We start from the raw sequence: 55,902 nt of genomic DNA, 5'->3' as shown, positions 1-55,902 counted from the left end.
GACTCAAGGCAAACTTGAGTCATGTTCGCTCAAGGCGAGAAGGCGAACGTCATCCCTGATAGAACAGCGTATTGGCGTGTCGTGGTGCTGTCGGGTGAGCGTCTCGGGGCACATTCGCCTGCATTCCACGGTTCGCTCATGCGCCTGCACAGCCGGCGCCGCACCCTCGCCCGGGGGCACCGCGATGGCCGCTGCCGACGCGCACCCTGCGGCCGCGCTCAGCGCCTGCTAGAACATGAAGGAACGGGGCGCGCGTCGCGCCTCGGCACGGGGGTGCGACATGAGCAGCAACGGATACGGCGGCAGCGCCGCAGCAGGCGGCGGAGGCTACTTCCTGGGGATGGTCGGTTCGGCGGTGTGGTTCTGGCAGCAGGCCGACGGCTTCTGGGAGCACGTCGGCGCGCTGCTCCAGGCGCTGGTGTGGCCCGCGTTCCTGGTCTACGACGTGTTCGCGGCGCTCGCGAATTAGCCCTGGCTGAGCACTCCGTCGTAAGGCACACGCGGGCCGCGACCCGGGCGAGTGGTGTGGCCCAGCGCGAGCACCACCATCGTGATCACCGCTGACAGGAGCAGGCCGCCGCCCAGGTGGGCCTTCAGCAGCAGGGCGCCGGTGCCTGCGCCTGCCATGATCAGCACCACCGCGCCCGCCCGCCGCGCCCACGGCTGGCCGCCGCCCTTGCCGAACGCCGAGTCCGACGCGAGGCTCGTGATCGTCGAGGTCACGACGACGGTGGTGACGTCCTTCACCGCGATGTGCCGGGCCGTCGCCGCCTGGCATCCCATCGCGAGACCCATCGACGCTGTCACCGAGTAGGCGAGCAGCGAACGCTCCGTCACGGTCACCAGCAGCACGGTGATCGCGCCCGCCAGCAGCACTCCCGCGACTCCTCCGAACAGCGCCGTGTGCTTGCCCGTCCATCCGTCGCGGGAGCCGCGCAGCACCCGGCCGCCGATCGCCGCGCCGGTCATGAACGCCGCCAGAGCGACGGCCGGGCCGAGCACCGGCAGGTTGTCGGCGCCCGCGAGACCCATGCCGAGCACCACCACGTTGCCGGTCATGTTCCCTGTGAACACGCGGTCCAGGCCCAGATAGCCGACGGCGTCGATCACGCCGGTGGAGAAGGTCAACGCGAGCATCAGGCCCAGATAGCTGGTCTCGGGGTTGGCGCGCATGCGTTCCAGCACGGGTTCCTCCTGGTGGGGACAGGGCGCGGGCGGCGCAGGCCCGGACGGGGCGCGGCCACGCGACGGCGGTAGTCTCGTAGCGCCAGAGTAGGGCACGGCGCGGTGCGGGCACCCCGGCCCGCACGTGCACGCCCAGGGTGGAGGACTGCGCGTGGGCGACTTCGACGGGATCCTGAGGTCGGGCGAGAGGGTGCCCGAGGGGCTTCCCTATGTGCCGGCGGATCCGGGCTCGGTGTTCTGGGGACGGCTGCCCGCACGCGGCGACGACCCCGTGCTCACCGTCGCCCCGGGCGACGAGGTGATCGTCGACACGCTCAGCCACGAGGGCGTGCTGCCGGACCAGGGGTCCGATGCCGCCGCATTCTTCGAGTCCCACGGCGTCGCGGCCGAGGATGTCCTGACAGAGGCGGTCCTGCTGTCCCGTTCCGGTCGTCGCGACCCTGCCGTCGACGGCCCTCACGTGATCACGGGGCCCGTCGAGGTGCGCGGTGCCCGCCCGGGCGACGTGCTCGCCATGACGTTGGTCGATGCGACGCCCCGCGTGCCGTACGGCGTCATCTCCAACCGGCACGGTCGTGGCGCTCTCCCGGGTGAGATGCCCGCGGGCGGGGTCGACGCTGTCTCCGTGTTCGCACCCATCTCGCCGGACGCGTCGGGAGAGTGGAAGGGCCGCCTGCCGCGCCGCGAGGGAGGGCCCCGCGACGTGTCGTTCCCGCTGGCGCCGTTCCTGGGGATCATGGGCGTCGCGACCGACACCGACGCGCGGGCGCATTCCGTCCCGCCGGGCGCGCATGGCGGCAACATTGACATCAAGGAGCTGGTGGTCGGCACGACGCTCTACCTGCCGATCCAGGTGCCCGGCGCGCTCGCCTACGTGGGGGATCCTCACTTCGCGCAGGGTGACGGGGAGGTGGCGCTCACCGCGCTCGAGGCCTCGCTTCGGGTGCGCCTCCGATTCGACCTGATCCCCGCGCGGGAGGCAGCGCGTGCGTTCGGCGACCTGGTCGGTCCGCTCGGCGAGACCGCCACCCACCTGATCCCGACCGGCATCGACGCCGACCTCGACGAGGCGGTCCGCAAGGCCACCCGCGCGGCGATCGCGATCCTCGCGGCGCGGCACGGCATGGAGCCGCACCTGGCGTACGCGTACCTGTCCGCCGCCACCGACCTGCGCATCTCGCAGGTGGTTGACCTCGTGTGCGGCGCGCATGCGATGATCCGTAAGGCTGACTTCGAGGCGCCGGACGCGCCGGTGAGGAGCGACGCATGACCCACATCGAGGTGGCGGCGGGCGCGGTCGCGCCTGACGCTCTCGTCGACGCCATCCGTGCGTACGAGGCGGCGCTCGTCGCCGACGACCAGAAGGCGCTCGCGGCGTTCTTCGCGCCAGGGCCCGACACGCTCCGCGGCGACGCTGCGGGGCTGCTCGTGGGTCATGAGGCGATCACGGCGTTCCGAGGCGTGCGCGGGGGCATCGGGCCGCGCCGGCTGGTGGAGCTCCGCCTGACGCCTGCAGGTGAGGACTGGCTGGCCACGTCGGTCAACGCCCCTCACGCAGGGGGGCGCGGGCTGGTGACGCAGCTGTGGCGCTTCGCCGCCGACGCTGCGGACGGGCCCGGCTCTGGATGGCGGATCGTCGCCGCCCATGTGACCGCGTCCCCCAAGGCGATCGACGCGCGCGTCTGGCGCGTGGTCGGCTCACCGCTGGTCCCGGGTGCGGCCGCGGGTCCGCTCGCGGGCCAGACGATCGCCGTCAAGGACCTGTACGCGGTCGCGGGCCAGCGCATCGGCGTGGGCGTGCGCGCCTACCTCGCCGAGGCTCCGGTGCAGGCGGTGAGCGCGCCGTCCGTGCAAGCGCTGCTCGATGCGGGTGCCGACATCGTCGGCATCGCGCAGACCGACCAGTTCGCGTACTCGATCGCGGGGCTCAACCCGGATTACGGCACGCCGCCCAACCCGGCCGCGCCTGGCACGATCCCGGGCGGGTCCTCGTCCGGCCCGGCGTCCGCCGTCGCCCTCGGACAGGCGAGCATCGGGCTCGGGTCCGACACGGCGGGCTCGATCCGGGTGCCTGCGTCGTACCAGGGGCTCTGGGGCCTGCGGACGACTCACGGGGCGATCAGCCTCGAGGGCGTCGCGCCGCTCGCTCCCAGGTACGACACGGTCGGCTGGCTCACGCGTGACGGCGAGACCCTGCTCGCGGCGGCGACGGCATCGTTCCCTGGCGACCCTGGCGTCGACGTGGACGACGTGGTGCTCGCCTCCCCGCAGGTGGGCGCGGTCGTGAAGCCCGAGGTGCGGCAGGCATTCCATGAGCTGCTGCAGCGACTCGAGGTGCACGTCAGCCTGTCACCCGTGGACCTTCCCGAGCTCACACGCCTCTACCAGGCGTTTCGGGTGACCCAGTCAGCTGAGGCGTGGCGGTCGGACGGTGCATGGGTGTCCACCCACCCTGGCGCCGTGGCGCCGGACGTCGAGGAGCGGTTCGCGTTCGCGGCCTCCGTCACGCCCGAGCAGGAGGCGGAGGGGCTGCTGGAGGTGTCCGCACTCGCGCAGGAGATCGACGAGGCGCTCGGGTCCGCGATCCTGGTGCTGCCGTCGGCGGCCTCGTCGGCGCCGCGGCTCGACGCCGACCCTGGCTACCTGCAGGACGTGCGCGAGGCGACGCTGTCGATGACCGCGATCGCGGGCCTCACCGGGCGGCCAGCGCTGTCCGTGCCGTGGATGCTGACCCCTGGCGGACCGGTGGGCGCGTGCCTCGTGGGACCGCGCGGCTCGGACCTGTCGCTGATCGAGACCGCGCTCGCGTGGGACAGGGCGCTGCGCAGGGGGTGAGCCTCGCGCACGGTGTGAGCCTCGCGCAGGACGTGAGCCTCGCGCGGAACCCTGGCCATCTCGTGGAGCGGGGCGCTGCGTGCGCGTGGTGGGCGATGTGAAACGCCTGCGAAACGTTCGTGGTTCAGACTGTGTAGGTCTCATCAACATCTCTTGGAGGAGCGATGACCCTGCCGGGGCCGCTGAACCCGCCGTCACGTCTGCTCATGGGGCCCGGCCCCATCAACGCCGACCCTCGCGTGCTGCGCGCGATGTCTGCCGCGCTTGTAGGTCAGTACGACCCGTTCATGACCCACGCGATGAACGAGGTCATGGAGCTCTACCGGCGAGTGTTCGTCACCTCCCACCGGCAGACCCTGCTGGTGGACTCCACGTCGCGAGGCGGGATCGAGGCCGCGTTCGTCTCCGTGCTCGAACCCGGTGACAAGGTGCTCGTGCCGGTGATGGGTCGGTTCGGGCATCTGCTCGTGGAGATCGCACAACGGTGCGGTGCCGAGGTCCACACGGTCGAGGTGCCGTGGGGTCAGGTCGCGCCGTACGAGCTGATCGCCGACGCGATGGAGAAGGTCCAGCCCAAGCTGCTCGCCGTCGTCCACGGAGACACATCCACCACCGTCGTCCAGCCCTTCGACGGCCTCTCCGACCTGTGTCAGCGCTACGGCACCCTGCTCTATGCCGACGTCACGGCGACGATCGGCGGCAACGAGTTCCTCACCGACGCGTGGGGCGTGGACATCGCCACCGGTGGGCTCCAGAAGTGCCTGGGCGGACCGTCGGGCTCCGCCCCCGTGACGTTCTCCGCCCACGCCGAGGCCGTGATCAACTCGCGCAAGAGCATCGAGGCCGGCCTCCGGGCGGAGGGCGACGCCGTCGCATCGCACCCCATCCGCTCCAACTACTTCGACATGTCGATGGTCTTCGACTACTGGTCCGAGCGCCGGCTCAACCACCACACCGAGGCCACCACCATGCTGTACGGCGCCCGCGAGTGCGCCCGCATCGTGCTCGAGGAGGGCCTCGAACGGTTCCAGGCCCGGCATCTGGTGCACGGCCGGGCAATGATGGCCGGCGTCCGCGGGCTCGGCCTGGGGGTGTTCGGCGACGTGGAGCACAAGATGACGAACATCGTCGGAGTCGTGATCCCGGACGGCGTGGATGGCGAGGCCGTGCGCGGTCACCTGCTGCAGGACTTCGGCATCGAGATCGGCACATCCTTCGGGCCGCTGCACGGGAAGGTGTGGCGCATCGGCACCATGGGCTGCAACGCCCGCCAGGATGCCGTGCTCACCACGCTCGCGGCGCTCGAGTCCGTGCTGCGTCGGGAGGGCTTCGGCCTGCCGGCAGGCGGCGGGGTCGACGAGGCCTACCGGGTCTATGCGGAGGCGACCGCATGACCGTCCCGCCGTACGTCGCGCCCGGTGTCGTCGCGTCCGCGTCGTCGCCCGACGAGCCCGACGATGCCGTGCCCTTCTCCGCGCAGGAGATCCTCGCGCGCTGTGACATCCTTGCCACCCACAGCTCCCGCGTCGGCGCGATCGAACGGTCGTACCTGACGGCCGAGCACGCCCGCACCAACTGGACCGTGGGGGAGTGGATGGCGGAGGCCGGGCTCGAGCCGTGGCAGGACGCCGCGGGCAACCAGCGCGGCACCCTCGCAGGCCCCGCCGACGACTCTCCCGTCCTCCTCCTCGCGTCGCACCTGGACACAGTCCCCGGCGCGGGCAGGTACGACGGCATCCTCGGCACGCTCATGGCGATCGCCGTGGTGGGTCGCCTCGAGTCCAAGGGCGTCGAGCTGCCGTTCGGCGTCGAGGTGCTCGGCTTCGCGGACGAGGAGGGCACCCGCTTCGGGCGCACCCTCCTCGGGTCGTGCGCCGTCGCAGGCACGTGGCAGGACTCGTGGTGGGAGCTGCGGGATGCTCAGGGCATCTCGCTGCGCACCGCGTTCGAGGCGTTCGGCCTGGATCCTGCCAGGATCGAGGAGGCGGCGCTGCCCCGCGAGAAGGTGCTCGGCTATCTGGAGGCGCACATCGAGCAGGGCCCGCTCCTCGAGGATGCCGACCGGGCCCTGGGCGTGGTGACCGGCATCATGGGCGCCCGCCGCTTCGACCTGACCATGATCGGGGAGGCTGGCCACGCAGGTGGGATGCCGTACGGGCGCCGGCGCGATGCGCTGCTCGGCGCCTCCGAGCTCGTGACGGCCATCGAGTCGCTGTCCCGCGACAACGGCGCGATCGGCACCGTCGGGCGCATGCAGGCGTACCCTGGAGCGGCGAACGTCATCCCTGGTCGCGCCGAGTTCTCGCTCGACCTGCGTGCCGAGACCGACGAGCTGCGGGACCGGGTCTGGGACCTGGTCCAGGAGCATGCCGACAAGATCGCGGCGGCGCGCGGGCTCACGTTCGAGTCCGTGGAGAGGCACGACGCGCGGGCCACCGTGGTCGGCGACAGGCTCGCGCAGGCGATCCGGGCCGGCATCGCGGCGACCGGCGATCCGGACCCGCTCGAGCTGCTGTCCAAGGCGGGCCACGACGCGATGGCAGTGGCCTCGCTGACGGACTACGCGATGCTGTTCATCCGTTGCGGCGGCGGGATCTCGCATCACAAGGACGAGTCGGTGATCGAGGGGGACGTGGCGCTCGCGCTCGATGCCTTCGAGGCGGCGGTGCTGGACCTGGCCCGCGACCTCGCCTGACGCACCGGACCGGATGCGCGGTCGGCGCGGGCGGATACGCCCGGATCCGGGCAAAGAAAACGGCGCCGCGAGCCCCATCGCACCCGACGCCTCCGCCAGACCCTACGGAAGTCGGACCGGAAGGTCAACCGGTTCGGTGCCACTCGAGCTCGCACCTGCACCGATTCCTCCGGCTAGCGTGATCCGCATGAGCACGCACCCCTTCCGCCAGGTCGACGTCTTCGGCAACGGTCCCTTCTCCGGCAACCCCGTGGCGGTGATCCTCGGCGCGGACGACCTCACCACCGAGCAGATGGTCCGGATCTCCGAGTGGACGAACCTGTCGGAGTGCACCTTCGTGCTCGCGCCGACCGATCCGGCGGCGGACTACCGCGTGCGCATCTTCTCCCTGTCCACCGAGCTCCCGTTCGCGGGCCATCCGACCCTGGGCACCGCGCGCGCGTGGCTCGACGCAGGCGGCAGGCCCCGCATCGCGGGCCGTGTGGTCCAGGAGTGCGGCGTCGGGCTGGTCCCGCTCCACCATGACGGCGAGTCGCTTGCCTTCGCCGCGCCCGAGCTGCTGCGGTCCGGACCGGTGGACGAGGCGTTCGTCGCGGAGGTGTGCAACGTCCTCGGCATCACGGCCGACGACGTCGTCGACGCCGCATGGGTGGACAACGGTCCAGGATGGGTGGGCCTGCTGCTCAAGGATGCCGAAGCGGTCCAGGCGCTGAGGCCGTCCGCGCCCCCGTCCGGCCGCTGGGACATCGGCGTCGCCGGCCTCCACCCGGCGAGCGCCGAGCTCTCCCTGGAGGTGCGCGCGTTCTTCTGCCACGACGGAGGAGTGCTGCGCGAGGATCCCGTCACCGGCAGCCTCAACGCGTCGCTGGCTCAGTGGCTCACGTCCACCGGCCGGATCGCCACCCCGTACGTGGCGCGCCAGGGAACGGCGCTGGGCCGAGACGGTCGGATCCGTGTCGCGGCCTCCGACCACGACCTCTGGATCGGCGGCGACACGCAGGTGGCCGTGTCGGGGACGATCGAGGTCTAGGACTCCTGGTCGGCGGGGCCGCCCTCAGCCTCGCCTCGCTGCGCGTCGGTGCCCGCAGCCTCGGAGGTCTCGGTGCGCTCGAGAGGGCTCTTGCGGACGCCCTGCCAGGACAGCAGCCCTCCGTAGACGAGCGCCACGACGCCGAGCACCACGGCGACGACGGTGAGAAGCCCGTTCGCCCAGATGGGCGCGGTCACCACCAGTGCGGCTCCGACGCCGAGCCACATCAACCCGAGCTCGCCCTTGCTCCACGCCTTCATGGTGCTCTCCCGATCCTGGGGTCCTCTCCGACCCCGACTGCGATGAGCCTACTCGTCGACGTCGGAGCCGCCACCCAGGTCGGAGCAGTCCACGGTGAGCACCTCGTGCGCCGCCAGGTATGGGCCCGCGCCGTGATCCCCGTCGAGCACGGCCAGCATCGGCCCCCAGTGCTCGCGGGCGATGTACACCGGGTGCCCGGGCCTACCGTCGAAGGTCGCGCGCGCCAGCCCGACGTCGTCCGCTGCGGCGGCGAGCACCCGCCGGGCGGCGTCGACCGTCTGCCCCGGCAGGTCGACCAGGGTGACGAGCAGCGCGTCCGCGCCTCGCGCGCCGGCCTCCTCGACGACCTTGCGCAGCGACACGGACTGGCCCTCGGCCCAGTCCCAGGCGACCACCGATTCGGCCCAGTCGGGAACCATGAGCTCGGTCTCGTACGCCCGGGCGCCGAGCACCACGATCACCGGATCGCAGCCGGCGTCCCGCAGTGCCGACGCCGCGATGTCCACCCACGCTGTTCCGTCGTCCGTGCGGCGCAACGCCTTGGGTCCGCCCGCGCGGGATCCCGCGCCGGCCGCCAGCACCGCTCCTGCCACATGCCTTGCCATACTGGAGACACTACGCGCGTGAGGCCCCGCTTGCGCCGTGAGACCAGGGGAGATGCTGTGACAGTGAAGCCGAGCCACGACGATCTGCTCGCCTGCCTGCGCGTGGAGCGCTGGGCCTCCGAGATGGCGCGTCTCGAGTTCGACTCGATGCTGGAGATGGAGCGCGCGGCCGTGTCCATCGCGACGCCGCTCGGCGAGGCGGAGATCGACGAGGCGCTTGCAGCGCACCCCCGCATCGGAGAGCGCGCGCAGGGCGAGGGCGTCGAGGCCCGCTTCTCCGCCGCGGAGCAGGCCGCCTCGCAGTCCGACGACGAGGTGCTCGCGGCTCACCTGGCAGACCTCAACGCGCTCTACGAGAAGCGGTTCGGCCGGGTGTTCCTCATCCGCGCCGCCGGGCGGTCTCGCGCGGACGTCGTCGCCGAGATCGAGCGCCGACTCGGCAACGACGACGCGGCGGAGCTCGCCGAGGTGGCCGACCAGCTGCGCGGGATCGCGCTGCTGAGGCTGCGCGCCACCTACGAGGACGCGCTCGCATGAGCCACGTCACGACCCACGTGCTGGACGCGCTGGCCGGAACGCCCGCCAGGGGGATCGCGGTCACGTTGTCGCGTCGCGGCGCCGAAGGCTGGGAGCCGGTGGCGCAGGGCCTGACCGACGCGGACGGCCGCGTGCGGGACCTGGGCCCAGAACTGCTCGAGAAGGGCGTCTATCAGGTGCGTTTCGAGACCGGGATCTACTTCGCGACGCGGCAGGTCGCCACCTTCTACCCGGAGGTGGAGATCGCCTTCGAGGTGAAGGGCGCGGAGCACTGCCACGTGCCTCTGCTGCTCAGCCCGTTCGCCTACTCGACGTATCGCGGCAGCTGATGGGCCGGCTCGTCTACTCGATGATCACGTCCCTCGACGGGTTCGTGAACGATCCTGACGGCATCGGCTGGGTCGAGCCGGGAGAGCAGGCGCACCGCTTCATCAACGGGCGGTCCCGCGCGATCGGCACCTTGCTGATGGGCCGCCGCATGTACGACGTGATGAAGGCGTGGCAGACCATGGCGACGGAGCCCAGCGACCCCGAGGTCTATCACGAGTACGGGGAGCTGTGGCGCGCGGCGGACAAGGTCGTCTTCTCGACCACGCGCGAGGAGCCGGAGACCCCTCGCACCCGCGTCGAGCGCTCGTTCGACGCGGCGGCAGTGCGGGCGCTGGTGGACGCCTCGTCGAAGGACGTCTCCATCGACGGCCCCACGCTCGCCGCGCAGGCCCTGCAAGCGGGAATCGTCGACGAGGTGTCGATGTACGTGCAGCCGATCGTCGTCGGCGCCGGACAGAGATTCCTGCCAGCACGCCTCCGCCTCGACCTCGGTCTCGAGGAGGAGCGGCGCTTCGACGACGGCATGGTGTTCCTGCGATACGACGTCCGTCGCTGACAGCGGCCGGCCAGGTGCCACCGCGCTCGCAGCCTGCGCTCCGCCGCGCAAGAAGGACCGAAGTCCCGGGAATGGATCGCTAGGCGGCTCGGTTGTGGTCGGCAGAGGGTTCGCCGGTCCCCGGGTGAACCCTCTTCACACGTCACGACGCGACCCGTGCGAGGGCAGCGCGTCGCCCTGGAAGGAGTCCGACATGGTCAACGTCGAGGTCTGGTCCGATGTCGCATGCCCCTGGTGCTACCTGGGCAAGCATCGGCTGGAGAAGGCGATCGACGCATTCGACGGTGAGGTCACGGTCACGTGGAAGAGCTTCCAGCTGGACCCGTCGATCCCGCACGGCGAGCACACGCCGCACGCGGAGGCGCTGTCCAAGAAGTTCAACGCGCCCGTGGAGCAGATCGCGCAGATGAACCAGCGGCTGATCGACCTGGGCGCCGAGGAGGGTCTCGAGTACAACTTCGACGACTACATCCAGGCGAACACCCGTGACGCGCACCGTGTGCTCCACATGGCGCAGGAGCGCGGCCTCGGAGGCCCGATGAAGGATCGCCTGCTGAAGGCGCAGTTCACCGAGGGCGCGATCGTCGACGACCTGGACGTGCTGTCCGGGCTCGCCGAGGAGGTCGGGCTGGACGGCAGCGCGGTGCGCGCGATGCTCGCCACGGACCGGTACGACGACGAGGTGCAGGCCGACATCGACGAGGCGGCAGCGCTCGGAGCGAACGGGGTGCCCTTCTTCGTGTTCGACCGTGCGTTCGCGGTCTCCGGCGCTCAGCCGGTGGAGCTCTTCGCGACGGCTCTCGAGCGTTCGCGGGAGCGGGCCGCGACGGGTGCTGCCCAGGGCTAGGCCGTCATCCGTATGAAACGCGGAGCCGTCTAGGCTCGGCTGCATGCCTACGCCTCACATCTCCGCGCCCGACGGCGCCTTCGCACCTGACATCCTGCTTCCGGGCGACCCTCGCCGTGCCACCCGCATCGCCGAGACGTTCCTCGACGACGCCGAGCTCGTCACCGAGGTACGCGGCATCCTCGGTTACACGGGCACCTACCAGGGACGTCCGATGTCGGTCATGGCGACAGGCATGGGGATGCCGTCCGCGACGATCTACACCACCGAGCTGATCCGCCACTATGGCGTGAAGCGGCTGGTGCGCGTCGGCACGGTGGGCGGCATCCACATGGACCTGCAGCTCGGCGACGTGGTCGCCGCGTCGTCCGCGCACACCGACTCCGCGATGACGGCGCAGCGGCTTCCGGGTGTGCACTACTCGCATGCTCCGTCGTTCACCCTGCTTCGCGCGGCCGCGGACCATGCGGACGAGACGGGCGCGCCCCTGCGCGTCGGCCCCGTGCTCACGTCCGACGCGTTCTACCAGCCCGACGAGACCCTGGTGCCGCGTCTGGCCGCCTACGGCACGCTCGCGGTGGAGATGGAGGCGGCCGGCCTCTACGCGGTCGCGGCAGCGGAAGGCGTCGAGGCGCTCATGGTGGGCACCGTCTCCGATCACGTGGTCAAGGGCGAGTTCCTGGAGGCCGACGAGCGTGAGAGGACGTTCGCTGCCATGGTGTCGGTGGCGCTCGGCGCCCTGACGAGGGCGACGTCTGTGGGCTGACCGCGGTGCAGGGTGGCGCCCCACGGCGCATGATGGCTGCATGCGGGTGGAGCTGCTTTACTTCGACGGATGCCCCAGCTGGCGCGAGGCCGAGTCTCGGCTGATCGTCGCCTTGGGGCGCGCCTGCGGCACCAGCACGGTGGAGAGGGTGTGCGTGACCGACGAGGCCCACGCCGCGACGCTCGAGTTCCCTGGTTCTCCCACGTTCCGCGTGGACGGTGCGGACCTGTTCCCCGCGGCCGACGCTGTCGCTGGGCTCTCGTGTCGGCTGTACAGGACCCCCGAGGGCCTGAGCGGCGCGCCGACGGTCGCGCAGCTGGTCGAGGCGCTCGCGGGTCGCTGACCGGCTACCGTCCGTCGCTCCCTCCGCGGGGCGCGGTCGCGGCCCGCACCTTCCCGTCGGCGATGATGACGCGGACCATCATGGGGCGCTCCGCGGGAGTGTCGTTGGGCGAATGGATCACGAGGAGATCCTCGCCGGCGCGGGTTCGCAGCAGCATGCCATGGCCGCCGTCGCTAGCCCACACGAGCTCGTCGCTCTGCGCCCACGGGCCCAGGATCTCGCCGGACGAGGACCGCGCTTGTCCGACGGCGTAGCCATGCTCGCTGAAGCTGGACCAGATCATGATCAGCGTGCCGTCGGCGCTGCGAACCAGGAACGGGCCGTCGGTGAACCGAGGGTCCTCCGCCAGCCCAAGGTCCGTCGCGGACGGGCCGCCCGCGTGGAACCTCAGGGGTCTGCTCCACGGTGCGGCGGACGCGTGGAACAGCAGGGCCGGCTCGCCGATCGGCAGTCGCAGATCGCGGTCGAGCCGCAGTGCGTACATGGCGCCGTCGGAGGGGTCGCCGTCGTGCGGGCCGATCAGCTCCGCCCCTCGGCTGTAGACGAGCCACGCCTGGTCGGCGTCGTCCACGAACAGCGTGCCGTCGATGCTGGGCGTGTCGGCGGGGGTGACCGGGCCGTCGCTCCAGGGGATGAACGGACCCGTGGGGGAGTCCGACGCGAGGACGCCGACGCCGCGGACCCCGGTGCCGGCGTGCAGGAACGTGGCGATCATGTACCAGCGGTCATGCCGCCGATGCACCTCAGGCGCCCAGAACTGGGACTCGGACCAGAACCCGACCGGCGGGCGGAAGGCCTCATGGGGACCGCGCCACGTGAGAAGGTCGTCGCTCGTGTAGCAGTCGAAACCGGTGGCGGGGCCGCCCCAGATGTTGTCGTCCGTGGTGCCGTACAGGACGAAGGCGCCAGGGGAGGTCTCGACGATGAAGGGATCGCGCATGTGGATGTCGTCGAGGCTGAGGTCGGAGTTCACGAGGGTCCTTCACGTCGTCGGGAGGGGTGGCGCGCGGAGCGGCTCACCTGATCACTTTACAGATGGTAGGCGAGTCTATGCCGGGCGGCCGAGACCCGTGGCGCGCGTCGATCCGATCACGGGCGACCCGTCCGGGTGGGACCGTCCCCAGAAGGGACCTTGAGCCCTGAATACGCTGGTATGTCCGTATAGGTTGGGCCGGTGAACGACACGCCCGAACCCCCACGCCACATCCGCTCCGTCGATGACCTGCTGGTTCTTCTGGACGGCCTGTTCGACCGTGACTCCGACCGGTGGTCCTCCGAGGCAGGCGCCGCCTGGTGGGACACGTTCTACGGCGACCGCGACAAGCGGATCCCGTTCTTCGCGGACAAGCCGGACGAGTCGCTCGTGTCGCTGATCGACGGCGGGAGGGTCCGCCCCGGCCAACGCGCCCTCGACCTGGGATCGGGCCCGGGCCGCAACGCGCTGCACCTGGCCTCGCACGGCGTCAGGGTCGATGCCGTCGACCTGTCGGGCGAGGCGGTCGCGTGGGGCCGCGAGCGCGCCGCCGGCCGGGGCCTCGACGTCCAGTTCGTGTGCGGAGACGCGTTCAGCCTGCCGCCGGTGGCGCTTCCAGGCCCCTACGACCTCGTGTATGACTCCGGGTGCCTGCATCACCTGGCGCCGCACCGTCGCATCGGCTACCTCCGGCTGCTGGAGAGGGTGCTCGCGCCGGGCGGCCTTTTCGCCGTCACATGCTTCGTCCGCGGAGAGATGGGGAGCTCGGCTCCGGACGAGCAGCTGTACCTCGATGGGCGGTTCGAGGCGGGCATGGGCTTCGCGGCTGACGACCTTCGCTGGATCTTCTCCGACTTCGAGGAGGTCGAGATCCGACCCATGGAGCCGCAGGGCGAGGACTCGGCGACCTTCGGCGAGCCGTACCTGATGTACGGGCTGTTCCGTCGACCCGAACCTACCCGCGGCGCTGCCGAAGGAGGGCGGCGAGCACGCCGACGCTGAACCTCCCGCACGCACGAGGGGCCGGCCACCGTGCGGTGACCGGCCCCTCTTCACGTCCGCGGTGCGGCCGACGAGCGGCGACCGCGAACCCGCTGAGCCACAATCAGGTTCCCGGCGGAGGCCGCAGGGAACCTGATCTGCTACTTGCGGTTGGCCCGGTAGTAGGCGATGAGCGCCTGCGTGGAGGCGTCCTGCGAGGCGAGCGCCGCGTCGTCGCCCTCGATCGCGGGAGCGATCTCGAGCGCGAGCTTCTTGCCCAGCTCCACACCCCACTGGTCGAACGAGTTGATGCCCCAGATGACGCCCTGCGTGAACGTGATGTGCTCGTACAGGGCGATCAGCTGGCCCAGCACCTGCGGGGTGAGCGACGGCGCGAAGATCGACGTGGTCGGCTTGTTGCCCGCGAAGGTGCGTGCGGCGACGAGCGCGCCGGTGGTGCCCTCGGCCTCCACCTCCTCGGCCGTCTTGCCGAAGGCCAGCGCCTTGGTCTGCGCGAGGTAGTTCGCAAGGAACAGCGCGTGCACGTCCTGGCCGCCGTCCTCGAGCGGGTAGGCCGGGTTCACCACGGCGATGAAGTCGGCCGGGATCAGCTTGGTGCCCTGGTGGATCAGCTGGTAGAAGGCGTGCTGGCCGTTCGTGCCGGGCTCGCCCCAGAAGATCTCGCCGGTCTCGGTGGAGACGGGCGTGCCGTCCCAGCGCACCGACTTGCCGTTGGACTCCATGGTGAGCTGCTGCAGATACGCAGGGAAGCGGTGCAGCTGCTGCGCGTACGGCAGCACCGCGTGCGACTGGGCGCCCAGGAAGTTCACGTACCAGATGTTGAGCAGGCCCATCAGGACGGGCACGTTCTTCTCCAGCGGGGTCTCGGCCACGTGGCGGTCCACGGCGTGGAAGCCCTCGAGCAGATCGCCGAAGACGTCCGGGCCGAGCGCGATGCTGAGCGGGAGGCCGATCGCCGAATCGACGGAGTAGCGGCCGCCGACCCAGTTCCAGAACCCGAATGCGTTCGTCGGGTCGATTCCGAAGGCCTCGACCTTGTCCAGCGCGGTGGAGACGGCGACGAAGTGGTGCGCGACGGCGGCCGACTTCTCCTCGTCGGTGCCGACGGCCACGCCGGCCTCTGCGAGCGCGGTCCACAGCCAGTCACGAGCCAGTCGGGCGTTGGTGAGGGTCTCGAGCGTGGTGAAGGTCTTCGACGCGACGATGAACAGTGTCGTCTCGGGGTCGAGGCCCTTGACCTTCTGGGCCATGTCCGTCGGGTCGATGTTGGAGACGAAGCGGGCAGAGATGCCGGCGGTGGCGTAGGGCTCAAGCGTCTCGTAGACCATCACGGGGCCCAGGTCCGAGCCACCGATGCCGATGTTGACGACGGTCTCCACGGTCTTGCCGGTGATGCCCTTCCACTCGCCCGAGCGGACCCGCTCGGCGAAGGCGGACATGGAGGCGAGCACCTCCTGCACGTCGGCGTCGACATCCTGGCCGTCGACCACCAGCGCCGGCTCCATGCCGGCGGGGCGGCGGAGCGCGGTGTGGAGCACCGCGCGGTCCTCGGTCGTGTTGATGTGCTCGCCTGCGAGCATCGCGGCGTAGCGGTCGGCCACGCCGGCCTCCTGGGCGAGCTTCACGAGCGAGGCGAGGATCTCATCGGTCACGAGATTCTTCGACAGGTCGACGTGGAGGTCGGCCAACGGGAGGCTGAAGCGCTCCACACGCCCGGCGTCGGCGGCGAACCAGCCACGCAGGTCGGGGGTGAAGGTGGACTTGTGGGCCTCGAGCTCGGCCCACGCGGACGTGGAGGTGCAGTCGATGGGTGCGTTCACGCCTTACAGGCTAGTCCGCTCCGGGCGGTGGGTCACCGGGACCGTGGGCGGGGTAATGCCCCGCAGGTCTCAGGCGGTCCGCCGTCGCCCCTGGTCCAGGCATGACTTTCATGTGCCGGGCCCGAAAGGCTCAGCAAGACAGCCTGGTGGCCGATGAGACCGGCGAGCACGGATCGCTCGTTTCGCGCGCCACGGATCGGCCGACCAGGACCCTGCCGGAGGTGTGCCCCGTGACGATCGACTCCCTCGCCTCGATGCAGGCACGCGTCACCCAGCTGTCGGCGCTCACGTCGTCGAGCGCCGCCGCCTCCACGGGCTCCGCCACGGAGAGCTCCGCGGCCTCGGACACCGAGTTCGCGTCCGCGCTCGCCAGCGCCGTCGGCCTGTTCTCGAACGGAGCCGGCACAGGCTCGACCGCCGACCTTTCGAGCAGCCTCAGCAGCCTCCTGTCCGGCGTGGACTTCACGAGCGGCGTGGGCACGTCGGCCACCTTCCTGAGCACGTTGACAGCGCTCACGGGCGTGTCGACCGCGACCGCTGCGGCGCCCACCTCGTCAGGGGTCGACGGCCAGGATCTGGTCGACGCGGCACGCAGGTACATCGGCACGCCCTACGTGTGGGGCGGAGAGTCGCTGTCCGAGGGCGGCCTCGACTGCTCCGGGCTCGTCCAGCGCTCCTTCGCGGACCTTGGCGTGACCGACATCCCGCGTGTCGCGCGCGATCAGGGCAGGATCGGCACGGCCGTCGCCTCGATGGACGACGCCAAGCCGGGAGACCTGCTGATCTTCAACGGCGGCTCCCACATCGGCATCTACGTCGGTGACGGCAGGATGATCGACGCACCGCACCGTGGCGCGAAGGTCACGGAGCGTGCCGTGTACGAGACTCCCACCGCGATCAGGCGGGTGCTCGGCTAAAGGTGGTCGGCGCGCCGAGCCTGGGTCGCCACGGCCCTGCCGAACTCGTCGTCCACGCGCTGCCGCCAACCGTCGTCCGCCAGGCCCGCACGTTCCAGCAGGTCTCGCCAGTCGGACCCGGCGTGCTCGAGCGCGTCGTCGAGCATCGTGCGGCTGCGACGCGAGACCAGCAGCACCGCGGCATGGACGCGCTCCGGGTCGACATCGACGTCGACGCCGAGCCTCTCCAGCGCGCTGAGCACCTGCGGTGCGGACGTGCCGAAGTCCTCGGTGACGCGCTCGGAGATGCGATCGGAGACGACAGGCATGCGGGGAATTCTCGCATGCCGACGCGGCGTGCTCGAGTGACGGCCGTCAGTCCTCCGCGCCGATATCCCTGATGTGCTGCGCGCCGGAGGTGGACGTGTAGGTGAGCACGAAGCCGTCCGACTCCGTCCAGGGGTCGCCCGCGATCGGCTGCTGCGCCACCACCACGGCGTCCGCATAGGAAGGATCCGTCGTGATGTGGATGCCCGCCTCCGCGAGCGTCGCCTCCGCCTCGCTCACCGTCATGCCCACCACGGACGGGGCGGTGATCGGCGCCGAGAGCTGCCGCCCGACCAGGACCACCCCCGCGAGCACGGCAGCCACGAAGACGACCGCGAGCACCCGCCGCGCAGCTGACCCTGCCCTGGCTGTCTGGCTGTCGTTCATCGGGGACCCTCCGCACCTCGAGCCATGCTCAACGTAGCAGGGATGACACCGGCACGGCGGGCGGAGGCGAGCGTCAGGTCTCAGAGCTCAGGCGCGATCGCCCTGCGTCCCTGGACGTACACGCCTGCGATGGCGGGCTGACGCAGCCCCATGAGCAGGGTGAAGAGCTCCTCGAGCGTGGCCTGGCCCTCGTCGTCCGAACGGATGCCCATGGTGAGCATGCCGTCGAGCGGTTCCCACAGTGCCTTGTCGATCAGCAGGAAGTCTGCGTCCTTGCCCGCGTCGAGGTTGCCGAAGGCGTGCTCCATGTCGAGCGCCCTCGCACCAGCCAGCGTCGCCGCGAAGAGGAGCTCGGCAGGGTGGATGGCGGTGCCGTCCTCGCCCGGCTCGGAGATGTGCACCTTGTACGCGTCGCCGGCGACGCGCGAGATCAGCCACTCGTCGCCGGCGCCCACGTCGGTGCCCAGCGACACGTTGACGCCGGACGCGAAGGTGGACCGCCACGGCATCGTGCCCGAGCCGAGGAAGAGCTGCGAGGTGGGGCAGTGCGCGATCGAGGTTCCCGTCTCTGCCATGCGCGCGAGCTCCACAGGGTGGCAGTGCACGGCGTGCGCGAGCGTCGAGCGCCGGCCCAGCAGCGTCTTGCCGCCCACCTTGGAGCCCTCCTCGAACCGGCCGTCGTAGGTGTCGAGGTAGGTGCTCGTCCCGTATCCGCCGAGCACGGCCGCGATCTCGCCGTCGCCCTTGCGGTTGTTCTCGTTGAGGTGCGAGTGGAAGTACACGCCCTTGCCGCGGACCTCGTCGTACAGCTCGCCCATGGCCGCGAGCGTGCGTCGCGTGACGGACAGGGAGAAACGGGGGACGATGCCCACCTGGATGCGGGCGGTGCGCGGGTCGCCCGTGTCGACCGCGTGCCATCGGTCGATCTCGTCGGCCACCAGGTCGATCGCCTCCTGCTCGCCCGTGAGAAGCGCCGACGCGGCGGCCGGGCCGACGGTCTGCACGCCACGCCCGGACACGATGCGCAGTCCGGCGCGCAGGGTCTCCCGGTACAGGGCGTCCTGGGCGACGGGGAAGGCCGATCCGAAGACCATCGCGGCGGTGGTACCCGCCGCGATCCGGCGACGCGTGAAGTAGCGGGCCGCACGGTCCGCGAAGTCGGGATCCGCGAACTGCCCCTCGGTGGGGAAGATGCAGTGGTCGAGCCACTCCAGCAGCTGGCCGCCACCGTGTGCGGCGGTCGCGTACGACTGCGGATAGTGGATGTGGCCGTCCACGAAGCCTGGCAGCAGGTAGTCGGCACGGATGACCGGCGCGTCGCGGTACGGCGTCGGCAGGGCGGCGAAGTCGCCGAGCCACGCGATCCGGCCGGCGTCGTCGACCACGAGCGCTCCGTCGGGCAGCGACACGAGGTGGTCGGGCACGGCGGTCTGCGCGGGGGAGCCCTCGATGTGGAACACATGGGCGCGGTAGACACGGGTCACGTGTCGCCACGTTAGGCGCTGTTGGTTTCCTCGACATTTCGGGCGGTGATGAGGTGCTTGCGTCACGATTGTCGACGTGGGCGGCGTGACGGACCCGCGAGGGGTCACGATTGTCGACGCGGGCGGCTGGTCGGTCGGTCGGCCGGGCGTGCGCGGCGACGTCGTAGTCGTTCTCTAGAGTGAGAGTCATGCGGCGCCGGGGTGGCGCCGCCTGGCTGAGGGGTCGGTTCGATGAGCGGTGCACGGCGTCGACGTGCCTGGTGGGCACGATGGTGGGTGATCGGGCCGGCGGCGGTGTTCGCGCTGTACCTCCTGGCGACGGGAGCCTCCGGATCGCCCGACGGCCAGGCGGACGCCGCGACGAGCGCACCGCCGTCGCGCTCCGCCACACCCGCCGCGAGCGCATCGCCCACGCCGTCGCCGACGCTGGCCGTCACCGACGCCGGCCAGGGCACGGCGCTCGAGGCGGCGCTCGCGCTGCCCGTGGCGGCACAGTCCTCCAGCTCCGACTATCGGCGCGACTACTTCGGCGACGGCTGGATCGACGTCGACGCGAACGGCTGCGACACCCGCAACGACATCCTCGCCCGCGACCTCGACGTCAGCGAGATGCGAGGCGTGTGCACCGTGATGCACGGTGTCCTCGACGACCCGTACACCGGCAGCGTCATCGACTGGGACAAGTCGGACGCGACGGCCGTGCAGATCGACCACGTCGTCGCGCTGTCGAACGCGTGGTCGACAGGCGCCTCGGAGTGGGACTTCGCCACGCGCGTCGCCTTCGCCAACGATCCGCTGAACCTGCTGGCGGTCGACGGTCCGACCAATGCCTCGAAGAGCGACGACGACGCCTCCGAGTGGCTCCCGGTCGCTGACTTCCGGTGCGACTACGTCGCGCGCCAGGTCGCGGTGAAGAGCAAGTACGGCCTTTGGGTGACCTCCGCCGAGCAGGAGGCGATGACCCGGGTGCTCGACGGCTGCCAGGGACTCCTGCTTCCCGACTACGGCGATCAGCCCACGACCGCGGCGAACCTGGGTGGGCAGACCGACCCGATGCTGGAGACGGCGGCGGCCGTGACGGGGGCGGCCGTGACGGCGACGGCGCCTGCGCCTGCGGAGACGACTACCGCGCCTGCGCCTGCGGAGACGACGCAGGCGCTCGATCCCGACTACGGCACCTGCAAGGAGGCCATCGCGCATGACGCCGGGCCTTATGTGCAAGGTGTCGATCCGGAGTACGCGTGGTACACGGACCGCGATCACGACGGGGTCGTCTGCGAGCGCTGAGCCAGAGGCGCCGGCCGGGACGCGGCGCTGCTGACGCGCTCGACGGCCCGGCCATGGATCATGCCGGGCTGAAGCCGCGTCGAACCGGTAGCCGTACCGCGGTGATCACGTGGGGATGAGCGGTGGATACGCGTGCCCCGGTTGGGGACAGTCGCGGGCTCTTCGGCGTGTCATCGGCGTGTCGTCGGCGTGTCCCTCGCGTGTCGCCGTGACGCGCTGTGCATGGGCTGCGAGGGCGTGTCTGTGGAATGTCAGACCCCAATGCGAGAATTTTCAGCGACACACCATCTAGTGGGTGTTGACGCGTCAACGCCCCATATATAGTGGTGCCACCCCGGAGGGGGGTACACCGTCGAAAGGAACCGCTCATGACGATCTCGGTCTACTCGAAGCCGCAGTGCGTGCAGTGCACCGCCACCAAGAAGGCCCTTGAGCGCGCCGAGATCGAGTTCGAGATCTTCGACGTCACCATGGACGAGGACGCGTACAAGACGGTCGTCGACCTCGGCTATCTGCAGGCCCCCGTCGTCATCGCCGGCGACGAGCACTGGTCCGGCTTCCAGCCCGACAAGATCGCCCAGCTCGCCGAGCGACTGGCCTCCTGACCTCGGCCATCATGGCCAACCTGGTCTACTTCTCGTCGACGTCCGAGAACACGAAGCGGTTCGTCGAGAAGCTCGGGGTGCCTGCGGAGCGGATCCCGCTGCGACCCAAGGACGAACCTCTCAAGGTGGACGAGCCCTACGTGCTCGTCGTGCCGACCTACGGCGGCGGCAACGAAGGGGGAGCCGTCCCCAAGCAGGTCATCAAGTTCCTGAACGACGAGCACAACCGCTCGCTCATCCGGGGAGTGATCACGGCCGGCAACACCAACTTCGGCACGGCCTACTGCATCGCCGGCGACATCGTCGCCGCGAAGTGCCACGTACCGCACCTGTACAAGTTTGAACTCTTCGGAACTCCGGACGACGTCACCGCCGTCCGTGAGGGATTGGAAAACCTGTGGAAGCAACAGTGATCGAGAAGCCGCGGACCGGCATGGACTACCACTCGCTGAACGCGATGCTGAACCTCTACAACTCCGAGGGGCAGATCCAGTTCGACAAGGACCGCGAGGCGGCCCGCGAGTACTTCCTCCAGCACGTGAACCAGAACACGGTGTTCTTCCACTCGCTCAAGGAGCGCCTGGACTACCTCGTGGAGAAGAAGTACTACGAGCCCGAGGTGCTCGCCCAGTACGACTTCGCATTCATCCAGCAGCTCACGGACCGCGCGTACTCGTACAAGTTCCGCTTCCCGACCTTCCTGGGCGCCTTCAAGTACTACACGTCCTACACGCTCAAGACGTTCGACGGCCAGCGCTACCTGGAGCGTTACGAGGACCGCGTGGTCATGGTGTCCCTCACGCTCGCCGCCGGCGACGTCGAGCTGGCCACGAAGCTGGTCGACGAGATCATCGCGGGCCGCTTCCAGCCCGCCACCCCCACCTTCCTCAACGCAGGCAAGGCGCAGCGCGGCGAGTTCGTCTCCTGCTTCCTGCTCCGCATCGAGGACAACATGGAGTCGATCGGCCGCTCCATCAACTCCGCCCTGCAGCTGTCCAAGCGCGGTGGCGGCGTGGCCCTCTCGCTGTCCAACATCCGCGAGTCCGGCGCCCCCATCAAGCACATCGAGAACCAGTCGTCCGGGATCATCCCCGTGATGAAGCTCCTCGAGGACTCCTTCACGTACGCGAACCAGCTCGGTGCGCGTCAGGGCGCCGGCGCCGTGTACCTCTCGGCCCACCACCCCGACATCATGAAGTTCCTCGACACCAAGCGCGAGAACGCCGACGAGAAGATCCGCATCAAGACGCTGTCGCTCGGCATCGTCGTGCCGGACATCACCTTCGACCTTGCCCGCAAGAACGAGGAGATGTACCTCTTCAGCCCGTATGACGTGGAGCGTGTCTACGGTGTGCCGTTCGGCGACATCTCGATCACCGAGAAGTACCAGGAGATGGTGGACGACCCGCGGATCCGCAAGACCAAGATCTCGGCGCGCCACTTCTTCCAGACCGTCGCCGAGCTGCAGTTCGAGTCGGGCTACCCGTACATCGTGTTCGAGGACACGGTGAACAAGGCCAACCCCGTCGCGGGCCGCATCAACATGTCCAACCTCTGCTCGGAGATCCTTCAGGTCAACACCCCGTCGGTGTTCAACGAGGACCTCTCGTACGACTCCGTCGGCAAGGACATCTCCTGCAACCTGGGCTCCATGAACATCGCGACCGCGATGGACGGGGGCAACCTGGCGCAGACCGTGGAGATCGCCGTTCGAGGCCTCACCGCCGTGTCCACCCAGTCGTCGATCGACTCCGTGCCCTCGATCAAGTACGGCAACGACCGCGCGCACGCGATCGGCCTGGGTCAGATGAACCTCCACGGCTACCTCGGCCGCGAGCGGATCCACTACGGCTCCGAGGAGGGTGTGGACTTCACCAACATCTACTTCTACACGGTGCTGTTCCACGCCATCGCGGCGTCCAACAAGATCGCGAAGGAGCAGGGGACCGCGTTCGAGGGCTTCGAGAACTCGAAGTACGCGAGCGGCGAGTTCTTCGACAAGTACACCGACCAGGAGTGGACGCCGGCCACGGCGCGCGTCGCCGAGCTGTTCGCCGACGCAGGCATCGCCATCCCCACGCAGGACGACTGGCGTGAGCTGAAGGCGTCCGTGCAGGAGCACGGCATCTTCAACCAGAACCTGCAGGCGGTCCCTCCCACCGGCTCGATCTCCTACATCAACAACTCGACCTCGTCGATCCACCCGATCGCGTCCAAGATCGAGATCCGCAAGGAAGGCAAGCTCGGGCGCGTCTACTACCCGGCGCCGTTCCTCGACAACGACAACCTGGAGTACTTCCAGGACGCGTACGAGATCGGCCCCGAGAAGATCATCGACACGTACGCCGCGGCCACGCAGCACGTGGACCAGGGTCTGTCGCTCACGCTCTTCTTCCCGGACACCGCAACCACGCGCGACATCAACAAGGCGCAGATCTACGCCTGGCGCAAGGGCATCAAGACCATCTACTACATCCGCATCCGCCAGATGGCGCTCGAGGGCACCGAGGTCGAGGGTTGCGTCAGCTGCATGCTGTGACGCGACCTCACGACGAATCGTAAGAAGGAACAGATATGAGTGAGAAGCTGACCCTCGTCAGCCACGTGGATGCGATCAACTGGAACCGCATCCCCGATGAGAAGGACGTCGAGGTGTGGAATCGCCTCACCGGCAACTTCTGGCTGCCTGAGAAGGTGCCGATCTCTGGCGATGTCCAGTCATGGAACACGCTGACCCCTGACGAGCAGACGCTCACCATGCGCGTGTTCACGGGCCTGACGCTCCTGGACACCATCCAGGGCACCGTCGGCGCCGTGTCGCTGATCCCGGACGCGCTGACGCCGCACGAGGAGGCCGTCTACACGAACATCGCGTTCATGGAGTCGGTGCATGCCAAGAGCTATTCGTCGATCTTCTCGACGCTGTGCTCGACGCCCGAGATCGACGCGGCGTTCCGCTGGTCCACCGAGAACCAGAACCTGCAGCGCAAGGCGAAGATCGTCATGGACTACTACCGTGGCGACGACCCGCTGAAGCGCAAGGTCGCCTCGACCCTGCTCGAGTCGTTCCTGTTCTACTCGGGCTTCTACCTGCCCATGTACTGGTCGTCCCGTGCCAAGCTCACGAACACGGCAGACATGATCCGCCTCATCATCCGTGACGAGGCCGTCCACGGGTACTACATCGGCTACAAGTACCAGCGGGGCCTCGAGCAGGTGACGCAGCAGCGTCGCGACGAGCTCAAGGAGTACACGTTCGACCTGCTGTACGACCTCTACGACAACGAGGTGCAGTACACGCAGGACCTCTATGACGGAGTGGGCCTCACGGAGGACGTCAAGAAGTTCCTGCACTACAACGCCAACAAGGCCCTCATGAACCTGGGCTACGAGGCGCTGTTCCCGTCCACCGTCACCGACGTCAATCCGGCCATCCTGTCCGCGCTGTCGCCGAACGCCGACGAGAACCACGACTTCTTCTCGGGCTCCGGCTCGTCCTACGTGATCGGCAAGCACGAGGAGACCACGGACGACGACTGGGACTTCTAGTCGTCAGGGTCTGTCAGGGACTCGGTCCATCAGCAACCGAGGGCCCCGCGCGTCTGCGCGGGGCCCTCGGCGTATCCGGAGCGCCACCGGCGCCACCGCTCTGCGCCCTGGCAGCACATGAGGGTCGTCACGGGGCGGCGGACTCAACGGGTCATCGCAACAGGGTTTCTTGCACTGCCAGCGCGTGGGGTGGGCGCACGCGACCTGCTGCGCGCTGGAGGGGCTGACCCGCGCGCGTCGAGCACGGCGCTAGGGGCGGGTGAGCAACCGTCCTGCTGCGCCCTCGATTGCGCCCGGGCCGTGCACCACCGTGCCACGCAGCCACGTGACGCGTGCCACGCCCCGCAGCACGTGGCCGTCGAACGCGGTCACGGGGTTCTTGTGGTGCAGGTCCGTCGCATGCACGACGCGTTCGTCGTCCGGCGCGAAGGCCACGAGGTCCGCGTCCTTGCCGATCGCGATGCCGCCCTTGGAGTCGAGCCCGGCCCAGGCGGCCGTCGCCTCGGACATCCACCGCATCACGTCCACGAGCTCGTGGCCACGGGCCGACGCGCCCGTCCAGACCGCGCTGAGGCTCACCTCGAGGCCCGCGATACCGCCCCACGCCTGCGCGAAGTCGCCGTGACCTGCCAGCTTCAGGTCGGCGGTCGCGGGGGAGTGGTCGGAGGCGATGAGGTCGATCGTCCCGTCGGCAAGCGCCTCCCACAGCGCCTCGCGGTTCGCCTCGTCGCGGATCGGAGGACAGCACTTGTACTGGGTGCCGCCAGCAGGGATGTGGGCGGCGTCGAAGGTGAGGTAGTGCGGGCACGTCTCGACGGTCAGGGGCAGGCCCTCCGCCTTCGCGGCCCGGATCTCGGGAAGCGCCGCCGCGGACGACAGATGCAGGATGTGGGCCCTCACGCCGGTGTCGCGGACGCCGCCGATGACCGCCTCGATGGCGCTCACCTCCGCGGAGTCGGGGCGCGTGGCGGCGAACGCGACCGGGTCGCTGCCAGGAGCGATGCCGTCGTGCAGGTGTCCAGGATCCTCGGCGTGCACGATCAGCCGGCCGTCGAACGCTGCGATCTCCTCCATGGCCACGCGCAGCTGGGCGGGGCCGAGGTGCGGGAACTCGTCCACGCCGGACGGCGCGAGGAAGCACTTGAAACCGAAGACTCCTGCGTCGTGCAGCAGGCGCAGGCCGCCCAGCGAGTCCGGGATCGCGCCGCCCCAGAAGCCGACGTCGACACGGGCCTTCTGCGCGGCCACCGCCCGCTTGAGGGCCAGCGCCTCGACCGTCGTCGTCGGCGGGATGGAGTTGAGCGGCATGTCGATGATCGTCGTCACCCCGCCTGCGGCGGCCGCAGCGGTGGCGGACGCGAACCCCTCCCACTCGGTGCGTCCCGGCTCGTTGACGTGCACGTGGGTGTCGACGACGCCGGGCAGCAGCACCTGGTCGTCGCCCAGCGTCACCTCGTCGGCGGCATTCCATGGCGCCGCCATCGGGCCGATGCCCACGACGACGCCACCGTCCACGGCGACCGAGGCCGACCGGACCTCCCCGTCGATGAGCGCCCTGGGCGCACGGATCACGAGGTCGACGTCAAGCATGGGGACTCCTTGGGGGACGAGCGCACCTGCCTAGACTGACCCCCAGTTCCCAGTCCCGGAGGTGCGCGTGTTCGAGATCGCCCGCGAGATGCTCGTCGAGCTGGAGGCGGGCGCCCCGCTCGGCGTGGTCGTGGTGACTGCGGTGCACGGCTCGGCGCCCCGCGCGGTCGGCTCCGCGATGGCGGTCGCTGCGGATGGCCGGGCGATCGGCTCCATCTCGGGCGGCTGCGTGGAGGGCGAGGCGTACGAGCTGGCGACCCGGGTGCTCTCCGACGGTGGGCTCGTGGACGTGGATCTGGGCGGTGAGGGCGACCTGTACGCAGCGGGCCTGTCGTGCGGCGGGTCGCTGGGCGTCGTCGCGTTCCGCCTGTCCGCCGAGGACGAGTCCATGGTGCAGGCACTGCGCGAGTCGCTGGATCCTGCCGAGCGCGTCGAGGTGCACCTGCCGCGGCATCCCGAGAGAGCGGACCAGCCGTTCCACCTGGTAAGGGAGCGGGCCAGGCGCATGGTGATCGTCGGCGCCGTGGACTTCTCGGGTGCGCTGGCGTCGGCAGCGAAGGCGCTCGGCTACCTCGTCACCGTGGTGGACGCGCGCCCTGTCTTCGCCACGCGCGCGCGGTTCCCACAGGCCGACGACGTGGTGGCCATGTGGCCCGATCGGTACCTCGGGGGTGTGGACCTGGGCCCGCAGGATGCCATCTGCGTCCTGACGCATGAGGAGCGCTTCGACATCCCCACGCTGCAGATCGCGCTGCGATCCCAAGCCGCGTACGTGGGCGCCATGGGGTCCCGTCGCACGCATCAGCGCCGCGTGAGCCTGCTTCGTGAAGCCGGCGCCACCGACGCGGAGCTGGCGCGTCTGCGTTCGCCGATCGGGCTGGACCTGGGCGGGTCGAGCCCCGCCGAGACCGCGGTCGCGATCGTCGCGGAGATCCTGCGCGATCGCACGGGCGCGAGCGGGAGGCCGCTGAGCGAGCTTCGCGGCCCTATCCATTGACGCGCCCCGACGTCTGCGCCAGCCGCCAGACGCGGTCCCTCGTCATCGGCAGCTGGTAAGGCCTCGCTCCCACCGCGCGCCGGATCGCGTTCGCCAGGGCAGGCGCGACGGGGTTGTACGGCGACTCGGACATCGACTTCGCCCCGAACGGGCCCAGCTCATCGGACGTCTCGGCGAAGTACACCTCGGTCACCGGCACGTCGGCGATCTGCGGGACCCGGTAGACACGGAAGGCCGGGTTGGTCGGGGCTCCGTCGTCGCCGATCTGCACCTCCTCGTACAGCGCTGTGCCGATGCCCTGGGCGACGCCGCCCTCCACCTGGCCCCGGCATTGCGCGGGGTTGAGGACGACCCCGGCGTCGGCCGCCTGGATCGACTGCAGGATCCTGACGGCTCCGGTCTCGAGGTCCACCGCCACGCGGAACGCCTGCACGTTGAACGCGAGCGAGCGGATCATCCCGTCGGTGGAGCCCTCCCCGACGAGGCCGTCGGGCGGGACGGGCTCGCCAGCATCCAACCGCGACCGCAGGGCGATCGCCGCTGCGTGGACCGCCTTGCCGGCCACCGTGATGCCCGTGGATCCGAACGCCCCCGTGTCGTACGTGGTGGCATCCGTGTCGGACGTGCGCAGCGACACCGACCCGACCTGCACGCCGAGCGCCTCCGCGGCGATCTGCGCGAGGACCGTGTGGGTGCCGTTGCCGAACTCGGCGGTGCCGGCAGCGACGAGGAACGTGCCGTCGGGCCTCGCCGTGACGGACGCCGTGGCGCGATGTCCTCGCGGAGGGATCGTCGCGATCATGCTCAGAGCCATGCCCTCGCCGACGCTCCACCCGTCGGGGGCCTCGACACCGTTGCCCCTCCTGAGGGCCGCGTCCGCAAGGTCGAGGCACTGGTCCAGCCCGTACGAGCCGAAGATCAGCCCGTCCTGGTGCTTGCGCTCGGTCACGCCGAGCATGTCGCCTTCCTTGACCGAGTTGCGGCGCCGCATCTCGAAAGGGTCGATCCCCAGCTGGATCGCGAGCTCGTCGATCGCCGACTCGACAGCGAAGATCACCTGACCCAGGCCGTAGCCACGGAAGGCGCCCGCCGGCGTCGTGTTGGTGTAGACGACCTCGGCGTCGAGCCGCTTGGCGGGCGACCGGTAGGCCTCGAGCGACTCGGCGCAGCCGTGGAACATCACTCCGATCGCGTGGTTGCCGTAGGCGCCCGTGTTGCTCAGCACCTGGATGTCCATCGCGGTGAGAAGCCCTGAGGCGTCGGCTCCGAGCGTCGCGGTGACGCGGAACGGGTGGCGCGTGGCGGTGCGCACGAACTCCTCGGTCCGGGTCATCTCGTAGGCGACGGGACGTCCCGTCCGCAGGACCGCGAGCGCCACGATGTCCTCGGTGAAGATCTCCTGCTTGCCGCCGAAGCCTCCGCCCACGCGTGCGGTGAAGACGCGCACAGACTCAGGCGAGCGGCCGAGCACGACGGCGAGCTCGTCGCGCACCAGGAACGGCACCTGCGAGCTGGTACGGAGCGTGAGCCTTCCGAGGTCGTCGATCCACCCGATCGAGCCGTGAGTCTCCAGCTGCGCGTGGCTCACGCGGCCGTTGGACCACGTGCCGGTGGCCACCGCCGCGGCATCGGCGAGACCCGCGTCCACGTCGCCGTACCCGCCCTTCCACGAGGCGATGAGGTTGCGGGAGGCGTCCAGCACGCCGTCGTCAGGCGTGCGGTCAGGGTGGATCACCGGGGCAGTCCCCGAGCGTGCCTCATCGGGATCGAAGACCGCGGGAAGCACCTGGTAGTCGACCGTGATCGCGTCGAGCGCGGCGTCCGCGATCGCCGGTGAGTCCGCCACCACCGCGGCGACGCGCTGGCCCTTGAACCGGACCACGTCGTCCAGGATGCGGGTGTCGCGGGGGTCGTCCATCCGGTTCTCGTGGCGTGCGGAGGAGAACCGTGTCGTGGGCGCATCCTCGTGCGTCAGGACGGCGTGGACGCCGTTCATGGCGAGAGCGGTCGAGGTGTCGATCGACACGATCCGCGCGTGCGCATGAGGAGACCCCAGCACGCGCAGATGCAGCGTGCCGTCCGGCACCTCGTCGAACGTGTACGGCTCGCGGCCTTGGACCACGCGCGTCGCCGCGGGCGGCCGCGCCGAACGTCCCACGGCCGCGCCGGGCTCGCTCGGGGCGGCCGCGTCGGCAGGTGCGGAGCCGCATGCTCCGTCGCACGCACCGCCGCAGCCTCCGCGCACTGCGTGCTCGACGGCCTCCCGGATCGGGCGGTAGCCGGTGCAGCGGCACAGGGAGCCCTTGAGCCGACGGTCCAGGTCGGGCAGGTCGTCCACCGTCAAGGATGACGCCGTGACCACCATCCCCGGGGTGCAGAAGCCGCACTGGAACGCGAAGCGGTCCGCGAACTCGCGCTGGACGGGGGAGAGCTCGTCACCGGGGGCGAGGCCCCCTGCGGTGGTGACGACGCGTCCATCTGCCCGCACCGCGGGGTACAGGCACGAGTGCACCGGCCGACCGTCGACGAGCACGGTGCAGGCGCCGCAGTCGCCCGCGTCGCACCCCTTCTTCACCTCTGTGGCGCCGAGCTCGCGCAGGTAGGTGCGGAGGCTCTGGCCCGGTGCGGGATCGCCGTCGAGCGGGGTGCCGTCCACGTCGATCCTCATGCGTGGGCCTCCATGAGGTCCTCGAGCACGCGCGTGGCCAGCACCCCTGCCACGTGCCGGCGCCAGTCGGCGGTCCCGAGGGCGTCTGTGTAGAAGTCGGTGGCGGCGCGTACCGCCTCCGTCAGCCGCTCGGCCGCCGGCGGCACCGGGAAGGACACCACGTGCGGTGTGAGCGTGGCAGCGGTGACGACGACGGTGATCGCGTCGTCCGGATCCCTGCGGCCGGTGACGACGGCGCCCGAGCGCCCTAGCTCAGCGAGCGCGATCTTCCGCAGCGAGGTGCGTCCCCGGAGTGCGCGCGCAGGGACGTCGATCGCGCGGATCACGTCGCCGGGCTGCAACGTGTTCGTGCCGTTCCCGGTGGGGAGCGAGGCGACCGGGACGTGACGGGTGTTGCCGTCCGCGCCCCAGATCTCCGCCGTCGCATCGAGCGTCGCGCAGGCGGCGAGCATCGCTGCGGCGGCGAACGCACGGCAGACGTTGCCGACGACGGTGGCCTCGTTCCAGATCTTGAAGCTGGCGAGCAGCGCGTTCGCCGCGTCCCCGAACAGAGGCTGCGCGGACCAGCCGGCGACCTGGGGCTCGGCGAGAAGGCGTGCGATCGTGCACGTGGCGCCGATGCGCAGGCCGGCGTCGGTCACCTCGAGCGGCTGCCACGGCATCGACATGATGTCGACCAGTCCCGTGACGTCACGGTTCGGCTCCGAGAAGAGCCAGGTACCGCCAGCCAGCACGCGCTCGCCCGGTGCGAGCAGCAGGTCGGCACGGGTGGTGGCGCGCCGGTAGCGGGTCACTGCGGTGAGGTCCATCGCCCCTCCTTCGCTGACGTGTCGACAGTCGTGAGGGCCGCGTCGCGGGGTCCGATGCGGACGATCCTCGGACGGGGCACGGGAGGTCAGTCAAGCACCCCTGATGTCACGATTGTGTCTCGGCGTCGCGATTTAACAGGGATGAAACACAACCGCGCGTGTTGATGAAATCTACAGTGCCTAGGTTGACGCTGAGCCACCACTGGGACCACCGTCCAGCCGCGAAGTGGGGGCCTGGCCATCGCCTACACTCGCACGCGGCATCGGACTGCCCCCGCCCGCGGAGGCACGCCATTACAGGGAGAGAGAACACATGTCCTTCAGCTTCAAGCGCACCGCCGCCGTCGCGGCGGCCGCCGTCGCCGCGCTCACGCTCGCCGCGTGCTCGTCCGGCACGGACACCCCAGCGTCGTCCTCCACCGCATCCACCTCCGCCTCGTCCGACGCGATGGCCGACTACGGTGACCTCACCGTGCAGCTGTCGTGGATCAAGAACGAGGAGTTCTCCGGCGAGTTCTTCGCCGACTCGAAGGGCTACTACACCGAGGCCGGCTTCTCCTCGGTCGACCTGGTCCCCGGGCCGTCGACCGGTGCCGCCGAGCTCCTGTCCGGCAGCGCCGACGTCGCGCTGTCCGACGCGGTCTCCATCGGCTCCGCCGTCGCCTCCGAAGGCGCCCCGCTGAAGATCATCGGCGCGACCTACCAGAAGAACCCCTTCACGATCCTCTCCCTCAAGGACGGCGCGAACATCGCCACCGTCCAGGACATGGTCGGCAAGAAGATCGGCGTCCAGGACTCCAACACCTCGCTGTTCGAGGCGCTGCTCGCGGCCAACGGCCTCACCACGGACGACGTCACGATCGTCCCCGTGCAGTACGACCCCTCCGTGCTCGTCAACGGTGAGGTCGACGGCTTCGTCGCCTACCTGACCAACGAGTCGCTCGTGGTCCAGGCGCAGGGCATCGACGTCACCAACCTGCCCTTCGCCGACAACGGCCTGCCGTTCGTCGCCGAGACGGTCACCGTGACCGACGACGCGATCGCCAACAACCGCGAGGCGCTCAAGGCGTTCCTGGTCGCGGAGATCAAGGGCTGGACCGACGCGGTCAACGACCCCGAGGGCGGCTCGAAGCTCGCCGTCGAGACCTACGGCTCCGACCTGGGCCTCGACCCGACCGTGTCCGCCGAGGGCGCCACGGTCCAGGCAGAGGACCTCGTCGTCTCCGACGAGACCGCCGCCAACGGCCTCTTCACGATCTCCGACTCGCTCCAGGCGGAGACCATCGCGTCCCTCGCCGGTGCAGGCATCACGATCGACGCCTCGGACCTGTTCGACATGAGCCTGCTCGACGAGGTCTACGCCGAGCACCCCGAGCTCATCGCCTACGCAGGCTGATCTGCAAGGATCATTGACGTGACCAACGTCGACACCACCGGTGCCCGGGGCGAGTCCGCCCCGGGCACCGGCCTGCAGATATCCGATCTCACCAAGGTCTTCCACACCCGCGGCAAGACCGTCACCGCGCTCCAGGACGCCACGCTCCACACCGACCAGGGCTCGTTCCTGGCGCTGCTCGGGCCGTCCGGGTGCGGCAAGTCCACCATCCTGCGCATCCTCGCGGGACTGGAGGAGCCGACCAGCGGCACCACCCGCGTCGACGGACGCACGCCCGCGGACCTGCGTGCGTACAACGAGCTGGGCATCGCGTTCCAGGACTCCGCGCTGCTGCCATGGCGCTCGGTCTACAACAACATCAAGCTTCCCTTCGAGGTCGCGGGCAAGCCCGTGGACCACGACTACATCGTCGAGCTCATCGAGCTCGTCGGGCTCAAGGGCTTCGAGAAGGCCAAGCCGGCACAGCTGTCAGGTGGCATGCGCCAACGCGTCTCGATCGCGCGGGCGCTCGTGCTCAAGCCCTCCGTGCTGCTGCTCGACGAGCCGTTCGGCGCGCTCGACGACATGACGCGTCAGCGGCTCAACCTCGAGCTCATGCGCATCCTCGCCGCGAAGCCGGCCACCACCCTGCTCGTCACGCACGGCATCACGGAGGCGATCTTCCTCGCCGACCAGGTGGCGGTCATGAGCCCACGGCCTGGACGCATCAAGGAGGTCATGGAGATCGACCTGCCGCGGCCTCGCACCCCGGAGATCCAACGGAGCCCCGAGTTCCACGCGTACGTGGACAGGGCGTCGGAGCTGCTGTTCGGCGCAGGCGGTGTCGCGCTCGAGGACGACTGATGGGACGCCGTCTTCCCGCGTGGGCGACCGCCAGCATCAGCGCGGCCGGGCTCATCGTCGTGTGGACGATCCTTGCCCTGACCGTGGTCGGCCCCGGGGGGACGCACGCGATCCCGACGCCGTGGCAGGTGCTCCAGGGGTACTCCGAGGACGGACTCTCGTTCTACTGGACCCATTTCTCTGTGACCCTCAAGGAGGCATCGCTCGGCTACCTGTGGGGCAACGGGCTCGCCCTCGTGCTCTCCGGCCTGGTGATGGTGATCCCGAGGCTTGAAGGGGTCGTCTCCCAGCTCGCCGTCATCACCTACTGCGTGCCGATCGTCGCGATCGGCCCGCTTGCCGTGATCATCCTCGACGTCCCGTCGAAGGGGGAGCCGTCCGGCACCGCCGTGTTCATGGCGGCGCTCAGCGTGTTCTTCACCACGGTCGTGGGCTCGTTGCTCGGCCTCCATGCGGCTGACAAGGCGTCGCTCGACGTCGTCTCCGTGTACGGCGGCAACGGGTGGACCCAGCTGCGCAAGGTGCGCTTCGTCGCCGCGCTTCCCGCCGTCCTCACGGCGCTCCAGATCGCCGTCCCCGCAGCATTCCTGGGCGCGGTGCTGGGCGAGTACTTCGGAAAGGTGGAGACGGGCATCGGCGTGGCCATGGTGATCGCCCAGCAGTCGCTCAACGCGCCGCGCGTGTGGGGCATCGCGCTCGCCTCGGGCGCCGTCGCACTGGTGCTCTACTTGGCCGTCGGGATGCTCACCCGGCTCGCCACGCCCTGGTCGAAGGGAGCAGCGGCATGAGCACGCTCACGACCACGGTCGGACCGCCTCCGGTCGACCACGCATCCGTCGTCCGCCGCCAGGCGCGCGCTGCGACCCTCAAGGCGCTCGGCGTCTCGCTGCTGACCTTCCTGCTCACGCTCGTGGGCGTGGCGCTGCTCTGGCAGATCGTGCTGTGGACCACCGACATCTCGCCTTATGTGGCCAAGGGGCCTGCCGACGTCTGGAACTTCTTCTTCACCGTCGACGACGCCGCCGACAACCGGGCCGAGATCCTCGGCAACCTGGCGGTGACGCTCGGCGATGCCGCCGTCGGCTTCTCGGCGGGCCTGCTGCTCGCGCTGCTCGGCGCGATCGGGTTCCGCCTCTCGCGCGGCTTCGAGCACGCCATGATGCCGATCGCGCTGCTGCTCCGGTCCGTGCCGCTCGTCGCATTCGCACCGATCATCATCATGATCTTCGGGCGAGAGTTCCTGACCGTCGCCGTCATGGGCGGCATCGTCGTGCTCTTCCCCGCATTGGTGAACATCGCGTTCGGTCTCCAGCAGGCCTCCGAGCAGACGCTCGAGGTGGTGCAGGTGTACGGCGGCGGGCCGCTCAAGCAGCTCACCAAGGTCGCGCTCCCGTCCTCCCTCCCGGCGTTCTTCGCCGCGGTGCGGGTGTCGGTCCCGGGTGCCATCACAGGCGCGCTGCTCGCCGAATGGCTCGCGACCGGCTCAGGCATCGGCGGCGTCATCAACGGCTACTCGACCTCCGCCAAGTTCAACGAGCTGTGGGCCTCCGTCGTGGTCGTGACGCTCGTGTCCTTGGTGCTGTACAACCTCGTGGCGATCCTCGAGAACACCGTGCTCGCCCGCATGGGCATGCACCCGACCAGGCGCATCTGAGCCGATGGTCGGCGCACTCCCCGGTACCGACAGCGAGGCAGCGGGCGCGCGCTTGGGCGCCCACGTGCGGGAGCTGCGGCGAGCGCGCGGGCTCACGCTGGTGCAGCTGGCCGAGGCGACCGGGCTGTCGCACCCGTTCCTGAGCCAGGTGGAGCGTGGGTTGGCCAACTTCTCGCTGCCTTCCTTGCGACGCATCGCGGTGGCCCTCGAGACGAGTCCCGTGGAGCTCATGGCCGCGTCGGAGCCTGGCGCGGGGGGAGCGGCAGCCCCTCCGGTCGAGGTGCACCGTGCGACCGCGCACCTCGAGCAGGTGTCCGACTTCGCGCAGGACCGTGCGTTGCCGCTTGCGCACGGGGCGCGGCCGTTCCTGCCGATGGCGATCGAGTGCACGCGGTCCGACCACGGCGAGGCGTTCACGCACGCGGAGGACGAGTGGGTGACCGTGCTCGAGGGCACCCTGCACCTCGAGCTCGACGGCCAGGTCCGCGTGCTCCGCAGCGGTGATGCCGCGTACTACGCAGGCGGTGTGGTGCACCGTTGGTGGACCGACGGTGGTCCCGCACGGCTGCTCGCGGTCAAGCAGCAGTCGGTCGGCTGACGGGCTGAGCGCCGCGCCGGAGCGAGTCCCCAGTGTCGTCGACGCGCGTGTGGTCGGGTGGTGCGGGTCCGGCGGCAGGTGCGGGTCGCGCGCGGCGATGTCGGTGCGGGACCGCCTGTCTGCGTCCCGAGCCTTTCGCCTCAGCCTTGCGCGAGCGTGCGCGCGAGCGCGAGGGTGCGCGCGGCGTCGCTGCGCCCCCTCTCGGCCAGATCGACATTCGTGACGGCAGCGACAGTTCGGATCGTCGTGGATCGACATTCGTGACGGGCGGCGCTGCGAGCGAACCGATGTGCGCACCGCAACAACACTTGCGAGCGAACCGATGTGCGCACCGCAGCAACCGCTGCGGAGTGAGGTCGGTGCCTTGGTCGGCGCGGGAGCTCCGCAGGGCCCAGCCGTCATGATTGTCGATCTGGGAAGGTCGTGCGGCTACGTGGCCGGCACGATTGTCGATGTGTGAGCCGTGTGGTGATCGCCTGAGACGTCGGAGTCAGTCGCGCATGCTTGCCGACCCGGCGCGCAAGCTGGGGCGCCGCGCGCTCAGCCACGCGCGCGAGCTGGAGCGTGGCGCGCTCAGCCCTGCGCGAGCTGGAGCGCGGCGTGCGCGACGCGTCGGCTGATGGCGACTTCATCGGCGCGAGTCAGCCTGCCGTCCACGACGACCTCCTCACCATGCACGAGCATGAGGCGCACCGTGGGAAGCGAGCCGAGGGTGAGCGCCGCGAGCGGATCCGCGATCCCCGCATGCTCCACCGCCGTGAGATCCCACGCGACGATGTCGGCGAGCTTGCCCACCTCGAGCGATCCGATCTCGTTCTCGCGTCCGAGCACGCGCGCACCGCCCATCGTCGCCATGCGCAGCGCATCGCGACCCGGCATGGCGGTCGCGCCGTCGCGCAGACGTGCGACGAGCGCGGCCTGCCTGATCTCGGAGCCCAGCGTGCCGTCCTCGTTCGATGCCGCGCCGTCCACGCCGAGACCCACGGCGACGCCCGCGTCGAGCATGGATCGCACGGGGGCGATCCCGGCGGCGAGCCGGGCGTTGGAGGAGGGGCAATGCGCGACTCCGGTGCCGGTGGCGGCGAACTTCGCGATGTCGGCGTCGGAGAGGTGGACGCAGTGCGCCATCCAGACGTCAGGGCCGAGCCAGCCGACCGACTCGAGGTACTCGGTGGGGCCCATGCCGAAGCGTGCGCGGCAGAAGGCATCCTCCTCGACCGTCTCGGAGCCGTGTGTGTGCAGGCGCACGTCGAGGCTGCGGGCCAGGGGAGCGGACTCGCGGAGGAGGTCGGTGGTGACGGAGAACGGCGAGCACGGTGCGATGGCCACTCTGACCATCGAGTCGAAGGAGCGGTCGTGGAGCTGCAGGACTGCGTCCTCGGACGCCCGCAACGCCGCGTCCGTGGACTCCACGGCGAAGTCCGGGGGGAGTCCACCGTCGCTCGCGCCGAGGTCCATCGAGCCGCGTGTGAGGTGAAGCCGGAGCCCGAGATCGCTCGCCTCGTGCGCGATCGCACCGAGGATGTCGCCGGAGCCGCGCGGGAAGATGTAATGGTGGTCGCCGACGGTGGTGCACCCTGACCTCGCGAGAGCGGCCATGGCTCCCGCCGCGCCCGCGCCGACCGTGTCTGCGGTGATGCGGGCCCACGTCGGGTACAGCGCCACGAGCCAGTCGAAGAGGATCGCGTCCTGCGCCCAGCCGCGGGTGAGCCATTGGTAGAGGTGGTGATGCGTGTTCACCAGTCCGGGGGTCAGGAGCATGCCCGAGCCGTCATAGCGGCGTGCGGCGGCATCGCGCATGTCGGAGGGGGCGGGCCCGGCGCCGACGGCGGTGATCCGACCGTCGCGGATCGCCAGGTGGCCCGGTGCGTGCTCGGTGCCCGCCGCATCGACGGTGACGACATGGGCGCCCTCGATGAGCGTCAGTCCAGCCATGGCTGATCCCTCCCTCCAGGCGACCCGGCGGCCGCACGGCCAGGCTACCCGCGCGTCGCTGCGGTGCCGCGTCTGTGTCGGTGCTCCGTGATGGAATGTCTCCTGTGAACGACGCCATCGCTGATGCCACCCGAGCCAGGTCCCGCCACGTGGAGCTCGTGCAGCAGATCGAGGAGCACCGCGCGCGGTACTACGGTGACGATGCGCCGACGATATCCGACGCCGAGTACGACGCGCTCGAACGGGAGCTGCGTGCGCTCGAGGCGCTGCACCCGGAGCTGGTCGAGCCGGACTCGCCCACGCAGACGGTGGGGAGCGCGGGGGCTGACACGGGCTTCACGAAGGTCAGGCATCGTGAGCGGATGATGAGTCTGGACAACGCGTTCTCCCTGGCAGATGTTGAGGAGTGGCTTGCGCGCGTAAGCAAGGAGGCGGGTGATCAGCGCATCGTCTGCGAGCCCAAGATCGACGGCCTGTCACTGTCGCTCACCTATGAGGACGGGCTCCTGGTGCGGGGCGTCACGCGCGGCGACGGGACGACGGGCGAGGACGTCACGGCGAACGTGCGCACCATCGCGGGGATCCCGACCACGCTGCGCGGGCCCGAGCAGGGCGGCGCCCCGATCCCCGCGCTCGTCGAGATCCGCGGCGAGGTGTACATGCCGGTGCAGGAGTTCGAGCGGCTCAACGAGCGGCTGCTCGCGGAGGGCAAGGATCCCTATGCGAACCCGCGCAACACCGCCGCGGGCTCTCTGCGACAGAAGGACCCTGCGGTCACGGCGACGAGGGCGCTGGCGCTCACCACATACGCCCTGGGCGCGCTCGAGTGGGGCGGCGTGGAGCCGGACAGGCGGCTCGCGGCGCAGTTCGGCATCTACGAGGTGCTCGCGGATTGGGGCATGCCCATCACGGACCATGCCACCGTGCTCGATGGCGCGGAGGCGATCGCCGCCGCGCTGGCGGATCTGGAGAAGAACCGCCACCGGCTCGTTCACGAGATCGACGGCGCCGTGCTGAAGGTGGACGACCGCGCCGTGCAGGCTGAGCTCGGCTCGACGAGCAGGGCGCCTCGCTGGGCGCTCGCCTACAAGTTCCCGCCTGAGGAGGTCCACACGCGTCTGGTGGACATCAGGATCGGTGTGGGGAGAACTGGACGGGCGACGCCGTACGCGGTGATGGAGCCGGTGAAGGTGGCTGGCAGCACGGTGCGCCAGGCGACACTTCACAACCAGGATGTGGTGCGTGCGAAGGGTGTGCGGATCGGGGACGTGGTGGTGCTGCGCAAGGCAGGCGACGTGATCCCCGAGATCGTCGGACCGGTCGCGGCGCTCGCAGATGACGGCTACGCGCGCACGGACTTCGTGATGCCTGCCGACTGTCCCGAGTGCGGCACCGCGCTGCGCGCGATGAAGGAGGGGGACGCCGACCTGCGTTGCCCGAATGCGCGGTCCTGCCCCGCGCAGGTGCGCGGGCGTGTGGAGCACATCGGCTCCCGAGGCGGTCTCGACGTCGAGGCGCTCGGTGAGGTCACCGCTGCCGCGCTCACCCAGCCGCTCCGGCCCGAGCGGCCGCCGCTGGCCACCGAGGCCGGACTGTTCGATCTCTCGCTCGACGACCTGCTTCCCGTGGAGGTCGTGGTCCGCGATGCGGACACGGGGCTGCCCAAGGAGGACGAGTCCGGCGAGATCCGGGTACGAGCGCCGTTCCAGAAGGTGGAGCTTGTGTACCCGCCCGGCACGGAGGATCTGTCAGCCTCGGAGCGACGGGAGGCGGGCATCACGAAGAGTCACCGCCGGATCGTCCCGTCGGCGCAGGCCGTCACGCTGCTGGATGAGCTGGAGCGCGCCAAGTCCAAGGAGCTCTGGCGGGTCCTCGTGTCGCTGAACATCCGCCACGTGGGCCCGGTCGCGAGCCGGGCGCTCGCGACGGCATTCGGTTCGATGGACGCGATTCGCGCGGCGTCGGAGGAGAGCCTTGCCGCGGTCGAAGGCGTGGGGTCGATCATCGCGGAGTCGGTCATCGACTGGTTCCAGGTCGACTGGCACCGTGACATCGTCGACCAGTGGACCGCTGCGGGAGTGCGGATGGCGGAGGAGCGGGACGAGAGCATCCCCCAGACCCTCGCCGGCATCACGATCGTCGCCACCGGCTCGCTTGAGGGATTCACCCGCGACGGGGTCAAGGACGCGATCATCTCCCGAGGAGGGAAGGCGGCAGCGTCGGTGTCCAAGCGCACCGACTACGTGGTGATCGGCGCCAACGCGGGCTCCAAGGCGGCGAAGGCGGAGGAACTCGGAGTCGCCACGCTCACGGAGGCGCAGTTCGTGGCGCTGCTCGCGGGCGAGCTCCCCACGTAGCCGGCGTGCATCGGCGCTCGCGGTCGCAGGTCGCGTTGGTCGTCGAACCGGTCCTTGTCGCGTCGACGTGGCGCGTGGCAGCGCGGGTGGCGGCCGGGTTAATGTAAGTGACGCAGAGGGTGTCCCACGGGCCCGCACGCACGTCAGGAGGGTGACGATGAGGGAGGACGGCCGGAATCCGGGCCGCGGGTACGTCGCGGGTCCCATCCGCTGGTGGCTCCTCGTGCTGGGCGTGGTGCTCACACTCACGGCTGTCACCTTCGGCTTCTCAGCGTCAGTCTCGTCGGCCACGACCGCGCAGGTGAGGACGGCGCTCGACGACGCGGGTCTGACGCGCATCGTCGTGGACTCGGTCGACTACCGAGATGTCGTGATGCGCGGCCCCGCGGCTGACGAGGCCGCGGCCAGGGCGGCGATCAGCGGCATCGACCTGGTCGAGCAGGTCGAGTACTCCGCCGACGAGTCGCTGGCACCCACCCCGTCCCCGAGGCCTTCGCCGAGCACCACGCCGTCCGCGAGCGCCTCGGCCGCACCGACGCCGTCCGCGAGCGTGTCGGCCACTGCGTCGGCCACGCCGACGGAGACGACAGTGCCGATCCCCACGTTCGAGCCCGTGCTGTTCGACGCCTTCTCCGCCGATCTCACCGACGCGGCGAAGGCGCAGCTCGACGACATCGCGAACGGCATCGTCGACACCCTCGAGTCGCACCCCGGCATCAGGGTGCACGTGGACGGATACAGCGACTCGGTGGGCACCGAGGAGGAGAACCAGGTGCTCACCGATCAGCGGGCGCAGAACGTGAAGGACTACCTTGTGGGCGCCGGAGTCCCCGGCTCCATCCTCGAGGCGACAGGTCACGCCGAGCAGTCCCCGGTCGCGTCCAACGCGACGGAGGACGGCCGTGCGCAGAACCGCCGCGTCGAGATCACGATCACGGAAGGATGACGATCATGGTTGCTGCTCTCCGCGAGGCCTGGTTGTGGCTCCTCCTCGCCTTCGTCCTGGGCCTGGTGATCGGGTACTTCCTGCGCCGATACACGGTGGCTGAGGAGCCGGCGCAGGCGGGGGAGGGGTCCGCGGCCAGCGCCGCAGTCGCCGCCGAGACGGAGGGCCCGGCCGAGTCCGCGCATGAGGCTGGGTCCGAGTCCGAGTCCGAGTCCGAGTCCGAGCCCGAGTCCGAGTCCGCGAGTGAGGCTGAGCCTGAGACTGCGGTGCTGCCGCCGGCCACGGTGGCGGAGCCCCTCGCAGACGTGGTGCCCACGCGTGCGGGCGAGGACTCGACGGCCGTCGCGATGACCGAGCTCGCGCGTGCGGCTCAGGAGGCAGAGGCGGCGGCGCTCGCAGAGACCGACGCCGTGCCGTCGGACGAGGCCGCTCAGCAGCAGGACCAGGAGGACCTGGAGGAGCAGGGGCCGGCGATCGACCTGCCCCACTTCGACCCGCAGTCGGATGAGATCGACCCCGACGACGTGTTCCTGCCCGTGGTCGAGCCGCTGCGCGTGCCTCACGGACGGCGCGCGGCTGAGGCGGCGCGGACGGCCGCGTCGGCGGCAGACGCCGCACCGGTCGCGGATCCGGAACCGCTCGCGGATGCACAACCCTCCACTGCGGCGGCTTCGCCCTCACCCTCGCCCTCGGCCGGTACGGCAGGAGTTCCCGCTGCGGCGCTCATCGATGAGGCTGCCGCGGAGGCGGCAGTCGAAGAGCTCGCGACCGAGACCAAGCGCCGTCGCTCGCGGCGAGGCGGCGAATCCGTCGACAACGCGTAGCGACGGTCGGGGCACCACGCGAGCGTCACCCAGGCACCGCGCGGGCGTCACGCAGGCACCACGCGGGGCCTGCGGGACGACGCGCGCGAGGACATCAGGACGTGAGCTCGGCCCTTCCGTACACTGGCGGCAGGCAACGAAGCCCCCACGCCTCACACACCCCGGAGGGAGGCGCCTATGACCTTCTCGGTCCGCGCCGTCGCACCTGACGAGACCTCACGCCTGGCAGAGATCGGCGCGCTCACTGCGCTCGCGTACCTGTCCGACGGACTTGTCGACCAGTCGCACCCGTACATCCCGCAGCTCCGGGACGCGCAGACCCGGGCCGAGGACGCGATCCTCCTGATGCTCTCCGACGGGGAGCGTGGCGAGGGCGCCGCAGTGGGCACCGTGACGTTGGTGCCGCCGGGCAGCCGGTTCACCGAGCTGGCGCGGGACGGGGAGTTCGAGCTGCGGATGCTCGCCGTGTCGCCGCTTGAGCGCGGCCGGGGCATCGGCCGGGAGCTCACCCGTGCGGCACTTGACATGGCGGTCGCCAGCGGTGCCACGAGGGTGGTGCTGTCCACCATGGAGACCATGCATGCGGCGCACCGGCTCTACGAGGCGATGGGGTTCGCGCGTCGGCAGGACCTGGACTGGCTCGCCGACCCGGAGTCCTCAGGTCCGCTCACCCCCGAGCATGCCGACCTCATGGAGGACGACGTGCCGGGCCTGCACACGGGCGTGCGGCTGCTCGGGTACTCCTGGGAGCCCTGACGCTGGTGCCGGTGGACGCCGTGGTGGGCCTCCACGGGGTCGCCGCGCGCCACTAGACTGGCGGCCATGTCATCCCTCGATCGCTCCGACGTGGCGCGGCTGGCCGCGCTCGCGCGCATCGACATGACGGACGACGACCTGGACCGCTTGTCGGGTCAGCTGTCCGCCATCGTCGACGCCGTGGCCAAGGTCGCCGAGGTCGCAGGCACCGATGTGCCGGCCACCTCCCACCCCATCCCGATGTCCAACGTGCACCGGCCCGACGAGGTGAGGCCCTCGCTCGCGCAGGACCGCGCGCTCGCCGCCGCCCCCGAGGCGGAGGAGGGCCGCTTCCGCGTCCCGCAGATCCTGGGGGAGGAGGCATGAGCGCGATGGATTCGAGCACGGTGAAGTCGAGCACAGTGGATTGGACCCGCGCGACCGCCGCGGAGATGGCGGCCGCCCTGAAGGCCGGCGAGGTGACGAGCGTCGAGCTCACGCAGGCGCACCTGGACCGCATCGCCGCCGTCGACGGCCCGGTGCACGCGTTCCTGCACCTGGACCCGGAGGGTGCGCTCGAGACCGCCCGCAAGGTGGACGAGGACCGCGCCGCAGGCGTCGAGTTGCCCGCGCTGGCCGGCGTGCCTGTTGCCGTGAAGGACGTGCTCGTCACCGAGGGACTGCCGACCACCGCAGGCTCACGGATCCTCGAAGGCTGGATCCCGCCGTACGACTCGACGGTGTCCGCGAACCTCAAGGCCGCGCGCATGCCGATCCTGGGCAAGACCAACATGGACGAGTTCGCCATGGGCTCGTCCACGGAGCACTCCGGCTACGGCCCCACCCACAACCCGTGGGACCTGGACCGCATCCCTGGCGGCTCGGGCGGCGGCTCGGCCGCTGCGCTCGCCGCGTTCGAGGCCCCGCTCGCCATCGGCTCGGACACGGGCGGCTCCATCCGCCAGCCGGCGTCGGTCACCGGCACGGTGGGCGTGAAGCCCACCTATGGCGGCGTGTCCCGCTACGGCGCTATCGCGCTCGCCTCGTCGCTCGACCAGCTCGGCCCGTGCGGTCGCACCGTGCTCGACACGGCCATGCTGCATGAGGTCATGGGCGGCCACGACGAGAAGGACGCGACCAGCCTCGACGAGCCCGTCCCGGCGTGCGTCGACGCGGCGCTCCAGGGCGCCACGAAGGACCTCACCGGAGTGAAGGTGGGTGTCATCAAGGAGCTCTCCGGTTCATCCGACGACGGTGGCGAGGGCTACCAGGCTGGGGTGAAGCAGCGCTTCGAGGAGTCGCTTGAGCGCCTCAAGGCGATGGGGGCGGAGATCGTCGAGGTCTCATGCCCGTCGTTCGAGTACGCGCTCGCCGCCTACTACCTGATCCTCCCGTCGGAGGCGTCGTCGAACCTCGCCAAGTTCGACTCGGTGCGCTTCGGCCTGCGGGTGGAGAAGGAGACGGTGGAGAAGACGATGCTCGCCACGCGCGCCGCCGGCTTCGGCGACGAGGTGAAGCGCCGCATCATCCTGGGCACCTATGCCCTCTCCGCCGGCTACTACGACGCGTACTACGGCTCGGCGCAGAAGGTCCGCACGCTCATCCAGCGCGACTTCGCGGCCGCGTTCGAGCAGGCGGACGTGCTGGTCTCGCCGACCACGCCCACCACGCCGTTCAAGCTCGGCGAGCGCATCGACGACCCGCTGGCCATGTACCTCAACGACGTCGCCACGATCCCCGCGAACCTCGCCGGCATCCCTGGCATGTCGCTCCCGTCGGGCGTCGCGCCTGAGGATGGCCTGCCCGTCGGCTTCCAGATCCTCGCGCCCGCGCACGAGGACGCCCGCCTGTACCGCGTCGGCGCCGCCCTCGAGGCGTCGTTGACCGAGGAGTGGGGTGGCGCCTTGACCGCGCAGGCCCCCGAGCTGGAGGTGGCGCAGTGAGCGTCGAGAACCTGAGCTACGACGAGGCCATGGAGGACTTCGACCCGGTGTTCGGCATCGAGGTCCACGTGGAGCTCAACACAAAGACCAAGATGTTCTGCGGTTGCGCCAACGAGTTCGGCGCGGAGCCCAACACGCAGGTCTGCCCGGTCTGCCTGGGGCTTCCCGGCTCCATGCCGGTGACGAACGAGAAGGCCGTCGAGTCGGCGATCCGTCTGGGTCTGGCGCTCGGCTGCTCCATCCGCGAGTCCAGCCGCTTCGCCCGGAAGAACTACTTCTACCCGGACCTCGCGAAGGACTACCAGATCTCGCAGTACGACGAGCCGACCTGCTACGAGGGCTCGCTCGAGGTGGTCCTGGACGACGGCACGGTCGTGGAGATCGGCATCGAGCGTGCGCACATGGAGGAGGACGCCGGCAAGAACACCCACGTGGGTGGCTCCGGCGGCATCCAGGGTGCCGACCACTCGTTGGTCGACTACAACCGCGGCGGCGTGCCGCTCGTGGAGATCGTCACCAAGCCGATCGAGGGCATGGGCTCCCGGACCGCGGAGGTTGCGCGCGCCTACGTGGCGACGATCCGTGACATCGTCCGCGCCCTCGGCATCTCCGACGGTCGCATGGACCAGGGCTCGGTGCGTGCCGACGTGAACCTGTCGCTGCGCCCCAAGGCTCAGGCCGGTGAGGACCAGTCCGCGGTGCCGTTCGGCAAGCGCTCCGAGACGAAGAACGTGAACTCGCTGCGCGCCATCGAGCGCGCCATCCACTTCGAGGCCGGACGCCAGGCCGCGCTGCTGTCCGACGGCAAGCCTGTCGTCCAGGAGACCCGTCACTGGCACGAGGACACGAACGCGACCACGCCGGGCCGTTCCAAGGAGGAGGCAGAGGACTACCGGTACTTCCCGGAGCCCGACCTGCTGCCCGTCGAGCCGTCGCGCGAGTGGGTCGAGGAGCTGCGGGGCACCATCCCCGAGCACCCCGCCAAGCAGCGCGCACGTCTCAAGGACGAGTGGGGATTCTCCGACCTGGAGATGCGCGACGTCGTCGCCGCGGACGCGATCCCCGCGCTGCTCGCCACGGTGGGGGCCGGCGCGACGCCGCAGGCCGCCCGAAAGTGGTGGATGGGCGAGCTCGCCCGTGTGGCCAACGACCAGGGTGTCTCGCTCGAGGAGCTGGCGGTCACGCCGGCAGACGTCGCGGAGCTCCAGTCACTCGTCGACTCTGGCCGCATCAACGACAAGCTGGCGCGTCAGGCGCTCGCGGGCGTGCTCGCGGGCGAGGGCTCGCCGACAGCGGTGGTCGAGGCGCGCGGGCTTGAGATCGTGTCCGACGACTCCGCGCTCGAGAAGGCCGTGGACGAGGCGCTCGCCGCCCAGCCCGACGTGCTCGCGAAGATCCAGGACGGCAAGGTGCAGGCCGCTGGAGCGATCGTCGGCGCGGTGATGAAGGCCACGCGGGGTCAGGCGGATGCCGGTCGCGTGCGGGAGATCATCCTGCAGCGTGCGGGAGTGGAGGGCTGACCTCCTGAAGCGGGTGGACCAGTGCCGGTTCCGGGCGTTCGCCGCTTCCAGCGGGTAAGTGAGTGACGCCGGTGCCTCAGTTGTCCGTCGAGCCCCTCGCCTTCGCTGAAGGCGAGGGGCTCGTCTGCGCCCTCACCGTGGATGACGGCCCCCATGGCGCGGACACCGAGCGGCTGCTCGACGGCCTCGCAGCCCGCGACATCCGCGCGGTGTTCGCGGTGATCGGCGAGCAGATCCAGGCTCCCGGGGGAGAGGACCTGCTGCTGCGGACCGTGTCCGACGGGCACCTCCTGTGCAACCACAGCACCTCGTTCGCGGACATGGGACGGTGGGACGCCGACGCGGTCCGCGCAGACATGCTCGACAACCTTCAGTCCATCCACCAGGCGGTCGGCGACGACGTGCCGGTGCCGTTCTGGCGCGCGCCGAACGGCTCATGGGGTGTGACGGCGGCGGTGGCCGTCGAGCTGGGCATGCAGCCGCTTGCGGTCGTCAACACGATCGAGGATTGGGTGGAGCAGGACCCCGAGGTGCTCGCGACGAGGCTGCGCCGGGCCATCCGTCCGGGCGAGATCGTGCTGGTCCATGACGGCGGCGGGGAGCGGTCCGGCACGGTCGCAGCGCTCCTGCGGGTGATCGACGAGCGGCTCGCCGCCGGGTGGTCGTTCACGCTCCCACGCGGGTTCGGGAAACTGGCGGGCCGGTAGGTTCAAGCGAGACGTTCGGCGAGCGCGACGATGAGCCCCTCAGGTCCGCGCACGTAGGCCATCAGCCAGCGATCCTCGTATCGGCCTATGCCGCCGTCCAGCGTGAAGCCCTCTGCGGTGACGCGTGCGACGATCTCTTGGAGATCGTCGACCTCGAACGCGATGCTCCGCATGCCGAGGACGTTCGCCATCGCCGTCGGGTCTCCCGGCAGCGCCTGCGGACTGGCGAATCGCGACAGCTCGACGGCAGTGCCGCCGCCCGGCACGCGCAGCATGAGGATCTCCGAGCGCGAGCCGGGGATGCCGGTGACGGTGTCGATGAACTCGCCCTCGACGTCGGTGCGACCGTCCACCTCGAGCCCGAGGCTCACAAGGAACGATGCGACGCGATCCAGATCGGCGACCGTGATGCCGATGTGGTCGAAGCGGGTGATCCGCGCCATGGCGGGCGCCTCCTGTCGTGTGTCGGCCGTGTCCTCCGCAGCGTCCGGGTCCAGGTCCCGGCGCGTCTCCACGAGCGTACGCCTTGACCTTCCAGTGGGATGGAATCTCTACCGTGGTGGTGTTGTCCCCACCAGGAGGTTCCGATGCAGCACGACGCTGAGCAGCACGCGCACGCCGGCCACGCCATGCCGGACCACGAGGGCCACGCCGGTCACACCAACCACGGCGGCCACACCGACCACGCCGGCCACGCCGATCACGCCGGCCACGTCGAGATGTTCCGGCGCTACTTCTGGTGGAACCTCATGCTGGCGGTCCCGGTGATCGCGTCCTCGACCACCGTCGAGGGCTGGTTCGGCTACGACCTTCCGCTCAGCGGGTGGATCCCGCCGATCCTCGGCACGGTGATCTTCGTCTGGGGCGGTCGGCCGTTCCTGACGATGGCGTGGCGGGATGAGATCACGGCGCGCTCGCCCGGGATGATGACGCTCATCTCGCTCGCGATCACCGTGGCCTTCTGCGCGTCGCTCGCGACCACGTTCGGCGTGGCGGACCTCGACTTCTGGTGGGAGCTGGCGGCGCTGATCGTGGTGATGCTGCTGGGCCATTGGCAGGAGATGAAGGCGGTCGGTCAGGCCCAGGGCGCGCTCCAGGCGCTCGCGCAGCTCCTCCCGGATGATGCCGACCGCGTCGTGGGCGAGCTGACCGAGCGCGTGCCCGTGAGCGACCTCGCGGAGGGCGATGCGGTCATCGTGCGTCCCGGCGGTCGCGTGCCGGCGGACGGTCGCATCGTGTCAGGCGAAGCGGCCGTTGACGAGTCGATGGTCACCGGTGAGTCCGAGCCGGTGCGCCGCGGCGAGGGCGCCCGGGTGGTCGCGGGGACCGTCGCGACGGATGGTTCGCTACGCATCGAGGTCACGGCCGTCGGCGAGGCGACGGCGCTCGCGGGCATCCAGCGCATGGTGAGCCAGGCGCAGGAGTCGCGTTCGGGTACCCGCCGGCTCGCGGATCGTGCGGCGGCCTGGCTCTTCTATGTCGCGCTCGCCACGGCGTTGCTCACGTTCGTGGTGCACCTGGTCATGGGCGACCCGGGCGGGGGTCTGGTGAGCGCCATCTCGGTGCTGGTGGTGGCGTGCCCGCATGCGCTGGGCCTGGCGATCCCGCTGGTGGTGGCGATCTCCACGTCGACGGCAGCCCGGCAGGGGATCCTGATCAAGGATGCCGGCGCGCTCGAGAGCATGAGGCTCATCGACGCAGTGCTGTTCGACAAGACAGGCACCCTCACCCAAGGCGCTCCTCGGGTGACGGGCATGACGGTGATCGACGGCTGGGACGAGGCGCGGCTGCTGGCCGTCGCGGCGGCTGCCGAGTCGGAGTCGGAGCATCCCGTGGGTCGAGCGGTGATGGCCGCTGCCGACGAGGCCGACGTGAGGGTGCCGCGCGCGTCGCAGGTGTCGACGCTTCCGGGCAGGGGCGTGACCGCGACCGTGGACGGCGACCGTGTGGCGGTCGGAGGTCCGGCCCTGCTCGAGGAGCTCGGCGTGTCCGAGCCTCAGGCTGTGGCGGTTCCGACGGCAGAGTGGCGTCAGGCGGGAGCGTCGGTGCTGTACGTCGTCGTCGGCCAGGCTGTCGTGGGTGCCTTCACGACGGCCGATCCGATCCGCGACGAGTCCCGCGCCACAGTCGAGGCGTTGCATCGTGGTGGCGTGTCGGTCGCGCTCATCACGGGCGACTCGAGGGCGGTGGCGGAGTCGGTCGCGGGGGAGCTGGGGATCGACGAGGTCTTCGCGGAGGTGCTTCCTGAGGACAAGGACCAGGCTGTCGGCGACCTGCAGGCGGAGGGTCACCGCGTGGCGATGGTGGGCGACGGCGTGAACGACGCTCCTGCGCTCGCCCGGGCCGACGTGGGCGTCGCGATCGGTGCGGGCACCGACGTGGCGATGGAGGCTGCGGGGCTGGTGCTCGCGTCGTCGGATCCGCGCGGAGTGCTGGGCGCGATCGCGCTGTCGCGGGCCACCTATCGGAAGATGAGACAGAACCTCGCCTGGGCGACGGGCTACAACGTCGTCGCGATCCCGGTGGCGGCGGGTGTGCTGGCGCCGATCGGAGTGACGATGCCTCCCGCGATCGCTGCCGTCGCGATGAGCCTGTCGACGATCATCGTCGCCGCGAACGCCCAGCTGCTGCGTAGGGTGAGCCTTGCTCCGGAGGACGTCGCGCGCTGACGGCGGCGACGTCCTCCGTCAGCAGGTCGACTCAGGAGGGCTGACCCACGCCGCCGGTGCACTCGCCGCCGGGCTCCGGCGCTTGGCTGCCGAGCACGTACTTGGCGAGGAACTCCTGGATGCGGATGTCGCTCGTGTCCTGGACCTCGAGCTGCTCGCCCCATGCGGTGAGCACGATCGGCGCGGCCAGGTCGTTGAAGGGGCTCAGGATCGTGTAGCTGTACGGCGCCACGTCGGACTTGAGGTCCGCGATCTCGGAGGGGTCGAGATCCGGGGAGTACGTGACCCACACTGCGCCGTGCTCGAGCGAGTGGACGGCGTTGTAGGTGGGGACCGGGTCGGTGTAGACGCCGCAGTTGAGCCATGTCGGGTCGTGCTCCCCGCCGGAGGGCGGCAGGAGGGTCCCGCCGGCGGTCGCGGTGGGCTCAGGCAGCCCGGTGACGTGGTCGGTGCTCTGGTCAAGGTTCTCGGTGACGCCGGGGATCGGTGACGCGGCGGCCGCCTCGATGGTTCCCTTCTGCTGCGCGGCGTTGACGATGATGGCGCCCGCCCCGCCGACGAGGCCCACGATGACGACGCCGACGACGCCCCAGGTGAGCAGGCGCCGCTTGCGCTCGCGTCTGTCCTGCTCGGCCTTCGCGTTGGCGATGGCCGCCTTGCGGTCGTCGCGCGTGTCGTTCTTCTTCGCCATGGACGGGGCCTCCGGGGTGCGTCGCGCCCGCTCCTCCGGGTGGGAGCGTTCATCTGTGACGGCACCCTAGCAAGCGGTTGTAATCACAACCAAATTGGCGCGTGGTGACCGCGACCGAGCGGGGCGGACCCGAGCCCGGAGCGCCCGGTCAGCCCTGCGCGAGCCTCGTGAGCAGCAACACCTGCGCCACGATCATGCGCTCGATCTCCTCAGGGTCCACGCTCTCGTCGGACGCGTGGATCCGTGCCTGCGCGGTGTCCTCGGGCCCCCACAGCACGAACTCCGCACCGGGCGCGGCATCCTCGAGGGTCTGGAGCAGGGGGATCGACCCGCCGGAGCCCGCCTCGTCGCACGGCCTCCCGAATGCCTCCGCCATCGCCTCGCGTGCCGCTGCGTAGCCGGGACCGTCGGTCCGCACGCGGTACGGCGGGGCCGCCTTCATCGGCGTGACCTCCACCCGTGCACCCCACGGCGCGTGGCTCTCCAGATGGGCCACGAGAGCAGCCAGCTCCTTCTTAGGGTCGCTGCCAGGGACGATCCGCATCGAGATCTTCGCGCTCGCGGTCGGGTGGATCACGTTCGACGAGTCGGCGATCGACGTCGTGTCGAGCCCGATCGCGTTGATGGACGGCTTGGCCCACAGGCGGTCGGCGACGGTGCCGGTGCCGACGAGGCCCACGCCGGGGAGCATGTCCGCCATGGCTCGGAAGTCGTCCTCGCTGAGATCGGCGCCTTCCCACGGCCCGGCGGTGACGCCCTCGACAGCGACGTCCCCCGCGTCGTCCTGAAGGGTGGTCAGGAGGCGTGCAAGCGCCATCGTCGCGTCGGGCGCGGCGCCGCCGAACACGCCCGAATGGAGCGGGTGCTCGAGCGTGCTGACCTTGACGATGCACGAGACGTCGCCGCGGAGCGCGGTGGTCATCACCGGATCGCCCACACGGATGTTGCCCATGTCGCAGATGACGAACAGGTCGCAGCGGAACAGCTCGGGGTGGGCCTCCACGAACGCCTCGAGGTTGCTCTCCGTCTCCTCCATTCCCTCAAGGATCAGGCGCAGCGTCACGGGCGGCCTGCCGTCGAAGGCGCGCATCATGCCCAGATGCGTGACCAGGCCGCTCTTGTCATCGGATGCGCCGCGGCCGTAGATGCGGCCGTCGGCCTTGCGGGTGGGCGTCCAGGGGTCCGACGTCCACCCCTGGGACTCGATCGCCGGCTGCACGTCGTAATGCGCGTACAGCACCACGACCGGCGCACCCTCCGGCCCGGCGATCTCGCCGTAGATGGGGGGATACCCCGACGGCACGTCCATGAAGCGGGCGTCCGCGAACCCGGCGTCGCGGAACTTCTCGAGCGTCCGCTCCGCCATCGCGAGCACGGGTTCCTGGTCGTAGCCGGGGAACGAGATCGACGGGATCGCGATCAGCTCCTCGAGGTCGGCGATCACGCCAGGCATCAGCGCCTGGACCTGGGAGCGGACGTCGTCTGCGGACATGTCGAGCGGCCTTTCACGGTTGAGGAGGCGAGACCGTGCGGAATCGCGATGACCTCCACTGACGATAGCGGCGCAACGGCGCACGTCCTGCGCGCCCGACGAGGAAGGCGACCTGGATCGCGCCGACCAGGAGGCCGACCAGGAGCGCTGCGATCGTCAGGCACACCATGAGGCCCACCGTGCGCAGGGTGACGGCGGTCTCGGCGCCGAGAGCCTTCTCCCCGTCGGCGTGGCTCCGACCGCGCCTCGAGTCGCGGGCATGGCCGCCCGACAGCGTGAACTGCGGCGCGAGCAGCGTCTCGTCACGCGGGAGCCGCCCCGGGGGCATGGCGGGGACGGTGACGATGATCTCTTTGAGCGGGGCGTGGGTCATGGCGGGCTCCTTGCGGTGAGGCGACGCCTCAAGGTTCCCGTGACCGCATGCCCGCGCGCATCGTCCGTGAGGGGCGATCGAACTACGGCATCTGCCGTAGGGGTTCTCTAGGGGGAAGGCGTCATGCCTGGTAGGTGCCTGCGACCTCGCGGTACCGCTCCAGGATGAACGGCTGGTGGTCGACCGCGGGGCTCGCGACCACGTCGACGGCCCACTCCGGTCGGGCTCCAGTGAGCGCCCATGCTGCCTGGACCGCCGCGCCCGCGGCCACGTACTCGCCCGGCGTCGGGATCTGCACGGGCACCGAGAACACCTGCGCGGCGATGGCCTGCACGGCGGGATTCTGCGCCGCACCGCCGACCAGGAGCAGCCGCTTGGCCTCGACGCCTTGCGCGAGGATCGCCTCGACGCCGTCGGCCAGTGCGCACAGCATGCCCTCCACGGCGGCGCGGGCGAGGTTCTCGCGGGTCGTGGACAGGAGCGTCAACCCGAACAGGGTCGCCGTCGCGTCGGGGAGGTTGGGGGTGCGCTCGCCTTCGAAGTAGGGCACCAGCACGGCGCCGCCTGCGCCAGGGGAGGCCGCGAGCGCCAGCTCGCCCAGCTCGTCGTGGTCCACGCCGAGCACCCGAGCGAACGCGTCGAGCACGCGAGCGGCGTTCAGGGTGCATACCAGCGGCAGGTACTCGCCGGACGCCGAGGCGAACCCGGCGACGATGCCCGTGGCGTCCTCGCTGGTGGTGTCCGTCACCGCGAACACGGTGCCTGAGGTGCCCAGCGACACGACGACGTCGCCTGCCACGGCGCCCAGGCCCAGCCCTGCGGCCGCGTTGTCGCCTGCGCCGGGGCCGACGATCAGGCCGGTCAGGAGCGAGCCGTCATCGGCGGCGGTGTCGACGACGCCGGTGCCCGCGGCCTCGCCGGGGCCGAGCACCCGCGGCAGGACCGCGTCGTGCCCGAGCGAGGCGATCAGCAGGTCACGGTCGTACTCGCCGGTGGTCGCGCTCCAGTAGCCGGTGCCTGACGCGTCGGAACGGTCCGTGGTGAGCTCGTCCAGGACGGGACCGAGCGGCGACGCGCCGACGGGGCCGTACCCGCGCAGACGCCAGGTCAGCCAGTCGTGGGGGAGCGCAACGGCGGCGACCCTGGCCGCGTTGTCGGGCTCAGCGTCTCGCAGCCAGCGCAGCTTGGTGGACGTGAAGGAAGCGACGGGGACCAGCCCCGTGCGCGCGGCGAGCGAGTCGGCGCCGAACTCTGCGATGAGGTCTGCGGCGGCGCCTGCGGACCGGGTGTCGTTCCACAGGAGCGCGTCGCGGACCACGGAGCCGGACTCGTCGAGCGTGACCATGCCGTGCTGCTGCCCGCCGATCGAGATCGCCGCGACGTCGGCGAGCCCGCCCGCGTCGGCGATCGCGAGGATCAGCGCCTCCCACCAGGCCTCGGGGCTCACCGAGGTGCCGTCGGGGTGGGAAGCGCGGCCCGTGCGCACCACGTCGCCGGTCTCGAGGTCGCGGACGACCACCTTGCAGCTCTGGGTCGAGGAGTCGACTCCGGCGACGAGCGTCATCGCGCGTCCTTTCAGGATGGAGGAAGGAGGGGGCGGGGCGGGCCCTGGCTGGAGAGGAGTCAGGGCCCGCCCCTGATCCGCGAGCGCACCTTGGAGGAGGTGTCAGGCTGTCGCGGACGTGGGGCTGAGCCTAGCCGCGAGCTCCCATGAGGTGCTCGACGGCCAGCTGCTGGATGCGGACGAAGCCGAAGCCCTCGCCGTCGTAGTAGGCGTCGGCGTCGAAGTCCTCGTAGGCCGAGGCGTCGGCGAGCAGGTCGGCAGTGGTCTCGCCCTCGGCGAGCGTGGTCTGCGCGAGCTGGTCGTTCTTCGCGGCCAGCAGGGCCTCCTGCACCTCGGGGTCGGCACGGAACGCCTGTGCGCGCTCCTTGAGGAGCAGGTACATGCGCATGTTGGCCTTGGCGGACTCCCACACGCCGTCGATGTCCTCGGTGCGGGACGGCTTGTAGTCGAAGTGACGCGGTCCGGTGTAGGCCGGGCCGCCGGCCGGGCCGCCGTTCTCGAGCAGGTCCACGAGCGAGAACGCGTTGATGAGGTCGCCGTGGCCGAAGACCATGTCCTGGTCGTACTTGATGCCGCGCTGCCCGTTGAGGTCGATGTGGAACAGCTTGCCCTGGTAGAGGGCCTGGGCGATGCCCGCCGTGAAGTTGAGGCCGGCCATCTGCTCGTGGCCCACCTCGGGGTTGAGCCCCACCAGCTCGGGGTGGTCGAGCGTCTCGATGAACGCCATCGCGTGGCCGACTGTGGGGAGCAGGATGTCGCCGCGGGGCTCGTTGGGCTTGGGCTCGATCGCGAACTTGAGGTCGTAGCCCTTCTCCAGCACGTAGTCGCCGAAGAGGTTCGCGGCCTCGCGGTAGCGCTCGAGCGCGACGCGGATGTCCTTGGAGAAGTCGTACTCGGCGCCTTCGCGGCCGCCCCACATGACGAAGGTCTTGGCGCCGAGCTCGGCGGCGAGGTCGATGTTGCGCAGGATCTTGCGGATGGTGAAGCGGCGCACGGCGCGGTCGTTGGAGGTGACTCCGCCGTCCTTGAACACCGGGTGGGAGAAGGTGTTGGTGGTGATCATGGGGATGACCATGCCGGTCTCGTCGCACGCCTTCTTGAGGGCGTCGATCGCGGCCTGGCGGTCGGCGTCCGATGAGCCGAACGGGAAGAGGTCGTCGTCGTGGAAGGTCATTCCGTAGGCGCCGAGCTCGGAGAGCTTGTGGATCGCGTCCACGGCGCCGAGCGGGCCGCGGGTGGCGCTGCCGAAGGGGTCCTGGGCGTTCCAGCCGATGGTCCAGAGGCCGAAGGTGAAGTGGTCCTCACGCGTGGGGGCGGGTGCCATGGTCGTGCTCCGATCTTCGTCGATCAATAGTTGATGCTGTAAACTTAAACGCGTCGGCCCGTCGTGTCAAACGCCGCGCCTAGGATCGGGGCACGTCGGCGACGACGGCGACCGCAAGCCCACGACCACCTGAGGAGGATGCAGTGACGGACGCGGAGATCGCACCCACCACCGCTCCTGGCGTGGTCCCCGCGGCACCCGCCGCGCTGGCGGGCGGGCTGCTCGTCCCCGCCCAGGGTTCGGGCCCGGAGGACACCAGGCGCCACAACCTCTCCACCATCCTCACCGCGGTCCACCACCGTCCGGGCGTCACCCGCGCCGAGCTCACCAGGCTCACGGGGCTCAACCGCTCCACCGTCCTCAAGGTGGTCGCGGAGCTCGTCGAGGGCGCCCTGGTTCACGAGGTGTCGCCCTCCGAGCACGCCGGCCGCGGACGGCCGAGCTCGCACGTGTACCCCGCTCGCGACGTCGCCGCCCTGGCGGTGTATCCCGACCTCGACGCCGTGACCGTGGGCGTGATCGGCCTTGGCGGAGCGCTCCTGGGGCGTCTGCGCCGGCCAACGGAGGGACGCGCACGCCCCGAGCAGATCGTCTCTCTCGTCTCCCAGCTCGCCTCGGACGTGATAGCCCAGCTCCCGGAGCCCGTCGTCATCGTCGGCGTCGGATGCGCCGTCCCTGGCCTGGTGCGCGCGGCTGACGGCGTGGTCGTCGACGCGCCCCACATGGACTGGCACGACGTCCCGTTCGGCGCGATGCTCTCCGACGCGCTGGGCCTGCCCGTCCAGGTGAGGAACGACGCTCGCATCGCCACGGTCGCCGAGGCGGTGTTCGGTGCGGGCAGGGGCGTCGCGGACCTGGTGTACCTCAACGGCTCGTACTCCGGCATCGGCGGCGGCGCCATCACCGGTGGCGTCACGCTGCGAGGCCGTGACGGCTACGGTGGCGAGTTCGGCCACACCCGCGTGGATGGCGGCCGGGAGCGATGCCATTGCGGCCGTACCGGTTGCCTCGAGACGGAGGTCAACCTCCGGCGGCTGCTCGCCGCGCTCGGTCGCGACGACGTGGACCTGTCCGAGCTCGACGACGAGCTCGACGCAGCACGGGGGCGGCCCGGGGTCGAGCAGGAGATCGACCGCCAGATCGGCATCCTCGCTGGAGCGATCGGAGACCTCGCCTCAGTGTTCAATCCTTCGATGGTGGTGCTCGGCGGCGCGCTCGGCTCTCTCTGGAGCGCCGCCCCCGATCGCCTCGCGGCCGCCGTGGCCGCAGACTCCTTCGCCCCCATGTCCGGCGACCTCACGATCGTGCGCGCCGAGCTCGGTTCCCGGGTCCACCTGGTAGGCGCCGCCGAGATCTTCATGCTGGCCTATCTGCGGGACCCTGCGCAGCTGGCCGAGCGGGTGGCCAGATTGCGTCAGGAGGCCTGATCGGTGCGTGCCAGACTGGCCGCATGATCACCGTCGCCGTGCCCGACCAGCAGGTGGCCGACGCCCTGGGAGACCTGGGTGACGACGTCCGCCTCGTGCTGTGGAACCCCAAGGAGACCGACGCGCCGGACGACGAGCGCGACCGCATCGGCCTGGTGTGCCTGCCGCACCTGCATGGCGGGCGGCACATCTACGGCCGCATCGGCACGTGCCCGAACGTCAAGGTGATCCAGATCCCCAGCGCGGGCTACGAGCACGTCGCCGCGATCGTCCCAGACGGCGTGGTCCTGGCGAACGCCCGCGGTGTCCACGACACCCGGGTCGCCGAGATGACGCTCGCGCTCGCGCTCGCCTCGCGCAGGCGTCTGCCCCAGTACCTCGACGCGCAGCGCCGCGGCGTGTGGGAGCAGGACCCGTGGACTCCGCCGTTGGCCGACTCCCGAGCGTTGGTGGTGGGCTACGGCTCGATCGGTGAGGCGATCGGCGCTCGCCTGCGCGCGTGCGAGGTCCACGTCGAGGG

54 protein-coding genes (1 of these 54 cut by a window edge) are annotated in these 55,902 nt (G+C 70.3%); 36 read left to right on the top strand and 18 right to left on the bottom strand.

Annotated features, from left to right (window positions below; all coding sequences use genetic code 11):
- Positions 1 to 280 precede the first annotated feature (280 nt).
- Complete coding sequence (locus tag RN607_RS10145) at positions 281 to 469, top strand: hypothetical protein (RefSeq protein ID WP_313496846.1); 189 nt, start codon at positions 281 to 283, stop codon at positions 467 to 469.
- Here RN607_RS10145 and RN607_RS10140 read toward each other — a convergent pair.
- Positions 466 to 1,185, bottom strand: coding sequence for a YoaK family protein (locus RN607_RS10140; protein WP_313496845.1), 720 nt, complete (start codon positions 1,183 to 1,185; stop codon positions 466 to 468). The genes RN607_RS10145 and RN607_RS10140 overlap by 4 nt on opposite strands.
- Positions 1,186 to 1,336: 151 nt before the next feature.
- On the opposite strand from RN607_RS10140, the gene RN607_RS10135 reads away from it, so the two are divergent.
- From RN607_RS10135 to RN607_RS10115, 5 genes are all read left to right on the top strand, one after another.
- The gene (locus tag RN607_RS10135) at positions 1,337 to 2,455 is read left to right on the top strand and encodes an acetamidase/formamidase family protein (protein WP_313542399.1); all 1,119 of its coding nucleotides are present in this window, start codon (positions 1,337 to 1,339) and stop codon (positions 2,453 to 2,455) included.
- Positions 2,452 to 4,020 (top strand): AtzH-like domain-containing protein, encoded by a 1,569-nt coding sequence (locus RN607_RS10130; protein WP_313542397.1) that lies wholly within the window; start codon positions 2,452 to 2,454, stop codon positions 4,018 to 4,020. The genes RN607_RS10135 and RN607_RS10130 overlap by 4 nt, the downstream gene beginning before the upstream one ends.
- Positions 4,021 to 4,184: 164 nt before the next feature.
- Entirely contained in the window at positions 4,185 to 5,414 is a 1,230-nt protein-coding gene (locus tag RN607_RS10125; protein WP_313542395.1) for a (S)-ureidoglycine--glyoxylate transaminase, read from the top strand.
- Positions 5,411 to 6,715 (top strand): allantoate amidohydrolase, encoded by a 1,305-nt coding sequence (locus tag RN607_RS10120; RefSeq protein WP_313542392.1) that lies wholly within the window; start codon positions 5,411 to 5,413, stop codon positions 6,713 to 6,715. Before RN607_RS10125 ends, RN607_RS10120 begins: the two co-directional genes overlap by 4 nt.
- Before the next feature lie 187 nt (positions 6,716 to 6,902).
- Positions 6,903 to 7,745 (top strand): PhzF family protein, encoded by an 843-nt coding sequence (locus RN607_RS10115; protein ID WP_313542390.1) that lies wholly within the window; start codon positions 6,903 to 6,905, stop codon positions 7,743 to 7,745.
- On the opposite strand, the gene RN607_RS10110 is transcribed toward RN607_RS10115, so the two are convergent.
- The gene (locus RN607_RS10110) at positions 7,742 to 8,005 is read right to left on the bottom strand and encodes a hypothetical protein (RefSeq protein WP_313542388.1); all 264 of its coding nucleotides are present in this window, start codon (positions 8,003 to 8,005) and stop codon (positions 7,742 to 7,744) included. The two genes, RN607_RS10115 and RN607_RS10110, sit on opposite strands and share 4 nt — an antisense overlap.
- Before the next feature lie 48 nt (positions 8,006 to 8,053).
- Entirely contained in the window at positions 8,054 to 8,611 is a 558-nt protein-coding gene (locus RN607_RS10105; RefSeq protein WP_313542386.1) for a nucleotidyltransferase family protein, read from the bottom strand.
- A 57-nt stretch (positions 8,612 to 8,668) separates the two neighbouring features.
- On the opposite strand from RN607_RS10105, the gene RN607_RS10100 reads away from it, so the two are divergent.
- The 6 genes from RN607_RS10100 (at position 8,669) to RN607_RS10075 (ending at position 11,990) form a co-directional block, all read left to right on the top strand.
- A complete protein-coding gene (locus RN607_RS10100; RefSeq protein WP_313542384.1) occupies positions 8,669 to 9,148 on the top strand; it encodes a 2-oxo-4-hydroxy-4-carboxy-5-ureidoimidazoline decarboxylase in 480 nt (159 codons plus the stop codon).
- Entirely contained in the window at positions 9,145 to 9,477 is a 333-nt protein-coding gene (gene uraH / locus RN607_RS10095; protein ID WP_313542382.1) for a hydroxyisourate hydrolase, read from the top strand. Before RN607_RS10100 ends, uraH begins: the two co-directional genes overlap by 4 nt.
- Positions 9,477 to 10,034: a dihydrofolate reductase family protein gene (locus tag RN607_RS10090; protein WP_313542380.1), complete on the top strand. Its 558-nt coding sequence runs from the start codon at positions 9,477 to 9,479 to the stop codon at positions 10,032 to 10,034. The genes uraH and RN607_RS10090 overlap by 1 nt, the downstream gene beginning before the upstream one ends.
- A gap of 193 nt (positions 10,035 to 10,227) precedes the next feature.
- Positions 10,228 to 10,881 carry a DsbA family oxidoreductase gene (locus RN607_RS10085; RefSeq protein ID WP_313542378.1) on the top strand — a complete coding sequence of 218 codons (654 nt, stop codon included), beginning with the start codon at positions 10,228 to 10,230 and terminating at the stop codon, positions 10,879 to 10,881.
- A 43-nt stretch (positions 10,882 to 10,924) separates the two neighbouring features.
- Positions 10,925 to 11,647 (top strand): purine-nucleoside phosphorylase, encoded by a 723-nt coding sequence (gene deoD, locus RN607_RS10080; RefSeq protein ID WP_313496825.1) that lies wholly within the window; start codon positions 10,925 to 10,927, stop codon positions 11,645 to 11,647.
- 40 nt (positions 11,648 to 11,687) lie between these two features.
- Entirely contained in the window at positions 11,688 to 11,990 is a 303-nt protein-coding gene (locus tag RN607_RS10075; RefSeq protein ID WP_313542376.1) for a DF family (seleno)protein, read from the top strand.
- Between the two features lie 4 nt (positions 11,991 to 11,994).
- On the opposite strand, the gene RN607_RS10070 is transcribed toward RN607_RS10075, so the two are convergent.
- Positions 11,995 to 12,963, bottom strand: coding sequence for a glycoside hydrolase family 43 protein (locus tag RN607_RS10070; RefSeq protein WP_313542374.1), 969 nt, complete (start codon positions 12,961 to 12,963; stop codon positions 11,995 to 11,997).
- 201 nt (positions 12,964 to 13,164) lie between these two features.
- On the opposite strand from RN607_RS10070, the gene RN607_RS10065 reads away from it, so the two are divergent.
- A complete protein-coding gene (locus RN607_RS10065) occupies positions 13,165 to 13,965 on the top strand; it encodes a class I SAM-dependent methyltransferase (RefSeq protein WP_313542371.1) in 801 nt (266 codons plus the stop codon).
- A 140-nt stretch (positions 13,966 to 14,105) separates the two neighbouring features.
- Here the strand turns inward: RN607_RS10065 and pgi are convergent, their stop codons facing one another.
- Positions 14,106 to 15,785 carry a glucose-6-phosphate isomerase gene (gene pgi / locus RN607_RS10060; protein WP_313542369.1) on the bottom strand — a complete coding sequence of 560 codons (1,680 nt, stop codon included), beginning with the start codon at positions 15,783 to 15,785 and terminating at the stop codon, positions 14,106 to 14,108.
- Positions 15,786 to 16,015: 230 nt separating this feature from the next.
- Here pgi and RN607_RS10055 point away from each other — a divergent pair, with 230 nt between their 5' ends.
- The gene (locus RN607_RS10055; RefSeq protein WP_313542367.1) at positions 16,016 to 16,702 is read left to right on the top strand and encodes a C40 family peptidase; all 687 of its coding nucleotides are present in this window, start codon (positions 16,016 to 16,018) and stop codon (positions 16,700 to 16,702) included.
- On the opposite strand, the gene RN607_RS10050 is transcribed toward RN607_RS10055, so the two are convergent.
- The 3 genes from RN607_RS10050 to RN607_RS10040 all read right to left on the bottom strand — a co-directional run bounded on the left by RN607_RS10050 (position 16,699) and on the right by RN607_RS10040 (position 18,879).
- A complete protein-coding gene (locus RN607_RS10050) occupies positions 16,699 to 17,010 on the bottom strand; it encodes a hypothetical protein (RefSeq protein WP_313542365.1) in 312 nt (103 codons plus the stop codon). The two genes, RN607_RS10055 and RN607_RS10050, sit on opposite strands and share 4 nt — an antisense overlap.
- Before the next feature lie 46 nt (positions 17,011 to 17,056).
- On the bottom strand, positions 17,057 to 17,395 hold the full coding sequence (locus tag RN607_RS10045) for a PASTA domain-containing protein (protein ID WP_313542363.1): 339 nt from the start codon (positions 17,393 to 17,395) through the stop codon (positions 17,057 to 17,059).
- Positions 17,396 to 17,475: 80 nt separating this feature from the next.
- Positions 17,476 to 18,879, bottom strand: coding sequence for an amidohydrolase family protein (locus RN607_RS10040; protein ID WP_313542361.1), 1,404 nt, complete (start codon positions 18,877 to 18,879; stop codon positions 17,476 to 17,478).
- Positions 18,880 to 19,110: 231 nt separating this feature from the next.
- Here RN607_RS10040 and RN607_RS10035 point away from each other — a divergent pair, with 231 nt between their 5' ends.
- The 5 genes from RN607_RS10035 to nrdF all read left to right on the top strand — a co-directional run bounded on the left by RN607_RS10035 (position 19,111) and on the right by nrdF (position 24,320).
- Positions 19,111 to 20,166: a GmrSD restriction endonuclease domain-containing protein gene (locus tag RN607_RS10035; RefSeq protein WP_313542359.1), complete on the top strand. Its 1,056-nt coding sequence runs from the start codon at positions 19,111 to 19,113 to the stop codon at positions 20,164 to 20,166.
- A 368-nt stretch (positions 20,167 to 20,534) separates the two neighbouring features.
- A complete protein-coding gene (nrdH, locus tag RN607_RS10030; RefSeq protein ID WP_313496808.1) occupies positions 20,535 to 20,771 on the top strand; it encodes a glutaredoxin-like protein NrdH in 237 nt (78 codons plus the stop codon).
- Positions 20,772 to 20,782: 11 nt separating this feature from the next.
- A complete protein-coding gene (gene nrdI / locus RN607_RS10025; protein ID WP_313496806.1) occupies positions 20,783 to 21,184 on the top strand; it encodes a class Ib ribonucleoside-diphosphate reductase assembly flavoprotein NrdI in 402 nt (133 codons plus the stop codon).
- A 20-nt stretch (positions 21,185 to 21,204) separates the two neighbouring features.
- Positions 21,205 to 23,310: a class 1b ribonucleoside-diphosphate reductase subunit alpha gene (gene nrdE, locus RN607_RS10020; RefSeq protein WP_313501725.1), complete on the top strand. Its 2,106-nt coding sequence runs from the start codon at positions 21,205 to 21,207 to the stop codon at positions 23,308 to 23,310.
- 35 nt (positions 23,311 to 23,345) lie between these two features.
- Positions 23,346 to 24,320, top strand: a complete 975-nt coding sequence (gene nrdF, locus RN607_RS10015; RefSeq protein WP_313542356.1) for a class 1b ribonucleoside-diphosphate reductase subunit beta — start codon at positions 23,346 to 23,348, stop codon at positions 24,318 to 24,320.
- A gap of 249 nt (positions 24,321 to 24,569) precedes the next feature.
- Here the strand turns inward: nrdF and allB are convergent, their stop codons facing one another.
- Positions 24,570 to 25,910 carry an allantoinase AllB gene (allB, locus tag RN607_RS10010; protein ID WP_313496802.1) on the bottom strand — a complete coding sequence of 447 codons (1,341 nt, stop codon included), beginning with the start codon at positions 25,908 to 25,910 and terminating at the stop codon, positions 24,570 to 24,572.
- Positions 25,911 to 25,977: 67 nt separating this feature from the next.
- Here allB and RN607_RS10005 point away from each other — a divergent pair, with 67 nt between their 5' ends.
- Complete coding sequence (locus tag RN607_RS10005) at positions 25,978 to 26,907, top strand: XdhC family protein (RefSeq protein ID WP_313542354.1); 930 nt, start codon at positions 25,978 to 25,980, stop codon at positions 26,905 to 26,907.
- On the opposite strand, the gene RN607_RS10000 is transcribed toward RN607_RS10005, so the two are convergent.
- Positions 26,897 to 29,575 (bottom strand): molybdopterin-dependent oxidoreductase, encoded by a 2,679-nt coding sequence (locus RN607_RS10000; RefSeq protein ID WP_313542352.1) that lies wholly within the window; start codon positions 29,573 to 29,575, stop codon positions 26,897 to 26,899. The two genes, RN607_RS10005 and RN607_RS10000, sit on opposite strands and share 11 nt — an antisense overlap.
- Positions 29,572 to 30,384, bottom strand: coding sequence for an FAD binding domain-containing protein (locus tag RN607_RS09995; protein ID WP_313542350.1), 813 nt, complete (start codon positions 30,382 to 30,384; stop codon positions 29,572 to 29,574). The genes RN607_RS10000 and RN607_RS09995 overlap by 4 nt, the downstream gene beginning before the upstream one ends.
- Before the next feature lie 313 nt (positions 30,385 to 30,697).
- Between RN607_RS09995 and RN607_RS09990 the strand changes: the two genes are divergently transcribed.
- The 5 genes from RN607_RS09990 to RN607_RS09970 are packed head-to-tail and all read left to right on the top strand — an operon-like array spanning position 30,698 to position 34,875.
- Positions 30,698 to 31,780, top strand: coding sequence for an ABC transporter substrate-binding protein (locus tag RN607_RS09990; protein WP_313542348.1), 1,083 nt, complete (start codon positions 30,698 to 30,700; stop codon positions 31,778 to 31,780).
- 18 nt (positions 31,781 to 31,798) lie between these two features.
- Entirely contained in the window at positions 31,799 to 32,623 is an 825-nt protein-coding gene (locus tag RN607_RS09985) for an ABC transporter ATP-binding protein (protein WP_313496793.1), read from the top strand.
- On the top strand, positions 32,623 to 33,411 hold the full coding sequence (locus RN607_RS09980; RefSeq protein WP_313496791.1) for an ABC transporter permease: 789 nt from the start codon (positions 32,623 to 32,625) through the stop codon (positions 33,409 to 33,411). The genes RN607_RS09985 and RN607_RS09980 overlap by 1 nt, the downstream gene beginning before the upstream one ends.
- Entirely contained in the window at positions 33,408 to 34,277 is an 870-nt protein-coding gene (locus tag RN607_RS09975) for an ABC transporter permease (RefSeq protein ID WP_313496789.1), read from the top strand. Before RN607_RS09980 ends, RN607_RS09975 begins: the two co-directional genes overlap by 4 nt.
- 4 nt (positions 34,278 to 34,281) lie before the next feature.
- The gene (locus RN607_RS09970; RefSeq protein ID WP_313496787.1) at positions 34,282 to 34,875 is read left to right on the top strand and encodes a helix-turn-helix domain-containing protein; all 594 of its coding nucleotides are present in this window, start codon (positions 34,282 to 34,284) and stop codon (positions 34,873 to 34,875) included.
- A gap of 573 nt (positions 34,876 to 35,448) precedes the next feature.
- Here RN607_RS09970 and RN607_RS09965 read toward each other — a convergent pair.
- The gene (locus RN607_RS09965) at positions 35,449 to 36,810 is read right to left on the bottom strand and encodes an 8-oxoguanine deaminase (RefSeq protein WP_313542346.1); all 1,362 of its coding nucleotides are present in this window, start codon (positions 36,808 to 36,810) and stop codon (positions 35,449 to 35,451) included.
- A 104-nt stretch (positions 36,811 to 36,914) separates the two neighbouring features.
- Here RN607_RS09965 and ligA point away from each other — a divergent pair, with 104 nt between their 5' ends.
- The 8 genes from ligA to RN607_RS09925 all read left to right on the top strand — a co-directional run bounded on the left by ligA (position 36,915) and on the right by RN607_RS09925 (position 45,842).
- Positions 36,915 to 39,167, top strand: a complete 2,253-nt coding sequence (gene ligA, locus RN607_RS09960; RefSeq protein ID WP_313542344.1) for an NAD-dependent DNA ligase LigA — start codon at positions 36,915 to 36,917, stop codon at positions 39,165 to 39,167.
- A 157-nt stretch (positions 39,168 to 39,324) separates the two neighbouring features.
- On the top strand, positions 39,325 to 40,113 hold the full coding sequence (locus tag RN607_RS09955; protein WP_313542342.1) for an OmpA family protein: 789 nt from the start codon (positions 39,325 to 39,327) through the stop codon (positions 40,111 to 40,113).
- Positions 40,114 to 40,118: 5 nt separating this feature from the next.
- Complete coding sequence (locus tag RN607_RS09950) at positions 40,119 to 40,937, top strand: hypothetical protein (RefSeq protein ID WP_313542339.1); 819 nt, start codon at positions 40,119 to 40,121, stop codon at positions 40,935 to 40,937.
- 177 nt (positions 40,938 to 41,114) lie between these two features.
- Positions 41,115 to 41,693 carry a GNAT family N-acetyltransferase gene (locus tag RN607_RS09945; RefSeq protein ID WP_313496780.1) on the top strand — a complete coding sequence of 193 codons (579 nt, stop codon included), beginning with the start codon at positions 41,115 to 41,117 and terminating at the stop codon, positions 41,691 to 41,693.
- A 66-nt stretch (positions 41,694 to 41,759) separates the two neighbouring features.
- Positions 41,760 to 42,059, top strand: a complete 300-nt coding sequence (gene gatC, locus RN607_RS09940) for an Asp-tRNA(Asn)/Glu-tRNA(Gln) amidotransferase subunit GatC (RefSeq protein ID WP_313496778.1) — start codon at positions 41,760 to 41,762, stop codon at positions 42,057 to 42,059.
- On the top strand, positions 42,056 to 43,615 hold the full coding sequence (gene gatA / locus RN607_RS09935; protein ID WP_313496776.1) for an Asp-tRNA(Asn)/Glu-tRNA(Gln) amidotransferase subunit GatA: 1,560 nt from the start codon (positions 42,056 to 42,058) through the stop codon (positions 43,613 to 43,615). The genes gatC and gatA overlap by 4 nt, the downstream gene beginning before the upstream one ends.
- A gap of 29 nt (positions 43,616 to 43,644) precedes the next feature.
- Positions 43,645 to 45,135, top strand: a complete 1,491-nt coding sequence (gene gatB, locus RN607_RS09930; RefSeq protein ID WP_313545421.1) for an Asp-tRNA(Asn)/Glu-tRNA(Gln) amidotransferase subunit GatB — start codon at positions 43,645 to 43,647, stop codon at positions 45,133 to 45,135.
- Between the two features lie 71 nt (positions 45,136 to 45,206).
- A complete protein-coding gene (locus tag RN607_RS09925; protein ID WP_313496775.1) occupies positions 45,207 to 45,842 on the top strand; it encodes a polysaccharide deacetylase family protein in 636 nt (211 codons plus the stop codon).
- Between the two features lie 2 nt (positions 45,843 to 45,844).
- Here the strand turns inward: RN607_RS09925 and RN607_RS09920 are convergent, their stop codons facing one another.
- On the bottom strand, positions 45,845 to 46,357 hold the full coding sequence (locus RN607_RS09920) for a VOC family protein (protein WP_313542337.1): 513 nt from the start codon (positions 46,355 to 46,357) through the stop codon (positions 45,845 to 45,847).
- A gap of 72 nt (positions 46,358 to 46,429) precedes the next feature.
- On the opposite strand from RN607_RS09920, the gene RN607_RS09915 reads away from it, so the two are divergent.
- Complete coding sequence (locus RN607_RS09915; RefSeq protein WP_313542335.1) at positions 46,430 to 48,511, top strand: heavy metal translocating P-type ATPase; 2,082 nt, start codon at positions 46,430 to 46,432, stop codon at positions 48,509 to 48,511.
- A gap of 31 nt (positions 48,512 to 48,542) precedes the next feature.
- On the opposite strand, the gene RN607_RS09910 is transcribed toward RN607_RS09915, so the two are convergent.
- From RN607_RS09910 to xylA, 5 genes are all read right to left on the bottom strand, one after another.
- Positions 48,543 to 49,202, bottom strand: coding sequence for a thioredoxin-like domain-containing protein (locus RN607_RS09910; RefSeq protein WP_313542333.1), 660 nt, complete (start codon positions 49,200 to 49,202; stop codon positions 48,543 to 48,545).
- A gap of 148 nt (positions 49,203 to 49,350) precedes the next feature.
- Positions 49,351 to 50,694, bottom strand: a complete 1,344-nt coding sequence (locus RN607_RS09905) for a M20/M25/M40 family metallo-hydrolase (RefSeq protein ID WP_313542331.1) — start codon at positions 50,692 to 50,694, stop codon at positions 49,351 to 49,353.
- 13 nt (positions 50,695 to 50,707) lie between these two features.
- Positions 50,708 to 51,067, bottom strand: a complete 360-nt coding sequence (locus RN607_RS09900) for a hypothetical protein (RefSeq protein ID WP_313542330.1) — start codon at positions 51,065 to 51,067, stop codon at positions 50,708 to 50,710.
- A gap of 121 nt (positions 51,068 to 51,188) precedes the next feature.
- Positions 51,189 to 52,631 carry a xylulokinase gene (xylB, locus tag RN607_RS09895; protein WP_313542329.1) on the bottom strand — a complete coding sequence of 481 codons (1,443 nt, stop codon included), beginning with the start codon at positions 52,629 to 52,631 and terminating at the stop codon, positions 51,189 to 51,191.
- Positions 52,632 to 52,761: 130 nt separating this feature from the next.
- Complete coding sequence (gene xylA, locus RN607_RS09890; RefSeq protein ID WP_313542328.1) at positions 52,762 to 53,955, bottom strand: xylose isomerase; 1,194 nt, start codon at positions 53,953 to 53,955, stop codon at positions 52,762 to 52,764.
- A gap of 143 nt (positions 53,956 to 54,098) precedes the next feature.
- Between xylA and RN607_RS09885 the strand changes: the two genes are divergently transcribed.
- Both RN607_RS09885 and RN607_RS09880 read left to right on the top strand, forming a co-directional pair.
- On the top strand, positions 54,099 to 55,382 hold the full coding sequence (locus RN607_RS09885; RefSeq protein ID WP_313542327.1) for an ROK family transcriptional regulator: 1,284 nt from the start codon (positions 54,099 to 54,101) through the stop codon (positions 55,380 to 55,382).
- Positions 55,383 to 55,405: 23 nt separating this feature from the next.
- A protein-coding gene (locus RN607_RS09880; protein ID WP_313542326.1) for a 2-hydroxyacid dehydrogenase crosses the window boundary here: on the top strand, positions 55,406 to 55,902 show its 5' portion. Its footprint extends 454 nt past the window's final position; 497 of the gene's 951 nt are visible here — the first part of the coding sequence; its start codon is at positions 55,406 to 55,408; its stop codon lies beyond the right edge, outside the window.

It is taken from the genome of Demequina capsici, assembly GCF_032102965.1.
In the GTDB taxonomy this organism is placed as follows: Bacteria; Actinomycetota; Actinomycetes; order Actinomycetales; family Demequinaceae; genus Demequina; species Demequina capsici.
The sequence above is the reverse complement of the archived record's forward strand: the minus strand, read 5'-3'. Positions and strand labels throughout refer to the sequence as shown.

What these genes read in the sequence shown, in the direction of transcription:
- gatC (WP_313496778.1), top strand. Translation starts at nt 41,760, where the DNA reads ATGTCATCCCTCGATCGCTCCGACGTGGCGCGGCTGGCCGCGCTCGCG.
- RN607_RS09915 (WP_313542335.1), top strand. Translation starts at nt 46,430, where the DNA reads ATGCAGCACGACGCTGAGCAGCACGCGCACGCCGGCCACGCCATGCCG.
- RN607_RS09975 (WP_313496789.1), top strand. Translation starts at nt 33,408, where the DNA reads ATGAGCACGCTCACGACCACGGTCGGACCGCCTCCGGTCGACCACGCA.
- RN607_RS10075 (WP_313542376.1), top strand. Translation starts at nt 11,688, where the DNA reads ATGCGGGTGGAGCTGCTTTACTTCGACGGATGCCCCAGCTGGCGCGAG.
- gatA (WP_313496776.1), top strand. Translation starts at nt 42,056, where the DNA reads ATGAGCGCGATGGATTCGAGCACGGTGAAGTCGAGCACAGTGGATTGG.
- RN607_RS10045 (WP_313542363.1), bottom strand. Translation starts at nt 17,395, where the DNA reads ATGAACGACAGCCAGACAGCCAGGGCAGGGTCAGCTGCGCGGCGGGTG.
- xylB (WP_313542329.1), bottom strand. Translation starts at nt 52,631, where the DNA reads ATGACGCTCGTCGCCGGAGTCGACTCCTCGACCCAGAGCTGCAAGGTG.
- RN607_RS10130 (WP_313542397.1), top strand. Translation starts at nt 2,452, where the DNA reads ATGACCCACATCGAGGTGGCGGCGGGCGCGGTCGCGCCTGACGCTCTC.
- RN607_RS09950 (WP_313542339.1), top strand. Translation starts at nt 40,119, where the DNA reads ATGGTTGCTGCTCTCCGCGAGGCCTGGTTGTGGCTCCTCCTCGCCTTC.
- nrdE (WP_313501725.1), top strand. Translation starts at nt 21,205, where the DNA reads ATGGACTACCACTCGCTGAACGCGATGCTGAACCTCTACAACTCCGAG.
- RN607_RS09945 (WP_313496780.1), top strand. Translation starts at nt 41,115, where the DNA reads ATGACCTTCTCGGTCCGCGCCGTCGCACCTGACGAGACCTCACGCCTG.
- RN607_RS10085 (WP_313542378.1), top strand. Translation starts at nt 10,228, where the DNA reads ATGGTCAACGTCGAGGTCTGGTCCGATGTCGCATGCCCCTGGTGCTAC.
- uraH (WP_313542382.1), top strand. Translation starts at nt 9,145, where the DNA reads ATGAGCCACGTCACGACCCACGTGCTGGACGCGCTGGCCGGAACGCCC.
- RN607_RS10000 (WP_313542352.1), bottom strand. Translation starts at nt 29,575, where the DNA reads ATGAGGATCGACGTGGACGGCACCCCGCTCGACGGCGATCCCGCACCG.
- RN607_RS09910 (WP_313542333.1), bottom strand. Translation starts at nt 49,202, where the DNA reads ATGGCGAAGAAGAACGACACGCGCGACGACCGCAAGGCGGCCATCGCC.
- RN607_RS10115 (WP_313542390.1), top strand. Translation starts at nt 6,903, where the DNA reads ATGAGCACGCACCCCTTCCGCCAGGTCGACGTCTTCGGCAACGGTCCC.
- RN607_RS10110 (WP_313542388.1), bottom strand. Translation starts at nt 8,005, where the DNA reads ATGAAGGCGTGGAGCAAGGGCGAGCTCGGGTTGATGTGGCTCGGCGTC.
- RN607_RS10035 (WP_313542359.1), top strand. Translation starts at nt 19,111, where the DNA reads ATGAGCGGTGCACGGCGTCGACGTGCCTGGTGGGCACGATGGTGGGTG.
- RN607_RS09905 (WP_313542331.1), bottom strand. Translation starts at nt 50,694, where the DNA reads ATGTCCGCAGACGACGTCCGCTCCCAGGTCCAGGCGCTGATGCCTGGC.
- nrdF (WP_313542356.1), top strand. Translation starts at nt 23,346, where the DNA reads ATGAGTGAGAAGCTGACCCTCGTCAGCCACGTGGATGCGATCAACTGG.
- RN607_RS10105 (WP_313542386.1), bottom strand. Translation starts at nt 8,611, where the DNA reads ATGGCAAGGCATGTGGCAGGAGCGGTGCTGGCGGCCGGCGCGGGATCC.
- gatB (WP_313545421.1), top strand. Translation starts at nt 43,645, where the DNA reads ATGGAGGACTTCGACCCGGTGTTCGGCATCGAGGTCCACGTGGAGCTC.
- RN607_RS09995 (WP_313542350.1), bottom strand. Translation starts at nt 30,384, where the DNA reads ATGGACCTCACCGCAGTGACCCGCTACCGGCGCGCCACCACCCGTGCC.
- RN607_RS10125 (WP_313542395.1), top strand. Translation starts at nt 4,185, where the DNA reads ATGACCCTGCCGGGGCCGCTGAACCCGCCGTCACGTCTGCTCATGGGG.
- RN607_RS10120 (WP_313542392.1), top strand. Translation starts at nt 5,411, where the DNA reads ATGACCGTCCCGCCGTACGTCGCGCCCGGTGTCGTCGCGTCCGCGTCG.
- RN607_RS09900 (WP_313542330.1), bottom strand. Translation starts at nt 51,067, where the DNA reads ATGACCCACGCCCCGCTCAAAGAGATCATCGTCACCGTCCCCGCCATG.
- deoD (WP_313496825.1), top strand. Translation starts at nt 10,925, where the DNA reads ATGCCTACGCCTCACATCTCCGCGCCCGACGGCGCCTTCGCACCTGAC.
- RN607_RS09980 (WP_313496791.1), top strand. Translation starts at nt 32,623, where the DNA reads ATGGGACGCCGTCTTCCCGCGTGGGCGACCGCCAGCATCAGCGCGGCC.
- RN607_RS09955 (WP_313542342.1), top strand. Translation starts at nt 39,325, where the DNA reads ATGAGGGAGGACGGCCGGAATCCGGGCCGCGGGTACGTCGCGGGTCCC.
- nrdH (WP_313496808.1), top strand. Translation starts at nt 20,535, where the DNA reads ATGACGATCTCGGTCTACTCGAAGCCGCAGTGCGTGCAGTGCACCGCC.
- RN607_RS09990 (WP_313542348.1), top strand. Translation starts at nt 30,698, where the DNA reads ATGTCCTTCAGCTTCAAGCGCACCGCCGCCGTCGCGGCGGCCGCCGTC.
- allB (WP_313496802.1), bottom strand. Translation starts at nt 25,910, where the DNA reads ATGCTTGACGTCGACCTCGTGATCCGTGCGCCCAGGGCGCTCATCGAC.
- xylA (WP_313542328.1), bottom strand. Translation starts at nt 53,955, where the DNA reads ATGGCACCCGCCCCCACGCGTGAGGACCACTTCACCTTCGGCCTCTGG.
- RN607_RS10050 (WP_313542365.1), bottom strand. Translation starts at nt 17,010, where the DNA reads ATGCCTGTCGTCTCCGATCGCATCTCCGAGCGCGTCACCGAGGACTTC.
- nrdI (WP_313496806.1), top strand. Translation starts at nt 20,783, where the DNA reads ATGGCCAACCTGGTCTACTTCTCGTCGACGTCCGAGAACACGAAGCGG.
- RN607_RS09965 (WP_313542346.1), bottom strand. Translation starts at nt 36,810, where the DNA reads ATGGCTGGACTGACGCTCATCGAGGGCGCCCATGTCGTCACCGTCGAT.
- RN607_RS09970 (WP_313496787.1), top strand. Translation starts at nt 34,282, where the DNA reads ATGGTCGGCGCACTCCCCGGTACCGACAGCGAGGCAGCGGGCGCGCGC.
- RN607_RS10090 (WP_313542380.1), top strand. Translation starts at nt 9,477, where the DNA reads ATGGGCCGGCTCGTCTACTCGATGATCACGTCCCTCGACGGGTTCGTG.
- RN607_RS10145 (WP_313496846.1), top strand. Translation starts at nt 281, where the DNA reads ATGAGCAGCAACGGATACGGCGGCAGCGCCGCAGCAGGCGGCGGAGGC.